We start from the raw sequence: 57099 nt of genomic DNA on the forward strand, positions 1-57099 counted from the left end.
ACCTGCTCCGCGTTCGGCGATGCGGGTCCCATGACACGTCTTCTGTGACCGGTTCGAATGTCCATGCTGCGATGGTGTTCACGGTCACGAGGCGGTTGAGTGTTGCGGTCAGGGTGTTCTGGTCGAGTCCGCAGGTACGGGTCAGGTGGTCTGCTTCCATGCTGGTCCGCCCGGGGTTGGGGGAGTGGTGCGCGGCGAGTACCAGTGCGGTCAGACGGTCTGCGGCCGGCAAGGCGCGCAGCCGTGGCTGGGAGACCGCACGCAGGCCCCAGTCGGCAGCCCGGTGACGGTCGTGCCGGGCGGGTTCCTGGGTGAGGACGGTGGCATCGAGCAGTTGCGCGGCGGCAGTTCTCTGCTCTGTCTGTTCTGTGGGATGCGGCAGGCGGCGCAGCCAGCGGGCGTTCTCCAGCTCGTCCCAGGGCGCGAGGTCCTGGGCCAGGCGCATGCCGCGGAGCAGTCCGGCCGGGAGATGTACCTGTCCGGATGTGTTGCTGCGCAGTGCGCACTGCAGGGCGAGGAGTCGACCTTCGGCGCTCGCATCCGGGGGAAGTGCGGCAGCGAGATAGCTGAGCATCTCGCGGACACGAACCGCCGGAGGGGTACCACCGGGCAGCCTGACACGCTTTGCCCCAGCGGAACCGGGGCCGGCATCGAGCTTCGCTGAGGTTGATGCGACGGCGGTGTCGGGGACGATGGCGCTGCCCGGGGTGGCGCCCGCGCAGGCGGCGCAGACGTCGGCCAGACGCCAGAGTCGACCCCCGCGTTCACGCGCGAGGACGAGCAGGACGGGTCCGGAGCAGCCGCGGTGGCGCGGATGCCACCGGCATCCGCGTTCGTGGCACTGGCAGGTGCGCAGGTGTGGGGGCAGTGCATCGTGCCGCGCGTGGTGGGCCAGGTGCGCCAGGACCGCGGGCCGGGCTGCAGAAGCTGCCAGAGCGTGGCCGCGTGGTGCGCACAGGGCGCAATAGAGCACGGTTTTGCCCTGCTGCGGGCGTAGTTCCACGGTCCAGGTGCGCCGTACTTGTGGGCGCAGGGTGCATAGCCTCATGGGGCGCCCGTTCCTCCTGCCTTCGACTGGGAGCCGACCCGCCCCTGGGAGTTGTGGTGAGGGGAGGGGTGTCGGCGGCACACCGTAGTGCAGACCTCTGCCCTTCGCCCGGGGCGGTCACCTGCAGAAATAGGGCAGAGGTCTGCACTGGCAGGGCAGGGGTCTGCACCTTCGGATGGGGGAGTGACCACCTTCCCGCCCGACCCGAACCTCACCGCCCTCCGCCTGGAGCTCGCGCGGCTGAGGAGCGAACGCGGCTGGACCTACGACGAACTCGCCCGCCGCACCGGCCTGGCCAGACGCACCCTCATCGAAATCGAGCAGGGCCGCACCATCGGATCCCTCAAGACCTGGCACGCTCTCGCCCACGCCCTCGACGTGTCCGTCGACCACCTCTTCGCCACCCTCTGCGAAGGACACGAGCCACCCGCCGAGCCCGCCGAATAGCGTCACCGGCCCTGCCGTTGAGGATCACCCGATCCAGTCACCGACGGGAACTCCCGTACGGGAAACCGCACATCAGTCCCGCCCTATTGAGCCATCCGCAGGACAATCCGGCACGCTCACCGTAGCGGCGGCGCGTCGCCTGTCACCTTCACGGTCATGTCCTCCACTGCCTCATCCGGCCGCCGATGGGACGGAACCCCCGCCCGCCCCCACCGCCAGCGGGCCCTGCGCGTCGCCCCCGACAGCCCCACCCGCCTCGTGCGCAGCGCCCAGCCCAGTCGCTGCCGAGACTGCGGCAACCACGTCGACTGGTACACCCGCACCGACAACCGCCCCGTCAGCCTCCACCCGCACGAACTCGACGCCACCACCGTGCCGGTTGCCAGCCGCTGGCACGTCAGCTCCGGCATCGCCCACCCCGCCGACGACGGCACCCCCTGGTGCCGCATCTTGCACCTCGCCCTGTGCCCCGCACGCACCGCCCCCACCCGGCTCACCCCGCAAATCGCCGCACTGCGTGGCCACCTCGCTCTGCACACCCGCCGACTCCTCGACACCGGCACCCTCACCCCACCCACACCGGACACAGCCTCACCGGCAACCGCCCCGGAGCCCTGCCGCCCGGCCCGGCCCATCGTCCTGCTCCTCCACACCCGCTACCTCGCCGCCCAACCCATCGACACCATCCAGTGCGTAGCCCAGACCCGCCGACGCCACCGTTGCACCCAGCCCGTCCTCAGCCCCAGCACCCCGGCCGGCGCGTGGGCACTTGTCCCCGCCACCACCGGGCGCAGACAACTGTCCATCCCCGATGGTCTGATGGCCGTCTACGACCTCACCCCCCTTACCTACGCGGAACAGCTGCGCTGGCGCCATCAACGCTGCCCCGCCCACGCCGCCGTCCCGGGCGCAGCCGACCTCGCCCTCTGCGACTGGGAACCGTTCGACCCGCTGCTGCACCACCAGCACATCCACAACCGCCTGCCCACCACAGTCCGCCACCGCACCCAGGCACGGGCATGAGAAGACCACACGACCACGTGCAGCCGAGAACTCCACCGAGACAGTGTTGCCAGGCCCGTGCCGTGCCCCGTTCAGATCGTGGCCCGGGCACCGGCGGCGCTGTAGCCGAAACGTCCGCAGGCGCGACATCGTCCTGGAGCGACTTCCGGCCCACGCCACGCCGCAGCAATCGCTGGCTGCTGCTGCACTCAAGCTCACCCCGCCCCCGCCCCCGCACACCGATGGAGTACCGGGGTGCTCGACCTGATTCCCACCGACGAACAGATCGCCGCCGCCGACGCCTTCCACGCCGGTGACCACCTCGCCCTCCAAGCGGGCGCCGGCACGGGCAAGACCAGCACCCTCGCCTTTCTTGCCCACCGCACCCGGCGTCGCGGCCGTTACCTCGCCTACAACAAGGCCATCGCCCAGGACGCTGCCGCCCGATTCCCCGCGACCGTGACCTGTAAAACCGCGCACGCCCTGGCCTACGCCGCCCTCGGCCACCGCTACCGCGCCCGCCTGAACGGCCCGCGCCAGCCGGGCTGGAAAACCGGGCAGGATCTCGGCATCACCAAACCCCTACGGCTCGGTGACCGAGACCTCTCACCCCGGCTCCTTTCCTACGCCACCCTGCGCACCGTGACCCGTTTCTGCCATTCCTCCGACGCAGCCCTTACCCACCACCACGTTCCACCACTGCGCAGCCTCGAAGCACCCGACCTTCACGCCCAACTCGCAACAGCCGTACTGCCATTCGCCCGCAAAGCATGGGCCGATCTGCAGAATCCCGATGCCGGCGCTGTCCGCTTCGACCACGACCACTACCTCAAAATGTGGTCACTGACCGAACCGAAGATCAACGCCGACTTCCTGTTCCTCGACGAAGCCCAGGACACCAACCCCGTCGTCGAGCAGATCTTCAACGCCCAACGCGACCACGCCCAGCTCGTCATGGTCGGCGACTCCGCCCAGGCCATCTACCAATGGCGCGGAGCTCGCGACGTCATGACCACGTTCCCCGGCACACGCCTCGCCCTGTCCAAGTCCTTCCGCTTCGGCCCTCATCTCGCAACCGAAGCCAACCGCTGGCTCACCCTCGCCAATGCCCCCTGCGCCTCGAAGGCACCGAGACGATCCCTACTGAGCTCGGCCCGGTTGAGATCCCTGACGCCGTTCTGTGGAGGAATTGTCAAATTCTGTGGATCGGCTGGTCGGATGGGCGGCTGACCGATGTGCCCAAAAGTGATTGGCGCTGGCGGCCGCTCTGGTGAGAATGAGTGGATGATCGCCACTTCGCCCCAGGGACCTGTCGAGCCTCCACGTATCGTTGCCGAGCTCGCTGCGGGGCGGCCGGTACGGGCCGTATGGAAGAACGAGCTCGGCGGGTTGACGTTCCAGGTCGGCTTGGGCGATACACGGCAGTTTATGAAGTGGACGCCGGTCGGCAGCGGTATCGACCTTGCGGCTGAGGTAGCACGCCTGCGGTGGGCGGCGAGGTTCACCGTGGTGCCGCGGGTACTCGGTGAGGGCGCGGACGACATGGGGTCCTGGATCATCACCCATGGCTTGCCCGGACGTACGGCGGTGGACGACCACTGGAAGCGCGACCCCGGCAGCGCGGTACGCGCGATCGGCTCGGGGCTGCGGGCGCTCCATGACGCGCTGCCCGTCGCGGACTGCCCGTTCGACTGGTCAGCCGAAATGCGCCTGGAGGGTGCACGGTCACGAGCGGTGGCGGGACGGATCATTCCAGCGGACTGGCCTCAAGAGCTTCGGCACTTCGGCACTGTCGAGCGCGCGCTCGACGCGCTCGCTGACATCCCGCCCATCGACCGGCTCGTCGTCTGCCATGGTGACGCCTGCGCTCCCAACACCCTGGTCGGTGACGACGGCACGTGGACCGGGCACGTCGATCTCGGCACGCTCGGTGTCGCGGACCGCTGGGCCGACCTCGCGGTTGCCACGTGGAGCACGCAGTGGAACTACGGTCCGGGATGGGAAGAGCCACTGCTCGAAGCTTACGGAGTCGAGCCGGACCTGGAACGGATCATGTACTACCGGCTGCTGTGGGAACTGTCGGACTGAGCATCGCAAGCCGCGGTGACGTGAGTCAGGCCGCCTGAGCCTCGGAGCGTTCGACGAGGTGGCCGCGTTCAAAGCGTGCTCCGGCCCGGACCAAGGCAACGAGGTGGGGTGCGTTCACGGCCCGCCACCGGGCCTGGGCGGACTCGACGAGCTTGAACACCATCGCGAGTGCAGCGGCCGCACTGCCGGCACCCTTGGTGACCTTCGTCCTCAGCCTCACCGTGGCAAAGGTCGACTCGATCGGATTCGTCGTGCGCAGGTGAATCCAGTGCTCGGCGGGGAAGTTGTAGAACGCCAGCAGCTCGTCGACGTCGTCGGTGACCTTCCTGACGGCCTTGGGGAACTTCACGCCGTACGTCTTCTCGAACGCCGCGACGGCCTTCAGCGCGTGCTCGCGGTCCTCGGCGTTGTAGATCTCCTTGAGGGCCTTCCTCGCGCCGGGCTGGGCCGACTTCGGCAAGGCGTTGAGAACATTTGCGGTCTTGTGGAGCCGTAAAGAATCAAGGTGTCGGCGTGTCCTGCTCCGGTCCTGCGGCGGCGAGGAGTTCGGCGGCGGTGCGGTAGCGGACAGGAGTGGGTGGCGGCACGTATCCCTCCTCTTCCAGCAGGGGTCGTGTCTCTCGGATCACGTTGCCGACCGTGGATCGGCATACGTCACCGAGCGCGTCGGTGATCACCTCCATCGTGCACAGCTTTCGCAGGTAGAGGACGGTCAGCAAGACACGCTCGCTGTTGCCGATCCGCTGGGGAAACACGCCGCCTCGGGCACCGGCCTGGCGTTCGCCGCCGCGTCGCTGGTGCGAGATCCGCTCGGCCCGGGCCGCCTGCCGGCTCGCAAGCCGCCGGGTGAGGTCGTGCAGTTCCCCACAACTCATCCCGGTCAGGGCCGGAGCGGAAAGTCGTTCAATGATCGCGGTGCGGGCGGGGCGGACGTCGTGGTCCAGGAAATCTTGCAGGTCGCGGGCGGCCTTGAAGCGGACCGGCGCCGTTCCGGGAGCGTGCCCGTGGTCCTCCAGGACCCTGCGGGTGTCCTTCACCAGGTCGCCGATGCACGCGCCGGTGACCTCCAACAGGTCTCCGAGCACGTTCATCGAGCACACCTGCCGCTGGTACAGGAGCGTGAGCAGGACGCGGGCCGGGTCGTCGAACAGTGGCTTGCTGCCGCGGAGCTTGCCGGTGGCCCGACGGGCCCGGCCGCCGCGCTGCTCGCAGTGGCGTTGCTGGGCCCCGGCGGCCTGCAGCGGAGCCAGCACCGAGCACAGCCTGGCGAGTTCGTCGCTGCTCATGCCGGTTAGCCGCCCGTCGTTGAGTCTGCGCAACATCTCCTGACGGCGGTGAGCGGGTCCGTCGCTCTGCTCGCCGGTGATGCTCTCACTGACAGACGGAGCGGTGTCGTCGGGGTGGAGCGTGTAGTTCCAGCTTCCGTGCACGGCATGCCGTTCCAGCGGCAGCGCGTCAAACCGTTCCTTGCTGATCGCCACTCCGGTGGGATAGTCCCCGGTGTCGAGGGTGGCCTCGACGCGCAGGCCTGTCCTGGTGCGGGTGGAGGCGATGGTCTCCACGACCACGTCATGGCTGGTCAGCGGCCTGCCCCTCCAGTTGAGCGTGATGTGCGAGAACAGCCGGTGTTCAATCTTGTTCCACTTGCTCGTAGCCGGAGGAAAGTGACAGACAGTGATCGTCAGGCCGGTCTCGGCGGCCAGGGAGGCGAGTTCGCTCTTCCACACGCGGTAGCGGTAGCCGTTGGATCCGCCCGCGTCGGCGGTGATCAGCAGCCGTGATGCGGCCGGGTAGTCAAGACTCCCGCGTGCCTTCCACCAGCGGCGGATCGACTCCACCGCGAAGACGGAAGTGTCGTGGTCGACGCCGACGTTGACCCATCCGGTGTCTCGGGCCAGGTCGTAGATCCCGTACGGGATCGCCTGCTCGACGTCGGGGCCGGTGAAGAAGAAGTGGTGGTCCTCGACCTCGACCGGATCACCCTTGGGGCGCCACTCCCGCCCGGCCATGGGCAGTCGTCCCAGGTGCTCACGCTTCTTGGTGTCCACGCTGACCACCGGCTCGCCAGCCGCTTGGTGGTCCTTGACCTGCTCGTTGATGTATCGGAACTGGGCATCACGGTCGGGATGTTGGGCCCCTTCGAGGGTCTTGGCATTTGCCTGCAGACTGAACCCGGCTGCCTTCAGTAGCCGCCCCACCGTCGGCGCGGAGACCGGATGCCCCTGCCGTGTCAACTGGTCCGCCAAGCGACGCAACGACTTGGTCGTCCAGCGCAGCGGTGACATCGGATCCCCGCGCTCGTCCGGCTCGACCAGGGCCAACAGAGCATCCAGCACCGCAGGGTTGGTTGCTTCGACCACACGGCGGCCCCCACCCGGCGCCCGGACACGCCCATCGGCGAGCGGTGCCTCGCCCACCTCCAGCTCTTCGACCCCGCGGCGCACCGTGGTCTCGCTCATCCCGGCGATCCTCGCGGCGGCTCGCACGCCGCCGTGGCCAAGCAATCTCGCCTCGGTCGCGACAGCCAAGCGCCGCTGCCGCTCGTTCAGATGAGGCAGCAACACCGAAAACCGGCAGCCGAGTTGGGAAAGGATCTCCTGCGCGATCGCCATACCAGGCCAACGAGTCAACGAGTGCGAAGCAACACCTTGATTCTTTACGGCTCCTGTGAACCCAGCACCGCTGGTGCCGGGCCTCGGGGAACACCTCGGCGATAGCCTTCCAGAATCCCAAGGCGCCGTCGCCGACGGCCAAGACGGGGGATCGCATGCCCCTGAGCCGGCAGTCGCGCAGGAGGTCAGCCCAGGACTCGGCCGATTCGCGGTAGCCGTCGCTCATGGCGATCAGCTCTTTCGTGCCATCGGCACGGACGCCCATCAGCACCAGCACGCAGGACTTCGCCTGGGCAAGGCGTATGCGCAGGTGGATGCCGTCAGCCCACACGTAGACGTAGTCGGTGGCGGACAGGTCCCGTTTGCCGAAGGCCTGGTGGTCGGCCTGCCACTGCTGGGTGAGCCGGGTGACGGTGGCTGGTGAGAGCCCGGCAGTCGAGCCGAGGAACTGTTCGAGGGCGGGCGCGAAGTCCCCGCTGGAGAGACCATGGAGGTAGAGCAGGGGCAGCACCTCACTGATCTTCGGGGACTTGCGGCACCAGGGCGGCAGGATCGCGGAGGAGAACCGCTGGCGCTCGCCCGTGGCCTCGTCGACGCGCTTGTCGTTCACCCGCGGGGCCTTCACTTCGACTGCCCCGGCCGCGGTGGTGACCTCCCGTGGCTGGTGGTAGCCGTTACGGACCACCAAGCGTCGGCCGTGCTGGTCACGCTGGTCCGCCAACTCGGCGATGTAGGTGTTGACCTCGGCCTCCAACGCGGCGGCCAGCATCCGCCGAGCACCCTCCCGGACAATCTCGTCGATCAGCGACGACCCGCTGTCGGTGGTGCCGTCAGCGTTGACAACGGTGAGCACGGACGTGCCTTCCCGACCGACGGTGCCACGTCGGCCTTGCTCGGTGACCTATCAATCAATCACCCGGGAAGGTACGTCCTCCCCCGCGTGATCCACAGGTCTTGAGCATTGCTCCGTTCTTGTGCCGCACCAACGTCGGCGCCATGCGCGAAGTCATGCAGCTACTGGAAACAGGTCACCGCGTCGCGCTGGTCGGGGGTGGAGAAGCTCTGCGGGCCTTGGCTCGAGCAGCCAACGACCTCAAAGAAGGCCGCCGCACCTTTCACCCCGAACTCGTCCTCTTCCCGACCTGGGGCGAGCTGCAGGACTACGCCGATCACGATCCAGCCGGTGGCGACCTGCAACCACTCATCGACCTCGTTGAAACCCACGGCACCGACGCCATCCTCAGCGCCGTCGATCAACTCGACGACGAACAAACGGCCGACATCACCGTCTCCACCGCACACAAAGCCAAAGGGCGCGAATGGCTCCGCGTGCGAATCGCCGACGACTTCACCTCACCACCGGACACTGACGAGCACGATGACATGGGCGGCCCCCTTCCCGGCCCCATCGACGACGGGGAAGCCCGACTCGCCTATGTTGCCGTCACACGAGCCCGTCACCGCCTCGACATCGGCGGCCTGTCATGGATCAACCACCACCCCGACGGGCTCCACGCATGACTCGGGACAGGCCGCCGACGATCACGCGGACGGCGGTTCGCTGCGTAAGGTCGTTGTCGGGGGACGTATCTGCCAGCCGGTACCACCACGAGCCGCCCGTGGTCCTGGCGTTGCTGGGGCACCACGGTATGCAGAATTCTCGAAGGCTACGTACCGCAGTCCGTTCATGGGTGGGTTCACCGGCTCGGGACCTGCCGCTGCGTCAGGCGACGTCGTTAGCGGGACGAAATCGTCTCCGCCTTCCGGCCGACGTTGTGAGGCGTCGTCCACAGCGCGCCGAGGGCGGCGAGCCCGGAAAGGACGGCGAGCGCGCCGAACAGTCGGGCGTAGCCGCCGATCATCGCGGCCAGAGTGGCACCGGCGAAGGGGGCAAGTGCAGCGGCGATGCCGGTCGGCGCGGCCAGGAGACCGGACAGACGTCCGTAATGCGAGGTGCCCCAACGATCGGTTACGGCAGTGGCCTGGAGCAACGTGAGGTTGCCGCGGACCATGCCGGCCGCCATCGAGAGGACAACCAGCAGGGAGTACGGGCCCGAAACGACCGCGAGCGCCCCGGTGGTGACGCCGCCGAGCGCGATCAGGACGGCCGTCCGAGCGGCTGGCCTCGTGCGGCGGGCGAGGGCGGCGTACACAGTGCGGCCGAGAGTCTGTCCGGCACCCCCGAGGCCGAGTGCCCAGGCAGCCTGGCCGGTGGAGTAACCGCGCTGCAGCAGGAGCGGCACCAGGGCGACGACCATGGCATAGACAGCAGCCGCTGAGAGGGTCAGGACACAGGCGAGCATCCAGAACGGCCTGCTGCGTGCCACGCTGACTGCGCTCCACGCGTCGTGGGCAGGAGTTGGCGGTGCCGCCGGCCAGGGGACGTTCAGTGCGAGGGCGTGGGTGGGAATCGTTACGGCGGCAAGGATCAGGGCGAGGACGGCGTACGTCGCGCGCCAGGACAGGTGGTCGGCGAGCGCGGCAGTGGCGGGCGCGAAGACAGTGGAGGCAAGGCCGCCGGCGAGGGTGACGATGGTGAGCGCACGGACGTGGTCGGGTGACCACCAGCGGGTGAGGGCGGCGAAGGCGGGCTGGTAGAAGGTGGACGCCATCGCCAGCCCGGCCAGCAGCCATCCGGCGAAGAACACCAGCAAGTTCGGGGCGACCGCCAGGATCAGGAGGCTTACCGTGCCGAGGATCGAGCCGGTGGTCATGACGGTGCGCGGCCCGTGCTGGTCGATGACGCGGCCTACGCGGATTCCGACGAATGCGGAGACGAGCAGGGCCAGGGAGAACGCGCCGGTCGTCACACCGCTCGGCCAGCCGGTCGCGGCGGTGATCTTGGGGTTCAGCACGGGGAAGGCGTAGTAGACGATGCCCCAGCTGGTGATCTGTGTGGCACACAGCGCCGGCAGAGCCCGGCGCGGCCGTCGGCAGGTGCCGACGACGGGCCGGGCTTCGACAGAGTGCACCCCTTAGCTGCCGGTGATGAAGCCGACCGGCGCGCTGGTGCCGATCTGAAGGGTCTCGGGTGCACCGCAGCAACTGCTGCCGCCATCCTGCGCTTCGACGGGCTGGTCGAACAGTCCAGAGCCGCCGCAGACGCCGGTCTCGGGAAGGGTCAGTTCGACGCGTTCGGCGGCCTCACGGTCTCCGGCGATGGAGGCCGCGATGGAACGGACCTGCTCGTAGCCGGTCATGGCCAGGAAGGTGGGGGCGCGGCCGTAGGACTTCATACCGACCAGGTACATGTCCTTCTCGGGGTGGGACAGTTCCTTCGCACCGTGGGGGTAGACCGTGCCACAGGAGTGGACGTTGGGGTCGATCAGCGGGGCCAGCTCGGTGGGCGCCTGAAGACGCTCGTCGAGGTCCAGGCGAACCTCACCGAGGTAGGACAGGTCAGGGCGGAAACCGGTCAGCACGATGACCTCATCGACGGGCGCGCTGCGTGAGCCGTCCTCGGAGACCAAGGTGAGAGCGCCATCGCCGTTGGCGGAGATCTCAGCAATGCGGAAGCCGGTGACGGCGTCGGCGTGTCCGGCGTCCACCGCTGCCTTGGCGGCCAGACCCAATGCTCCGCGGGCCGGGAGCTGGTCGGCCTGGCCACCGCCGTAGGTGGACTGGCTGATGCCGCGACGCAGGATCCACAGAGCGTGGGTCCCAGGGGCGGTCTTGGCCAGCTCGGCCAGCGAAGCGAGCGCGGTGAAGGCCGAAGCGCCGCTGCCGACGACAGCGGTGCGCCTGCCGGCATAGCGGTTGCGGTCGCCGTCACTGTTCAGGTCGGGCACACGGTAGGTGACGCGGTCGGAGTGGGCGCTTTCCCCGAGAGCGGCCAGTCCGTTGGCTCCGGCGGGTGCGGGGGTGGACCAGGTGCCGGAGGCGTCGATGACCGCGCGGGCGAGGATGCGGATCTCGGTTCCGTCGGCAGTCGTGGCATGGACGGTGAAGGGCTGCTGCTCGCGGTCGGCGTCGACGATGCGGTCGCGTCCCGCGCGGGCGACGCCGGTGACGGTGGTGTTGAGACGGACGCGGGTACCGAGGGCATCCGCCAAAGGCTGCAGGTACTTGTCGACCCAGTCGGCACCGGTCGGGTAGCCGGCGCCGTCGGGGCGGTTCCAACCGGTCGCTGCCAGAACCTTTTCAGCGGCGGGATCGATGACCTCGTCCCAGGTGGAGAACAACCTGACGTGGGACCAGTCGCGCACGGCGGCTGCCGGTTCGGGGCCGGCCTCCAGGACGAGCGGTTCGAGGCCGCGGCCGACAAGATGGGCTGCGGCCGCGAGGCCGACGGGGCCCGCACCGATGATAACGACGGGGAGTTCAGCGGTCTCAGGAGTGGTCATCGCTCTGCGTCCTTCGTTGTCGCGGGAGTTCGCCGACCGGGTATCTGATTAGATATATATCTAACCTGTGCTCCATAGCTTGCCTCCGATATCGACGAGTGTCAACATAGATGCATGTCTAAATCTCAGATCGAGGACACCTCGCCGACGGCACCACCCTGCTGTCAGCCCATAACCTCCGCCGCCCTGTCGGAGGCCGACGCCGAACACATGGCCTCGATGTTCAAGGCGCTGGCCGATCCGGTCCGACTGCGCCTGTTCTCAAGGGTCGCCTCGCACCCGGCAGGCGAAGCATGCGTCTGCGACATCTCAGACGTCGGCGTTTCGCAACCGACGGTCTCCCACCACCTCAAGAAGCTGCGCGAGGCGGGACTGCTCGCGTCCGAGCGCCGCGGCACCTGGGTCTACTACCGCATCGCTCCGCAGCCGGTGGCGGCCATGTCCGCCCTCCTCGCGCTGCGGAGCTAGCCCACGGGGGCCAGCCAGCCCTCGGGGCTGGACCGTTGCCTGCTGTATCGACACATGCAAAAATAAATACATGTCGAACCTGAGTACGGTTCCATTCGCGCCGGGCACGAATAGCACCGCCGTCCCCTGCTGCTCCCCGATCATCGCCGCCGAGCTGTCGGCCCTGGACGCCGAGCGTCTGGCTGCGCTGTTCAAGGCTCTGTCCGACCCCGTGCGGCTGCGACTGCTGTCGCGTGTCGCCTCCCACCCGGCCGGCGAGGCATGCGTGTGCGACATCGCGGATGTCGGCGTTTCGCAGCCGACGGTCTCTCACCACCTCAAGAAGCTGCGCGAGGCGGGCCTGTTGACCTCACAGCGCCGCCGAACCTGGGTCTACTACCGCCTTGACCAGGACGTGCTCACAGCGCTCGCGGCGCTGCTCGTGCTTCCCTCCCGCGGGTAGAGCTGGACGTCTCGGGTGCACAGCACCTTTGTCTTCGGCGGAGCGCCAGCGAGGAGTTAGAGCACCCTGGGGCTCTCGTAGAACGGTGACGGCCCCGGAGGGAACCCGTCTAGGAGCAGTCGTCAAAGCGGCACGCCCACATCAGGAGTGATGCGAGCGTGACGTCTGCTTGGTAGCAGCCGTCGGCCTTGTCGTCATGGTGCTCTTTGAATTTGGCTCTGACCGCGATTGCGTGATGTCCGAAAGCGCGGACGCAAAGCTGTATGCCAGAGTGAGAGCCATGACCCGTCCCGAGTTTGATGACGAGCTGACCCCATTCCTTCAGGGGTCTACTTCGGCATCATGGTCTGTTAGAGCGGCCTCAGGCCGGCGTCTGGCAGCCGTCGCGGAGGTTCCCGAAGTAGCTGAGGTCCTGCACCGGCTGTTGCTGGATGGTCGCGACACGTTCGTCACTCAAGAGACGGCGGAGGCTCTGCTCGGACGCTGGGACGTGCTTGGTCTGCGCATGGTGCTGGCCGCGCTCGCCAGCGCGGATGACGACACTGGCGATCACCTTGATGCCGCAATTCTCAATGTGTGCCGTCAGTCCGAGGAGGACGGGGAACGGCTCGTGGCACTGTGCTCAGTGTTGACATCGGATGCGGATACCGCCGTAAGCGGGGAAGCCCGCAGGATTCTCGAACCACTGAGGTGACCTGCCCGCTACCTACCCTGAGTGAGGAATCGGGTCTGGAGGAGCGTGAAGGAGGCCCGTCCGTGCATCGCTCTCTTGAGCGTTTTGACCCGGTTGACGTGGCCTTCGACGACGACAGAGCTCCACGTGAGGGTGACGCCCCCAGCGACGGCATCGAGGTCGCGGCGAAGAAAGCCAGCAAAGCCGCTCACGAGCTTGGATGCGTCCTGCTCGGCTTGGCGGATCCAGACGCTCAGTAAGTAGCCACGCCGGTTGCGAAGCGAAGAAACGTGCGAGGCCGCAAGCCCGGGTGATGTCACAGCAGGCCAGGCGGACTTCGAGCAGTCGCGGCTGCTGGCCGTCGGTTAGGGCCTCTCGTGGCCTCACCGCCCTCCTGGGGACCACGGGCCCGAGCGATAGCTTCACGCAACGGCGACCAGAACCGCCACCAAGATCCTCAGCAAATGGGCGGACACCAGGAACCTGCAGGTTCCTGGTGTCCGTCTGGAGTCCTCAGACAGGTTTGATCTCGTGCACCGTCGTGCCCGCCAGATCCACCCCGCGGAAGGGCTGTACACCGAGTGCGGGGTCGGCGGTGAACACGTTCAGCCACAGCGGAGATGCCACGGCCTCATTCTCGTCCCGGGCGGGGGAGTAGGACAGCAGCAGCGCCGGGTCGGACAGTTCCGAGAACCGGACAACACGGTCGGCCTGGTGTGAGCCGCTGCCAGGCTCGGCCCGCTGCGAGGGGACCGCTGTGAACCCGAGCCGGGACTTGAAGCTGAACAGGCCGGACTTCACGACGTGCCCGTAGAGGTTGATGTCACGTCCCAGAGAGACCCAGCGCCGGCGCCGGCGCCGCGCTTCGCGCAGTGCTTCCCAGTACAGCACCCGGGCCAGGCTGTCGCTGCGCTGGTTGGAGCTGACGGCCGAGAAACGCGCCCGGATCTCGTCAGTGGCGGGAAGGTCCTGGTTCAGGCAGACGCCCACCACCTCGTCCTGCGCGCGGACCCTGACGACGCAGTAGGTGTCCGCCTCGGACAGGATCTGTTCGCGCTGTTCGACCGCGACGGCCCAGCCGTTGCGCATTTGGGAGATCTGCTGCTCATACAGCCCGAGGAACTCGGTGAGCGTCGCGACGGTGAGGGGCTCGGTGGTGATGTGCAGTCCGGACGCAGTGGCGTTGCGGTAGGCGACGCGAATGTCGTAGCGGTCCTTGCGGGGCAGACCGGCGAGAAACTCCTCCTCGGTTGCGCGGGTCTGGGCCCGCCACAGCAGGACCTGCGGTTTGGGCAGGAAGCCGGCCTCCCGCAGCTGCGGCCAGGTCTCGACGGGCGGGTCCTGGACGCGCACAACGTCGACTTCCTGCTCATAGACACGCCAGTCCCCGTTCAGAGCCTGGTCGACGTCGACGAGGGCCATGGGCAGACCCATCGGGCTGACTTTCACGAGGCTGCGACCGGGGTGTGCGGGTGCACCGGCTGTGCGGCCAGGGCCGACTGGGTGCCGGCGTCCGCGCGGGCTCGGGGCTTGAAGCGGCGCAGCCGCAGGCTGTTGGTGACCACGAAGATGCTGGACAGAGCCATGGCCGCGCCGGCAATCATCGGGTTGAGGGTTCCCGAAGCCGCCAGCGGGATACCCGCGAGGTTGTAGATGAACGCCCAGAACAGATTGCCCTTGATCGTGCCGAGGGTGCGTCGTGACAAGCGGACCGCGTCGGCGGCGTCGCGCAGGTCTCCCCGGACGAGAGTGATGTCGCTGGCTTCGATGGCGGCGTCGGTGCCGCCGCCGATCGCGATGCCGAGATCGGCCTGGGCGAGGGCTGCGGCGTCGTTGACGCCGTCGCCGACCATGGCCACATTGCGGCCTTCGTCCTGCAGACGGCGTACGACGGCAGCCTTGTCCTGCGGCAGGACCTCGGCCTCGACCTCAGTGATGCCCATCTCGTCAGCGACACGACGGGCAGCGCCTGCGCTGTCGCCGGTGAGCAGAATGGGCGTGAGCCCGAGCTGGCGCATCTCGTCGATGGCCTGACGACTGGTGGGTTTGGCTTCGTCGGCGACGAACAGCAGTCCGCGTATCTGGCCGTCCCAGCCGACCGCCACCAGCGTGTAGCCCCGCTCATCGGCGTCGGCGAGCCGCTTGCCGAGGTCGTCGGGCATGGTCATGCGCTCGCTGACCCAGGTGGGCCGGCCGACCACGATCTCGCGGTCGTCGACGCGCCCGGTCACGCCGTAGCCGGCGCTGGCCTGGAAGTCGGTCACCTTCGGCAGATCGGGACCGAGTTCGCGTGCCGCAGTGGTGACGGCCGCGGCGATGGGATGCTCGGAGGCGTGCTCGAGAGCTCCGGCCATCGTCAGGAGTTCGTGGCGGTCCACCGCGCCCTCGGCACAGGCCACGTCGACGAGCTGCATAGTGCCGGTGGTGACGGTGCCGGTCTTGTCGAGGACGACGGTGTCGATGCGGCGGGTGGATTCCAGAATGTGCGGGCCGCGGATGACAATGCCGAGCTGTGCGCCGCGGCCGGTGCCGACCAGCAACGCCGTGGGGGTGGCCAAGCCCAGGGAACAGGGGCAGGCCACGACGAGGACGGCGACGGCGGCGGTCAGGGCGACGGCGGCGTCCCCTCCGTTGCCGATCCAGAAGCCGCAGACGGCGACAGCGATGGCGATGACCACAGGCACGAAGACGGCGGCGACGCGGTCGGCCAGGCGCTGCACGGGTGCCTTGCCGGCCTGGGCCTCGGAGACGAGACGGCTGATGTGGGCGAGCTGGGTGTCGGCGCCGACACGTTCGGCACGCACGATCAGCCGGCCGCTGGTGTTGACGGTCGCGCCGATGACGCTGTCGCCGACGGCGACTTCCTGGGGGACGCTTTCGCCCGTCAGCATCGAGGCGTCGACGGCGGAGGCGCCTTCGGTGACGATGCCGTCGGTGGCGATCTTCTCGCCGGGGCGTACGACGAAGTGGTCGCCGACGCGGAGCTCACCGATGGCGATGGTGACTTCCTGGCCTGCGCGCAGGGCGGTGACGTCCTTGGCACCCAGTTCGAGCAGAGCCCGCACCGCGCTGCCGGCGCGGCGCTTGGCACGGTGTTCGGCGTAGCGGCCCACCAGGACGAAGAGAGTGAGGGAGGTGGCTACTTCGAGATAGATGTGGTGCAGGCCCTGTCCGGGTACCGGCTGCATCAAGAACGGCATCTGCATGCCGGTCAGTCCGGCGTAGCCGAAGATGAGCGCGTACAGCGACCAGCCGTAGGAGGCCAGTACGCCGATGGATATCAGCGTGTCCATGGTGCCGGTCGCGTGGCGCAAGTTCTTCCAGGCGACGGTGTGGAAGGGCCAGGCACCCCAGACAGCCACCGGCGAGGCGAGGGTCAGGGACAGCCACTGCCAGTTGTCGATTTGCAGCGGCGTGATCATCGCCATGGCGATGACGGGCAGGGTGAGCGCGAGGCAGATGAGGATGCGCTGGCGCATGGACGCCAGTTCGCGGTCGGCGGCCTCCTCCGCTGTCTCGGCGGCCGCGGTCTCCGACGGCGCGGCCTGGGGCGGCGGAGGCTGGGCGGCGGTGTAGCCCATCTGCTCGACGGTGGTGATGAGGTCTTCAACCGTGTGCTCGCTGCTGTAGCTGACGTGGGCACGCTCGAGAGCGAAATTGACCTCGGCAGTCACGCCGTCGAGTCGGTTGAGTTTGCGTTCGATGCGGGCTGAGCAGGCACCGCAGGTCATGCCACCGATGTCGAGCGTGACCACAGCTGGATGTTCAGCCGTCGTGACGATGCCGGCCATGACTGACTCTCCTTCGAAGGGGACGGGGCGGGCTACTGGGGTGGCAGTGCGGCGCCGACGAAGTAGGCGGCGGTGAAGCAGACGGCAAGGATGGCGCCGAAAAGGGCGAGCCGAGTGGCCGCGCTCACGCCGCGGATCCGGAGAACTCGTAGCCAGTGCGCTCAACGACAGCCTGGACCTCGTCAGCGGTGAAGGCCTTCGGCGAGCTGATCGTCACGCGGCCGCTCTTGTGGTCGACGCTGACTTCCGTGCCTTCGCCGAGGTCGGTCTCAATGGCAGTGCGGATGCGCTTGGCGCAGCCGCCGCAGGTCATGCCGCGGACTTCGAAGACGCTCGGGGTGCTCATGGGGTGCTCCGTTCGGTAGCGGTTTTCAGGTAGGTTCCGATGCGGTTCAGGGCCTGGGAAATGTCGTCGGCGCTGACTGCGTAGGACAGACGGACGTGATCGGGGGCGGCGAAGTCGCGGCCGGGCATGACCGCGACGCCGGCGTGCTCCAGCAGGTGCTGGGCGACGGTGCTGGCGTCGTCGCCAGGTCGTGTGTACAGGCCGCTGACGTCGACGAAGGCAAAGAAGCCGCCTTGAGGGTCGACGGCCAGGCGCAGTGGCGCGAGCGCGCTCAGACCGTCGACGAGGGCGGCGCGCCGCGCGTTGAGTTCGGTGGCCCGGCGGGCCAGCTCGATGTCGGTGTCGGGGCTGAGGGCGGCCAGGGCTGCGTATTGGGAGATGGACGAGGGGGCGGAACTGGTGTGGCCCTGGACGGCGCTGAGGGCTTTGGCGACGGCTGCGGGTGCGGCGGCGAAGCCGATGCGCCAGCCGGTCATTGCGTAGGTCTTGGAGAAGCCCGCGACGGTGACGGTCCGCGCGGCGATGTCGGGGGACAGGGAGGCGATGCTGGTAAAGGTGGCGCCGTCGTGGACGAGGTCTCCGTAGATCTCGTCGCTGACGATCGCCAGGCCGTGCTCGAGGGCAACGTTCGCAAGTGCCTGCAGTTCGCTGCGGTGGTAGACCAGGCCGGTCGGGTTGGAGGGGTTGTTGATCAGGACGGCTTTGGTGCGCGGGGTGATATGGGCCCTGAGCGTCTCGGGGGTGAGTTTGAAGCCGCTGTCTGCGGTGGGAACGACGACGGGTGTGGCCCCGGCAAGACGGATCATGTGGGGAAAGCTGACCCAGTGCGGAGCTTGCAGGACGACTTCGTCACCCGGTTCGCACAGCACTGTGAAGATCTGGGCCAGAGCCTGCTTGGCACCGTTGGTGGTGACGATCTGGGCGGGATCGTAGCGGCAGCCCCAGCGGGTGTTCAGACGCTCGGCGATGGCTTCGCGTAGTGGGGTGATACCGGCGACCGGGGTGTAGCGGGTGTGTCCTGCGGCGATCGCTTCTCTGGCCCCGTCGGCTGCCTGGAGGGGGGTGGGGAAGTCGAGTTCGCCGCCGGTGAGGTTGATGATGTCGGCCCCGTCGGCGAGGAGGGCCTTGATGTGGGCGTCCAGGGCCGCGGTGCTGGAGGCGGGCAGGGTCTGCGCGCGGTGGCTGAGCATGCCGCCTACTTCGCCGTCAGGACGAACTGGGTGGAAGAGGTCTTGCCGCTGGAGGGGGTGACGTGAACGGCGACCTTCCAGTCGCCGGGCATCCCCAGAACGAGCTTGGCCTCGTAGCCGTCGCCCTTGGCGGTGGCGGTCTGGTCGCCGCCCTTCATCTTCATCGCCGGCATCTCGGGGTTGATCTGGACCTTCGCACCGTCGACGGCATTGCCGCCGGCGTCCTTGACGGTGATGGTCGCCGTGCCGGTCTTGCCGCCTTGCAGCGGGCAGGGGCTTGCGGTGAGCGTGACCTTCAAGCCTGCATCGGTCTTGGTGTCATGACAGGTGCCGCCGGAACTCCCGGAGTTGGCGCTGGTGTCCGCCTTCTGGCTGCAGCCGGTCAGTACAACGGCTGCGAGCGCGGCGGTGAGGACGACTGCCAGGCGCACGGCCCCTGTGCGGGTGCTGGGCCTTGCCGAGGGTGTTGCGGTCGTGCCGAGTTCGGCAGGCTGGTTGGTAGCCGTGCGCCGGGTCATCTGTCCTCCTAGAGACAGCCAGGTGGTGGTGGGTCAGCCGCAGCAGGACTTCTTCTGAGGCTCTGCCGCGGGCGTCTCAACGGCCTCCGCGGGCGTCTCGGCGGTGGGCTTGGGCCCGCAGCACGAGGAGGCCTTCTTCGGCTCGGCGGACGTCTCGGCGGTGGGCTTGGGGCCACAGCACGAGGAGGCCTTCTTCGGCTCCGCGGGCGTCTCGGCGGTGGGCTTGGGCCCGCAGCACGAGGAGGCCTTCTTCGGCTCCGCGGCGATGGCGGTAGTGCTCTGGGGCTGCTGGGCGGCGGCCCAGAACATGCTGCCGGGGCTGTTGTCAGACACGGGCGTTGTCCTTTCCTGTGGTGTTCTTGCCAGTGCGGCCCTCTTGGGCCTGGCACAGTTCGGTGAGACGGCCGCCTGCGGTGAGCAGTTCGACTGGCCGGCCGGATTCGACGATGCGTCCGTCCTCGATGACGAAGACCTGGTCGAGGTCCTCGACGAGGGGAAGCCAGTGAGCGACGACGACGGCGGTGCGGCCCTGGAGCAGGCGCCGGATGGCAGCGAAGACCAGGCGCTGGCGCTCGGGGTCGACGCTGGAGACGGCCTCGTCCAGAACAATGACGCGCGGGTCGGCGAGCATCGCCCTTGCCAGAGCAATGAGTTGCCGCTCGCCGACGGACAGACGTGAGCCGCGCTCGCCGACACGGGTCTGGTAACCCTCGCGCAGCCCGGTGATCACCTCATCGGCTCCGACCGCCTTGGCGGCCTCGACGACGTCGTCCTCGGTGGCCTCGGGCCGGCCGAAGAGGATGTTCTCGGTGACAGTGCCGTCGAAGAGCTGCGCTTCCTGGGTGACCAGGAGGACCTGCGAGCGCACAGAGGCGCTGCTGATGCCTGCCAGGTCGTGCCCGTCGATGCTGACCGTGCCGCCGGTCGGGGAGTAGAGGCGGACCAGCAGCTGCATCAGGGTGCTCTTGCCCGCGCCGCTGGTGCCCACGATGCCGATGTGTGCGCCCGGCTCGGCGTGCAGGGTGACGTCATGCAGGACGTCAGGCCCATCGCCGTAGGCGAACGTGACGTGGTCCACGTCGAGGGTGCCCTGGACGGGCGGCAGCGTACCGGTGCCGCTCTCCTCCTCTTCGAGGTCGAGGACGTCCAGGATGCGGCGGGCGGAGACCGCGACGTCGGAGGCCTGGCCGAGCTGATGGGCGAGGTCACGCACAGGGTTGAGCATGCGCTTGACGAACAGGGCGAACGCGGCGAGGGTTCCGGCCGCCAGCGCGGTGCCGGAGGCCATGCCCATGGACGCCATCATCGTGTTGGTGCCCAGCAGCATCCACGTCATCGGCATCATGCCGGAGGCCATGTCGAAGAAGAACCCGGAGCCGAGCTGGTGGCCGTTGATGATCTGCAGGCCGCCGAAGAAGATCAGCAGGGCCAGGGCGATGAAGACACTGAAACCCAGATGCGAGGTGAGCCACAGCCTCTTGCGGGAGAGGCGGTTGTGGACCGTGCTGTAGTCCTCGGAGCGGGCCCGCATGTCAGCCAGGACGGCTTCCTCCTGCCCGAAGGCGCGGATGTCGGCCAGGCCGTCGATGCGCTGGTTGAGGTAGCCGACCATGCGGTCCCATCCCTCGCGCTGGGCGCGGGTGTCGGGGCGCAGGCGTTGTGTCCACATGACCGCGATCCACACCATCAGCGGGATGGTGATGAGGGTGGGAAGCGCGACGGTGGGGCTGAGGGCGAGGAGGAACACGGAGAAGGCGATGAACCAGATGACGCTGTTGGCGACTTCCATGAGCGACTTGGTCAGGAAGCCGCGGAAGCGGTTGGCCTCGAACAGCACCCGGGTGACCCATTCGCCGCTGGCCTGGGAGACGTGCTTGGACAGCTGCACGTTGTGCAGGCGGGCCACCAGATCATTGCGGATGGTGACCGACAGCCGCTCGTTGACGCGGATCATCGCCGAGTTGTAAATGATGCGGACGACGTTCTCGATCACTGTCAGGGCGATGAAGTTGATGGCCGTGGAGTGCACGGCCTTGATGTCGCCGATGACGATGTGACCGATACCGGCCATCACCGTGTACATGACGGCGATGGAGGTGATCGAGTTGAGGATCGCCATGAGTGTGGCAATCGTCAGCCACAGCCAGTGCGGCCGCAGATAGGGCAGGAAACGGCGTACGGCCTTCAGGAGAGTCTTGCGGGCCTCGCGGCCCTCCAGGGGCACCTCGGTCGAGGCGGCGGCGGTCATCGGTCCTGTCCTCCTTCGATGCTCGTCGCGCCGGCCAGCGGAGCTGCGGTGTCGGCGGCAGAGGTCTCGCGGCCGGCCAGGTTCACCGTGCGGTCGACGTAGCGGGCGACTGCGGGCTGCTGAGAGGCGATGATCAGGGTGCGGCCGTTGCGGACCTTGACGATGGTCTCCAGCAGGGCGGCTTCGGTCTCGGCATCCAGGTTGGCCGTGGGATTGTCCAGCAGCAGGATGTCGGGGTCGGCCAGCAGGACGCGGGCCAGGCCGATGCGCTGTCGTTCACCGGCAGACAGATCCAGGGTGCTGGCGCCGAAGCGGCGCTCCAGCGGTATGTGGGACAGGCCGGCTGCAGTGACGGCGCCTGCGACCTCTTCGCGGGTGGCGCCGGGCCGGGCGAAGCGGACGTTGTCCTCCAGGGTGCCCTCGAAGATCCACTGGCGTTGCGGGAGACACACGACGTGCTGGCGCAGCGCCTCGGGAGCGTAGGTGAGGGCGTTGGTGCCGTCGTAGGTGACACGTCCGCCTTCGGGGTCGCGCAGGCGGGCCAGGACGTGCAGCAGGGTGGACTTTCCGCTGCCGGTGGATCCGGTCAGGACGATGCTTTCGCCGGCCTTGACGTGGAGATCGACCTTGTCCAGGACGCGGCGCCCGGCGATGTCGACGTCGACGTCGTAGGCGTCGATGGCACCGAGGGTGGGGATGTCGCTGTTGCCGGTGTGCTGGCGGATGACCGAGGGCGCATCGATCACGCGAAGGAGCCGCTGAGCGGTGACGGCGCTGCGGAAGGCTCCGTTGATGTGCATGGAGAGCATGTGCACGCTCATCTGGAACATCATGACCAGGGCGACGACGGCGACGAGGTCGCCGACGCTGCTGGATCCGTCGACGACGGCGCTGCCGCCGACCCACAGCGCGATGGGGGTGGGAAGACCGCCGACGATGTTGAGGATCGCTTCCCAGCGGCTGTAGGTGCGCTTCATCTGGCCGTCGCGGGCGGAGTGCTCCTCGTTGACCTTGTTCAGGCGGCCGGAGGCGTCGGACTCGCGGCCGTAGGACTTGACCACGTTGATGTTGGCCAGGGATTCACCGACACCCGCCAAGAGCTTGGTGAACTGGCCCTTGAGCTCGACGAAGGCGCGCTGCAACCGCAGCTGCACGGTGAGGTTTCCGATGACGACGAACGCCATCGGGATGATGGCGAGCACGGTGGTGCGCACATCGATGATGAGCGCGGTGACGAGCATCGCGAGCGTGACCAGGATCTGGTTGAGCAGCTCGAGCAAGCCGCCGTTGGTCAGGCCGCGCACGGCGACGGCATCGGAGACCAGGCGGGTCAGGGCGCGGCCGCCGGATGCTTCGGCGACGTCGGCGGGCCCCATGCGCATGAGCTGGCGCACGAGGTCTTCACGCAGGTCGTTGACTGCTTTGCTGGCTACGGAGAACCGCATGCGCTTGCCGATGTGCAGCAGGGCTGTGGTGGCGGCGCCGGCGGCAAGGACGCCGAGCGCTGTCAGCAGCAGGGTGCCGGAAGCTCCGCCGAGGACGCCGATGTCGATGGCCGAGCGCATCAGCAGCGGCACAGCGATGTTGCCCAGGAGGCCGAGGAACATGACCGCAGTGGCGACGGTCATCTCGCGGCGGTAGCGCAGCGGGTAGCTGTAGATGAAGCGCAGCGCGTGCAGCGAGTCCTTCAACGTTGAGCCTCCCTCTTGTGTGGTGTGTGGTGGCGTTTCAGCGGGCCGCGCCCATCGGGGTGCGGCCCGCCTCGTGCTTGGTCCGCGAGGGCTACTCGCAACAGGCGCAGGCGCACCCGCACTCGGTGCCGTCCTCCGCGACGTCCTCGTTTCCGCTGGTCTCGCAGCAGCCGGAACCGATCATGTCGTCAGCCATGGTTCCTCCTCTCAAGGCTTGATTCGATGATTTCAAAATTATCGAATCACGTTGTCTGGTGGTCGTCAAGAAGTTGGCCACAAGCGCCAGTTGCTAGCAGCAGGAGGTGTGCGCCCGGTCCACGGATGCGTCGCTGACCGGCTCGTCGACCAAGCGGATCGCGAGCTGGTCCATGACCGTGGCGTAGTCGCGTTCGAGCTGCTCAGGGCTGTCGCCGGCCAGGACGATGCGGCCGAAGGCCCCGCCGCGCGGGTGCCCGATCTCCAGGACCGCGTCGCCCGGCTTGACGTCGAACTCGATGAACGGCGCAACGGCCGATTCCAGGCCCGTCAGGGAGGCGGCGGCCTTCGGGTTGTAGTCGATGCGCCCTGCCGCGTCGAAGACGACGCTGCGATACAGCCCGTAGGCGGCCTGGGGGGTCTGGGGGGTGCTCTCGCGTCCCAGAGCGGCTTCGGTGGCGATCAGGCTGGGCTCGTAGCCGGTGGTGGACAGAATCATTTCCACCGCCTGTCCGCCGGGCACACGCGGATTGATCTCGCCGGCGCGCCATCCGTCGGCGGTGAGCATGAACTGCAAGGCAGCAACCCAGTCGTCGAGTCCGACGGCGGCCAGGGCCCTGTCGGTGAGCTCTTCGAGCTCGGCCAGCTGCTCGGCCGGCAGGCGGCTGGGGAAGTGCCCACCGACCTTGACGAACGTCGGCGGCGGACCGACCTCTCCTTCAACGACCCACACCACATGGGTGCGGCCGCCGACGCGTGCTGCGAACACGCCGATCTCAGGCCCGGTCAGGAACTCCTCGATGAGGGCGCTGTCCCGGCCGGTGGCCAGGATGTCAGCGACGGCCTGGCGGACGTCCTGCTCGTTGTCGCAGTACTTCAGGCCCGCGGCACTGGAGGCGTCCCGGGGCTTGACGACGACCGGCAGTGCCAGGTCCGCCGCGGCTGCGGCGCCTTCGTCGGCGGTGGCGACGACGCGATGGCTGGCGACCGGGACACCAGCCTCGGTGAGCAGGCCGTGCGTGGCTGCCTTGTCGATGCAGTTGCGGGCGGCCTGCTCGGTGATGCCATGGGGCAGTTGAAGGCGCTCACGCAGGATGCCCGCAAGGGGCACCAGCCGCTCGACACCGGTGACGACGGCGTCGATGGGCTGGGCGGCATGGGCCTGGGCGACCTGGTCGGCGACCTTGGCCCAGTCGTCGAAGTCGACTTCGAGCGGGTAGTCGGCCAGCATGACCTGCTCGAAGGTCATGTCTTCTTCGGCGAAGACGACGTCGTAGTCGGTCTGTTCCTTCAACTGCTGCACGGTGCGCTGACCGCTCAGGACGAGCACTCGCTTGGGCACGGGACCATCACCTACAGGATGTCTGGCTCGACACGGGGTCGGAGCGATTCGAGGATGGAGCGGTATCTGTTCTCCAGCACCGCGGGGTCGTCGCCGTAGACGACGATGCGGCCGTAGCTGCCGCCTTGGGGGTCAGTGATCCCCAGGACGCTGTCGCCGCTTTCGACATCCAGCGTCAGATCGGGCGTGGCGAGGCTGTCGGCGTCGAAGCGTGCCAGGCCCGGGCTGTCGAAGGTCACGCAGCGGTAGAGCACGCGTGTGGCGCTTGCCGGGCCGCGGGTGACGTTCCTGCCGAGGGCGATCTCGGCAGCGGCGCGGGTGAGATCGATCCCGGAGACGCGCTCGGTAGCCGCACACAGCTGCCCGCCGGGCGGCCGGGCTGCGACGTTGATGAGGACCGGTCCTTCGTCATCGATGCGTACCTGGGTGTGCGCGACGCTGTGGTCGAAGCCGAGGACGGCCAGGGCACGGGTGACGAAGTCGGCCAACTCGCTTTCCCGGGCGGCGGACAGGCCGCTGGGAAAGTCGTAGCCGGTCTCGGCCTGGCGCGGGCCAGGGCCGACGTGCTGGGCGAGGATGCTGACGACCTCGGTGGTCCCGTGCGAGGTGAGGGTCTGGATCGCGTACTCGGCCCCCAGCACGTAGCGCTCCACGATGAGCGGCACGGGGCCGAGGGCGGCGACCGCGCGGGCGACGTCGCCGGCGGTGTGGCACAGCAGGCTTCCGCGGCCGCCGGAGCCGGTGAGCTTCTTGACGACCACCGGCAGCCCCAGCCGCTGTGCGGCGGGCAGCGCATCTTCGGGGTCGGTGGCCGGAAGGTGGTCGGGGACACGGATTCCTGCGCTGGCCAGGACCATGCGCATGCGGCTCTTGTCGTGGCAGTTCATCGCGGCGCTCAGCGCAAGACCGCGCGTGTCCAGACGGGCGGCGAGGTAACTGGCCAGTGGCAGGTGGGCGTCGTAGACGCTGAAGACACCGTCGAGGGGACGACTGTCGTGCAACCAGCGCAGGGCCGCTTCCGTGCCGGCCCAGTCGTCCAGGTCCACGTCGAGAGGCACATCGACCAGGCAGGCCAGGTCCAGGGGAGCGGGGTCGGCGAGGAAGACGGAACGGACCTGTAGACGGCCCAGGACATCGACCACGCGGCGTCCGGAGATGCAGGCCACGCTCTGGCGGGTGTCGGTGGTTGTCATCAGCAGCACCGCCGGGCCATGTCGAGCTGCTCGTCCGATCCCTGGCAGCGCTCCTCCAGCCGTCGGCAGGCTGCGTGAAGAACTGCGGCATCGCGCCGGTCCGCCGCCTTCAGCGCCAGGTACAACGGGACGGGTCTGGCTCCCAGACGTCGCTTCTGCCCAGCGTTGGCGCGCCCCAGGTCCACGGTGGTCACGGGCGAGTTCACGGCGCTCTCAATGAGGCGGACCGCCATGGTGCGGTAGGGGGTGAATCTGCTGAGCCGCGCCGTGTCCAGGCCTGCCAGCCACGCCGACCACGTCGCTTCGAACTGCCATCCCACGAAGACGGCAACGGTCTGCTGGTGTGCGTCCACGGCTGTGATGGTGCGCTCGAAGGGCGCCAAGCGCGCGTGCAGGGCCTGCAAAAAGCCGTCGGGCAGCACATCGGTGGGCGTATTGCGGTCCTGCAGGAGCGAGTGCACCAGACGCACGAGGGTGTCGGTGTCGGGGCTCTGCTCGAAGAGAGTGAACTCGCGCTCGGTGCCACGGCGTTCCTGCCCGAGCTTGCGGCGGTACCGGCTGGTGCTGAAAGCCCAGTAGTCCTCCACGCTCGGCACATCGGTTGCGCACTGGTACGAGGTGGTGATGTGAGCGGTGGCGTAACCGTCGCGCATCAGCTGTCCGGTCAGCGGGCCTGCCGGGGCATTGGCGACGGCCCAGGCCCAGGCACCGCTGTCATGCGCGCTGGCTTCCAACCCGGCCAGCAAAGAGATGCGGGCACTTTCGTGGCCCGCCACTGCCAGGGGACCCCCTTCAAGGGCCGCGAGACTGTGGGCCATCAGGACGGGGCCGGGCAGACGGAGCTCGGCAAGGTCGGCAAGGTAAGCCAGGCGAGGACAGTCGTTGACAAGATAGGCGGGGCAGATGGCGACGAGGTCGTCTCCGTCGTAGGCCAGCAGGTGATGGGCTTCGAAGTCGCCGGGCGGGAAGTCCTCAAAGGCCGCCAGCCAGTGCCACGTGTGGAAGATACTGCCGCCGGCGCCGGCGACGACACGATTCCAGGCTTCGGGGTCGACAGCGTGAATCGTCGACACGACATCGATCCGGTGATCGCCTGACACTTTGACAGCAGGGTCGGTGATAGTCATCTAGGGCACCTCAGCAGCACGATTTGTATTCGCGGCTGTCCACGCCCACCCAGTCCAGGCCGTGATTGCCGACGACCTGCAGGCTGAGAGTCTCGCGGATACTCCGCTCGGCGCGGTCCAGTTCTTCCGGCGAGTCGCCGAAGACCACGATGCGTCCGTAGACGCCGCCCTCCGGATGGTCCTTGGGCAAGACAGGTTCACCCGGGGCGACTTCGATCTCGACGATCGGGGCCTTCGGGCCCGGCACCGGTGCCCACTCGTTGTAGAGGACAGTGCCGGCGGTGTCGAAGGTGATGCTGCTGTAGCGGGCGAAAGGAAGCGCTGTGCCAGGCTCTGCGGGAGGCAGACCCAGCGCGAGCCGGGTGACGGCCTCGGTCATATCGACACCGCTGATGGCCGTGGTCATCTCCACCAGCCGGCCCCCTGGCCGACGGGCGTTTACCTCAATGATGCGGAACCCACGGGCATCGCGACGGATCTGGGTGTGACTGACCCAGTCCCGCACGCCCAGCGCCGGCAGCGCGCGCTGCATGAGCTGCTCGAGCTCGCCCAGGTCGCTCTCACTCAGGCCGCTGGGGTGGTCGTAACCGAGTTCCACGAAGACGGGCGGCTCGGTCATCCGCTGCCGAAAGACACTCAGGACACGGGTGTCAGCGTCATGCGTGATGGTCTGGACAGCGAATTCCGGACCGTCGATGTACTCCTCGACCAAGGCGCCGGACATCGTGCCGGGCGGCGCCTCGAGCAACGCATTCACAGCGCCGATGACCTCCGCGTCGCTGGTGCAGCGGCGCACGCCGAAGGCCCCGGCGCCGTCACGCGGCTTCACGATGACCGGGAAACCGATGCCATGGGCAGCCGCCACCGCCTCGTCCGCATCCGCGACGAGAGCGAACTGGGGTACGGGCAGGCCTGCTTGGGTCAGAGCGGTGCGGGTGCGCCACTTGTCGCGGCAATTGAGCGCGGCCTCCTCGCTCAGCCCCTTCGGCGTGCTGCACAGGCTCTGGGTGAGATGGGCCATCAGCGGCAGGCGGGGCTCGGTGTGCGTGAGCACTGCCGCGGGAGGCGTGTCGCCGAGGTCGTTGCGGATCGCCTCGGCCACCGCTGCCCAGTCGTTGACGTCGACGTCGATGGGGACGTCGACCCACGGCATGCAGTGCCAGGGCACCTGCTCGTCCAGCAGGACGACGCGGTAGCCCAGGTCGCGCAGGACGGTGAATTCGCGTTCGCTGCGGCCGCCGAGGACGACGACCGTACCCGCGCTGGTGGTGTCAGTCACTGCCACGGTCCTCCGGGGGGTTGAGTGTGAGGAGGGAGGTGGTCAGCAGCACGTGTTGGCCTTCTTGGCGGCTGCCGCAACGGCCTGGACCGCGGGGCGCTGCAGGGCGTCGAGTTTCATCGCCTCGACGATCCCGGCGACCTGGCCTATTTCCTCGTTCTTCAGGCCGAGCTGCTTGGCGGTGGCCAGGAAGGCGCGGACGGTCTCCTCGCGGTCCTGCATGAGAGCGGCGGTCAGGGCGACAGCGGCGCGGGTCTTGGCATCGAGGGCATCGTGGTCGAAGACGGCTCCGAAGAACTCCTGGTAGCTCTTGGAGAAGGCAGCGTGGTTCTCGCCGATGGCGGGGGCGAGCTGTATGAGCTGGGTGGAGACGGACTGCTGGGCGGCCATTGCGGGACTCCTTGAATACGAGGTGGCGGTAAGAGAGGTTCAGGGCTGGGTGAGCCGGTAGATCGTGGCCAGGACCAGTTGGCCGGCCTTGCGCAGCGCGTCGGGATCGATCCGCTCGACGGCGTCGAGGGGGGAGTGGTAGTGCGCGGCGCCGAGACCGATGCCGGCAGCAGCGAACCCGGCTTGGGCGTAGCGGCGGTTGTCGGAGGAGACCGGTGCCGCGTACAGGGGGATGCGCAGTTGGCGCCCGGAGGCGTCGAGGGCGGCGATGAGGGACTTCGGCTGCGGGTCGGCGGGGCCGAGTTCGATGGCAACCTTGCCGTTGAACTTGCCGGCCATATCGACGTTGAGGACGTCAGGGGTGAGGCTTTGGCCGGTGAGCTGCTTGGCGTGGTGGCGGGAGCCGAGGGTGCCCAGTTCTTCCGCGTCGACCAGGGCGAAGATGACGGGCCGGGGCAGGGGTGCTGCCTGGCTGAGCACGCGGGCAGCTTCGCACAGGACGGCGGTGCCGCTGGCGTTGTCGCCGGCGCAGGGGAAGTGGAGTTCGGGGTCGGACCCGACGCCGTCGTAGTGCGCGGTGAGCAGGACAGGCCGTGCATCCGGGTTGCTGCCAGGCAGGGTAGCGATGATGTTCGTTCCCGTGGCGGGCTCGCGCAGCAGTTGCACGTGCGCGGTCAGTTCGCCGCCGACGGCGGCAGACAGCAGATCGGGCCGGACGGCGACGACGGGCAGCTCCACGGGCGCAGCGCCTTGGACGCGTTTGGTCAGGAACCCTGAGCCGTCGGCGTTCTGCGGGGTGAGGATGCCGACTGCGCCCCGGTTGGTGAGCTGGGCGGCGAGGTCGGCGAATGCGTCACCTTGCGGCACCTCCAGCAGTGCCGCCCACTGACCCGCGGTGGCGTCCTCGGCTGCGGCCACGGTTCCGGTGACGGGCGCGGGCATGGGCCCGGAGCGGGGATGCTCGGCGTATTCGGCGCGGTGCACCAGGCTGCGGCTGAGCATGGGGCCGTCGGCGTGGCAGGTCGGCTGTTCGGCCAGACGCATTACCTCGCGGATGGGGAAAGCGTCCAGACGGGGCGTCAGGCCGTAGGAGGCCAGGACGTCCTCGAGGAGACGGGTGGCCCGGTCATGTCCGGCGCTGCCCAGGGAGCGGCCGGACATGACCGGCGTGCACAGGGCGGTGACCGTGGCCAGGGCGCGCGCCTCGTCGAAGACGTCGGCCAAGGCCTGCGCGGCGGCGTGCGCCGGGCTCTGGGCGGTGTCGGTCATCTGGGGTGTTCTCAGCTCTCGTTGGCGGGTTCGCCGCAGCAGCCGCCGTTCTGGCCGCCGGGCACGGATCCGGCGGCGTCGGCGGGTTCGCCGCAGCAGCCGCTCTGCAGCGTTCCTGCGGTGGCGGTCGGGTCGGTGATGAAGCCACCGACGGTCTCTTCTGCGGTCTCGCTGGATTCCGTGGTCATGGCTGACGTCCTCCCGAGGATCTCTCTGATTCGAAATCTCTTTACTTATACGAGTATCGAATCAGAGAGATCGTCGTGTCAATGCTCAGGCGAGAAGCCAGTACGACAGGGCGGCGACGGCGAACCCGAACGGCGGGGTGGCCAGCCACGCGATGGCGAAGTCGCGCAGCGTCTTGCGCTTGATGCGGCCCAAGTCCTTGCCGACCGTGCCGGAGATGGCGCCGACCGAGACGTGGGTGGTCGACATCGGCATGCCGCGGAAGGCCCCGAGACCTACCAGCAGGGCGGTGGTGAGATTGGCGGTGAAGCCGTCCACGTGGGTCAGCTCATCCACGCAGCTGGTGAGCGACTTGGCGACCCTGGCGCCGGCGAGGAGCCCGCCGATGGCCATGACCGCCGTGACAGCGAACAGCAGCCGCTGCGGGGTCCAGCCGCCCAACAGGGCGAAGGAACCGATCGCGACAATCTTCGGGGCGTCATTGAGGCCGCGGGCGAAGCTGGTGAAACCGCTGGTCGCCCAGTGCAGGGCACTGACCGTCTTCACGTTACGTTCGGAGGCCTGCATCTCGGCCACGGCTGCCGTGCCCGGGCCGACACCGGCGGTGGCCCGAAGTTTCTCCTGGCGGCGCCGCTCCGCGCTTGCGGCGATGCCCTTGCCGATCCAGGTCAGGACAGCGGAGACCAGGTAGGCCACGAACACGCTCAGCAGAAGCGGCAGCACTACCTTGTTGACCAGGACGTCCCAGTGGACCTGACTGCGGGCGAAGATGACGCCCGCCCCAAGCAGCGATCCGACGAGGGCATGGGTGGTGGACACCGGCAGCTTGAGCACGGTGGCCAGGGCCACCCAGGCGCAGGTGCCGATCAGGACGGCCACGGCGAACTCTGCGGTAGGGGCCGCGGAGACGATCTCCTTGGAGAACAGCGAGGTGAGCTTCGCGGCGAAGCTCAAGGAGACCAGACAGCCGATGGCCGTGGTCAGGGTGCCCCACCACACGGCGGTGCGGATGTTGGCAACACCTGCACCGGCGAGGGTGGCTACGCCCTTGGGGACGTCGTTTGCGCCGTTGGCCGCGGCCAGGGCGAGAACGAGGATGAATACGAGTACTTCCATGGAAGGGACTCCGATGGGCTGAAGTGAGCTGCTGGCGGACAGTTCGGGTGGTTCAGCTCGTCAGAGGGACTGCTGGCTGCGTCTGGTGACCGCGGCCAGGAACGCCTCTATGAGGGGGTGCACATCGGCAGGGCTGGAGGACAGCTCGGGCTGGAACAGCGTGCCGATGAAGAACGGGTGGTCGGGCAGTTCGATGGCCCGCGGAGCCTTCTCCGAGTCCCAGCCGCTGATGTGCAGGGAGCTGGCGAGGATCGCGTCCACGTAGGCCGGGTTGAGGCCGTACTTGCAGTGATAGGTCTCCACCGTGGACTCGCAGCCCGGGTAGACGGAGGCCAGGCGGCTGCCGGGACTGAAGTGCAGCGGCGCGGTCTCCCCGACCAGGGAGCAGGACAGCGGCACGATCAGCGGAGTCCCGGCGTCGGCGTCGTACTGGACGTCCTCCGCGTCATGGATCCCCAGCACGTTGCGGGTGTACTCGATCAGAGCGTGCTGGAATCCGCCGCAGGTGCCCAGGTAAGGAATGTCGCGGGTGCGGGCGGTGCGGATGGCGTGCAGGACGTTTGACTGGTCCGCGTACGGTGATCCGGGCACGACCCAGATACCGTCGTAGTCAGCGATCACCTCGGTGACAGTGGCGCTGGGCAGCCAGTCGACCTCGACGCCGAAGTGCGGGATGAGCTCGTGGAGCTTGCCGTGGGCCGGTACTCGGTCGCTTCGGTCGCCAACGAGGGCGAGCCGGGGGCGAGCGGTCACGGGTGGACCTCCTTCCGAAGAGAGTTGGGAGTACTACGGGGTGCGCGGGGCGCTCGGACACGTCACCACAGTGGCCGGCCGGTCATGGCCGGGGCGGATGCGAGCCCGAGAAGAGCCAGCACGCTGGGCGCGATGTCGGCGAGCGTGGCCGGTCCGGAAGGCCGGCCCACGTCCTGGTCCTCGGCGGGCACGAGCACCGCGGGCACGGGGTTGGTGGTGTGGCCGCCGTACGGACTCGGCCGGGTGATGCCGTCGGAGTCGGTGAGCATTTTCTCGGCGTTGCCGTGGTCACCGACCAGCAGGACCCACCGCCCGGTGGCGCGGGCGGTGTCGCAGATGGTTTCGACGGCGCGATCAGTGTGCTCCGCTGCCTGGCGGGTGGCGTCGAAGTGGCCGGTGTGGCCCACGACATCGATGTTGGCGAGGTTGGCGACCACCAGGGGGACGTCGTCGCGGCGGGCCGCGGCGCAGACCGCCTCAGTGACCAGGTTCAGGTTCATCGCGGGCCGGGACCGGTAGTCCGTCGGCACCTCGCCCGTGATCTTGATGTGTTCCTCGACGGGCAGGGGCGTCGAATCGCGCCCGTTGAGGTAGTAGGTGACGTGCTCGAACTTTTCGGCCTCGGCTATGCGCACCGACCGCACGCCGTGGGCGGCGAGCTGCGCGGCGAGCCCCCCGCCGGCGTCGGCCCGGTGGACCAGCGCCGGGATGTCGGCCTGTGTGTCGTACTGGGCCAGGCTCAGCAGGGTGACCTGCCGCTCGGCGAGGTGGGTGTGCAGGAAGTCGGCGAGCTGCTGGATACGGTCACTGCGGAAGTTGGTGAACAGGATGGCGTCACCGTCTTGAACCGGTCCACTGGGCCGGCCGTTCTCGTCCGTGACCACACACGCCGGTACCCACTCGTCGCCCCGCTGCGTGAGTTCCAGTGCGTCCTGCGGCTCGTCGATCGGCTCTCCCACACCGTCCATGACTGCGCGGGCAGCCTGTTCGGTCAGTTTCAGGTCCCCGCTCTTGTCCAGCGCGTAGCCGCGGCCGGTGACGGTCACGATGTCGCCGACGCCGACTTCGGCCGCGTACTTGGCGACAATGCCGAGGTAGGCGGCTGCAGTGTGGTCGGAGACATCGCGGCCGTCGGTGATGGCGTGGATGCGGACCTGAGGAACCGAGAACAGTGCCGCGACGCGCAGCAGTTCCTGCAGATGGTGCACGTTGGCGTGGATCATACCGTCCGAGCACAGCCCCACCAGGTGCAACGCCTTGCCGGTGTCGGCGAGGCGGGAGCACACCTCGCTCAGGGCCGCGTGCGAGCGCAACTGCCCGCTGTCGATCTGCTCCTGGACCAGGACGCTGTCGTACGGCACGGGCCGTCCGGCGCCGATCACCATGTGCCCGATCTCGGAGTTGCCGACCGTTTCCGGCAGCAGGCCAACGGCCGCACCGGAGGCGTCGGCGAGGGTGGCCGGGCAAGTGGCGCGTAGCCGGTCGAGGTAGGGAGTCGCGGCAGCGGTCAGGGCGTTGGCATTGCTGGGCTCTGCGTGGCCCCAGCCGTCAAGTACCAGGAGAATGCCTGGCATTGGGGCGGTCATATGGTGCTGGTGGTGCCGTTGTGGAGGGAGTCGAGGGTCTTCCAGAAGGTCGGGAAGGACTTGGCGACACAGCCCGGGTCCTTGATGACGACACCCTCGGTGCGCAGCCCGGCGATGGCGAAGCACATGGCGATGCGGTGGTCGTCATAGGTGTCGATCACGGCGCCCTTCGGGGTGCCGCCGGTGATCGTCATCGCGTCAGGGTGCTCTTCGACGGTGATGCCCATCTTGCGCAGTTCGGTGGTGACGGCCGCGATGCGGTCGCACTCCTTGATGCGCAGGCTGGCGATGTTGCTGATGTGCGTGGTGCCCTGGGCGAACGCGGCGACAACAGCAAGGGTGGGGACGACGTCCGGCATCGCCTCCATGTCGATGTCGATGCCGTGCAGGTCTCCGCCGGACAGGGTGATGGAGGTGTCGGTGACCTCGGCGGTACATCCCATGCGGACCAGGGCTTCCACGAGGCCGACGTCGCCCTGCTTGGAGTCCTTGCCGATGCCCGGGATGGTGACCGTGCCGCCCAGAACGGCGGCTGCAGCGAGGAAGTAGGACATGCCGGAGGCGTCGGGCTCCACGGTGACGGTGCCCCCGCGCAGCTTCTGGCCGGCGGCCACGGTGAAGCGGGTGTAGCCCTCCCGCTTGACGGTGACGCCCATCTCGGCCAGCGCCGCGATGGTCATCTCGACGTAAGGCTTGGAGACCAGATCGTCGGTGATCACGACCTCGGTGTCCTGTTCGGCGCGAGTGGCGTTGATCAGGAGGCTGGAGGTGAACTGGGAGCTGACCGCGCCGCTGATGCGCGTAGACCCGCCGCGGAAACTGGGACCGGTGACCTTGATGGGCGGGCTGCCGTTGCCGCGCACCGCCTCGGCAGTGACCCCCAGCCCGGGCAGGGCGTCGAGCAGTGAGCCCATGGGCCGCTCCTGCATGCGCTTGGTGCCGGTCAGCACGGTCGTGCCGTCGGCGTGGCCGGCCATGGCGATCAGGAAGCGGATCGGGGTGCCCGCGGCGCCGACATAGACCTCCTCTGCGGGGCCGCGCATCGGTTCGCCGGTCGGGGTGACGGTGATCCGCTCGGCAGCGGCATCGACATCCACGCTGACGTGACCGAACTGCCGCAGGGCGTTGGCGAGGTACTGCGTGTCGTCGCAGACCAGTGCGCCTTCGATCGTTGTCGCCTGCCCCGAGAGGGCAGCGATCGCCAGGTAGCGGTTGGAGTAGCTCTTGGAACCGAGGACCTTCACCTGCTTGCTGAAGGTGTCCAGCAGCCGGATGGTGACATTTTCGGCCTTCATACGCGGATCAGTTTCAAGCGAGCTCAATGTCGTCTCCCCATCATCGTGGCGTGGCGGCGCCGGTAGTGACCGGGAAGAGACTGCGAGGCGATCAAGGGTTGAGGAAAGTCCTTCATGAGGCAGCAAGTTGCATGGCAACTTGCTGCCAGAATCGGTCACTTGAGGGCATCGGATGGGACGTCAAATGTCCAACTACCGTGCTATCTTCAAGAAATTCAATTCAGCAGCACACTGGGGGGCAGATGTCGCAGCCGCTGGGATTGGACGAAGTGGCCCACGCGATCTACCGGTTCGCGCTCAACCAGCCGGGCTGCCGTCTCGAGGACCTCCTGCGCCACTACGACGCCCCGGACGAGTCAGTCCGCAAGAGCGTGGACCGGCTCCTGGAGCTCGCTTTGCTCCGCCCGGTCTCAGGCACCCTGGTTCCCACTCGCCCACCGCTGGCCCTGCGCACCCTGCTGCAGCGCCAGCAGTCGGAGCTGCTGCGACAGCAGCAGGAGTTCTCTCAGATCAAGGACGCCGTGGACCGGCTTGCCGAGGAGTACGAGTACGCGCAGGCCCCTGGCGCACGCGCCGGCTGGGAGCGCCTCGAGACTCCCGCAGCGATCCACGCCCGCATGGAGCGTTTGGCCGGCAAGACCCGTATCGAGTGCCTGTCGCTGCTGCCCGCCGACACCAACACGGCCGAAGCCCTGCACGCCCGACGCCCGCTGGACCAGCACATGATCGAACGCGGCGTATCCGTGTGGAGCGTCCACCTCGAGAGCGTCTACAACGACCGCACCACCCTCGCCTATGCCCGATGGCTGGCCCAGATCGGTGGAGGCGTGGGAACCGTTCCAACCCTTCCGCTCTGGCTGCGCATCTACGACCGCACCACCGCGCTACTTTCCATCGACCCCGAGGACCCCGCCGCCGGCGCGGTCGAGGTCACTGGAGCAGGCTTCCTCACCGGTCTTGTCGCACTGTTCGAACGTCTATGGGCGGTCACAACACCCTTGGACGCGGGTGAATGCCCCGACACCGACGAGCCGACCCCCATCGAACGAGAACTACTGCGCCTCATGGGTCAGGGCCTGACCGACGAAGCCGTCTGCAAGAAGCTCGGCGTCGGCCTGCGCACCGTACGCCGCATGATCGCCGAACTGATGGACCGTCTGGGCGCCCGCAGTCGCTTCGAAGCCGGAGCCAACGCGGTCGACCGCGGCTGGCTGCGCCCCTGCCCGTGCAGCGGCGACCGCCCTCTGCGCGAAAAGGACGAGAAGGCCCCGCCGGTGGGGTCGGCCAGAACGACCGCTCTGGACGGTGTACTGGTGTAGGTCACGTCGTTCCAGCCCTGGTCGTTTACGGCCCGAGGGCGATGCCGTCTTGTATGCCATCGCTTCCGTCGCCACGAGACGGTGGCGTCCAGAAGGCCTGGCGGTGACGCTCCATCACGTAGCCGCGCACGTCGTCGGCGTCCCACTTGGCCCGCCCCAGCGGGTGCTGCATGCCGTCCGGAGTGGACTCTCTTACCCACTCGGCGATGGTCCAGCAGTACTTGCGTGGCAGGTCCGAGAGGAGTCACCGGCCCCACTTGCAAGATCGCAAAACTAGACCTTGATCCAGTAACGTCGCACGGCGCCGAGTTCGGTGTCTCGGACGTCTTCGAGGACGCCGCCGTGGTTCGTGATCGTCTTCACTGAGGCAATGTTGTCGACCTCGCAGATGATCAGCACCCGGTCCAGACCGAGTGCCCGCGCCTCGTCGAGCATCCGGCCCAGCACCCAGGTGGCCAGGCCGCGTCGGCGCGAGGATGGCCGGATGCCGTAGCCGATGTGGCCAAACTGCAGCACAAAGTCGTTGAGCCCGTGCTGCAGCGCGATCCCACCGAGCACCCGGTCGCCCTCGACGATCCATCGATACATGCAACTCACCCGGCCGGCCTCCGCTTGCTCCGGCGAATCCGACTCGTCGACCAGCCGCGAACCCGGCCGGCGAGTCGACCTCGTCGGACGGCAGCAGCCCGAAACCGTCCTCGTGGACGCCGGGACCCCACTCGTCACGTGCCTCGAACCAGGCGGAGTGCAGGCGGGCGGCGGGCGCGATCAGTTCGGGCATACGGCGACGAGACAAATCTAGACGATCTGGATCTGCAGCTGAGTATTAGGGGAGAACGCCCGGGGTTTTGTCGCTGTTGAGGCCAGGGCATGCGAGGGCGGCGATCACGGGGGCGCGGGCCCGCGTCGGCCAGCCGGGGCGTCGTGGTGGCGGTTGCGGCGGCTGAGGGTGAGGAGGACCCGAGGCAGGCGCTGCGACAGTCGGTGAAGCGCCCAGCCATTGGGGCCTTCTTCCGCACTCAGTAGTGCAGCGAAGAGCCAGGAGCGGTGCGTTGGCGTGGATCAGCTGCAGGGGGTGGTCGTCAGCACGCCGGGTACGGCGAGCACGTCGGAGAGCATGCTCAAGTTGTTGCGTTGCAGGCTGTAGTAGACCCAGGTGCCGCGGCGGTCGGAGGTGACCAGGCCTGCTTCCCGAAGGATCTTGAGGTGGTAGGAGATTGTCGGCGCCGACAGATCGAAGGGGTCTGTGAGGTCACAGACACAGACTTCGCCGTCGTCGGTTGCGGACGCGATCATCGACAGTAGGCGCAACCGGACAGAGTCACCGAGCGCTTTGAACATCTTGGCCATGTCCGCTGCGCGCTCGGCTTCGAGCGGTGCGGCCGCCACGGGTATGCAGCAGGACACGGCCGGGGCCTCTGAGGCTTCGACCTTTGACATTCTTCTAGTTTTACAGTTGTCGAATCTTTATGCAACTGGCCTGAAGAACTCCGTCTTGGCCGAATTTATCCCCTTCTTTTGGTTGGTGGCCCTGCCTCCGCGCAGTTGGGGTGTTTCTGGCGGAGGCAGGGCAGTCGCCTGGCGGGGCTTCTTGCGGGAAAGCGCCGCCAGGCTGGCTCAGGCGGGTGCCTTGCTGACGCGGCAGGCGAAGCATTTGTAGGCCTGCTGCCCGGAGAGGTTGTCGTAGTAGCGGTCGTCGACCAGGGTGTTGGCCGCTTCGTAGCGCGGGTCGTCGAACTGGTCAGCGACCTTCTGGGCCGGGCCGAAGGTGTTGGGGAGGAAGACCGTGTCCTCGCGAATGCCCGGCCAATACAAGGCGGTGGCGGTGACCTTGCCGCGGGGGCTTTCGACGAGGACCTCGTCGCGGTCGCCGATGCCAAGGCGGCGGGCGGTGTCGGGGTGGATCTGCAGGAGGCGGATGCCGTTGAGCTGTTCGCCGGTGGGGGTCCAGTGGGTGACGGACGCGAAGTGGACGACGCTGGGACGGCCAGTCATGCCCATGAGCGGATAGTCGCGGTGCACCCTTCCGTCACCCTTCACGCCGAGCTGTACCGGGTGCGTCAGTGCCTGCGGGTTGATGGGGCTGGCGATGAAGCCCTTCTCGTAGGCGAGCGTGGGGTGGGAGCCGGTGACTTCGGGGTGGGTGTAGAAGCTGGGCAGCGCGGCGTGTCCGGCGGTCGCGAGCTGCTTGTCGAGCGCGTCGGTGAAGATTTCGATCTTGCCGCTCGGAGTGAGGAAGCGCTGCCCCTTCTTCCCGCCGAGGGACTCGGCGGCCTCGTACCAGGAGGGGTGGTCTTGGTACAGGGCGCTGACGCCGGGATGTTCGGGGGTGGGGCAGGGCCAGCGCAGGGGTTCGGTGCGCTCCTGCATGCGCTTTTGGGTCATGCCGCCCATGCCCGGGGTGTGCTTGACGAACTCGGCCCACAGTGTGGGGTAGTCCTTCCAGGCCGGTGGGAAGGCGTCGGCCCAGTACGAGGCGGGCTTGCGGCGGTCGTTGCGTGCGAAGGCGTGGGCCAGGTCGATCCAGATCTCCCAGTCCGGCTTGGAGTGGCCGGTGCGGGCGACTGCGGCTTCCTGCCAGCGGATGGCACGGTCGTCGCGGCGCATGTAGACGCCTTCGAACTCCAGAGCGGCGCTGACGGGGAGGACGACGTCGGCGTAGTAGGCGGCCTCCTCCATGAACAGGCCTGTGTAGACGTAGAAGTCGAGGTTGCGGAAGGCCTCTTTGACCTTCTCGGTGTTGGCTGAGGAGATGAGCGGGTTGCCCTGGGTGATGACGGCCTTGAGCTGGTAGGGCTTGCCGGTGAGGATCGATTCGGCGAAGTAGTCGGGGCCTACGGGCAGCGCCTGGGTCAGGTCTGGTGTCTTGACCGCCAGTTCGGGCAGGTGCAGGTCGCCCGGCCAGGTGTTGTGCATGAAGTTGCAGCCGGAGCCGAGCTTGCCGATGTTGCCGGTGACGGCGGCAAGGAACGTAAGGACCCGGTAGGTGTCGAAGGCGCCGAGCTGATGGGAGATTCCGGCGTTGCAGAAGATGGCGGCCGACTTGGCGCCGGCGTAGTCGCGTGCCAGGCGGCGGATGGTGGCGGCGGGAACTCCAGTGACGGAGGCGGCCCACTGGGGGGTGTAGCCGGACGCTGCCATGTGGGTTTTGAGTTCGGCGAAGCCGAGCACCCAGCGGTCGATGAAGGCCTTGTCGTACAGCTTTTCGTCGAGGATGTGGTGGAGCATGCCCAGGGCGAGGGCGAGATCGGTGTGGGGTTTGGGGGAGATCCATTCGTCGGCCTGGGCGCCGGTGGGGGTGCGGCGTGGGTCGACGACCACGAGCTTGGCCTTGGTCCGGGCGCGGCCGCGCAGGAGGTAGTCGAAGGTGACGGGGTGGGTCTCGGCCTGGTTGGTTCCGAGGAAGAGGAAATAGTCTGCCGAGCCGAGGTCGTCCTTGCCGGTGGCGCCGTCTGTTCCGTAGCCGTTGGTGAAGTTGCCGAGCCCGAAGGTGGTCTTGAGTGCGTTGCCGCCGGCGTCGTTGCAGACCGGTCCGACGTCGGTGTTGTTGGGACTGCCGAGCAGCGCGAAGAGACGGGCGACCAGGGAGCCGGTGCCGCGGGGCAGGCGTCCGGTGGTGCGGTTGGCGATGGATGCGGCCTGGCCGGTGTCGCGGAGTTTGAGTAGGCGCTGGGCGATGACGTCGAGGGCTTCGTCCCAGGTGGCTTCCCGGAAGGTGGAGTCGGTCGATCCCTTGCGGCCGCCTGTGCGGATGAGGGGCTTGGTCAACCGCAGGGGGCTGTAGACGAGTTCGGCCATCATGGGCGCCTTGACGCATAGGTTGCCCTGCTGGACCGGGTCGCCGGGACCGCCCTGGATGCTGATGATGCGGTCGGCGCGCATCCCGACGGAGATCGCGCAGTTGGAGTTACAGAACTGGCAGGCACTGGTGACGGTCCGGTCGGGCTGCATGGCCGCCGAACCCTCAGTGAAGTTCAACTGGCGTTCGCCTGAAGCCAGATCGCTGTGCGCGGCTGCCGTGCCGGTGCCCTCTTCGGCGGCCGCGGGCGGCGCCTTGACGAGCAGGGTGGCGCTCGTCAACGCGGCACCTTGGATCAGATGACGTCTGGAAAAATTGTTGCTCTTGGGCACGTCCGGCTCCCCCTGTGGTTGATCAGGCGGGCTGAGCGTAGAAGTGACCGCGACCTTCTGTCTAGAGACATATCTAATCAGCAGGCTAGGGTGGATGCCGTCACCCTCGATGCGCCACGAGGGCTGCTTCTCATGCACTTTGACGCTGCATCAGTCACAACTGCGGCACACGCGGGATCAGGTCTGCAGCAACGAAAGAGGGGGGTGGAATGCAGCCTGGTATACGTTCACGGCGCCGTGAACGGCAAGCCGGCCGGGCGTTGTTCCGGCCCTTCGCGCGCCGGGCCTGCGGCGACCGGCTGCTGCGTACCGTCGCGTTCACCACGGTGTGCGTGCTGCTGTCAGCCTGCGGTCACACGGTGGCCACAGGGATGACGCCGCCCGCCGGCGTCGTCGCGCTCGGCGCTGTGGCGGCCTCGGGTCTCATCGCGCCAGTCGCCGGACGACGCAAGTCCGTCGCGTTCAGCGCCGCTCTGCTGTCCCTCCTGCAGATCGGCCTGCATACATTCTTTACCGTCACTATGCCGTCCGCCGCGGCCGCGCACATGCCCATGGACGCCGCCGCGCATGCGGCGATGCCGATGCCGTCGGCGGGCCTGGCGGCCCTGATCCCGACGCTTCCCATGCTGTGCGGGCACATCGTGGCCGCAGCCTGCGCTGCCTGGGTGCTGCGCAGCGGGGACGCCGCGGTGGGGAGGATCTGCGCTCTGGCCGGCCCCTGCCTGAGCAGTGCCGCACTGGCGCTGATCCGGACGCTCTCGTGCCGGGTCCGGCCGCGGCCCTGCTGTCTGGGAGCGGTGGCACGGCTGCTGTGCTGCGCGCCGTGCTGGCGGGACCCGGACCCCACGGGTTGGACATCGGTGGCGCTGGCGCATGCGGTGACGCGGCGCGGACCTCCGGCCGGGGTGGCCGTCACCGTCTGACGCGACATCTGCCCCGTGCGCTGAGCCGGGTCACGCGTCGATGACCGCGCCGCCGTGTGCTGCGCGGAAACCACCCCTTGTCCTTTTGCCCCTCAGGCGCAGCCGGTGACGGCTGTGCGCGCGGGGCCGGTCACACCGGAGTGTCTTGCCATGCGTTCTTCTTCCCGTATCGGCGTCGTCGCCGCTGCCGCGGCCACGGGTGTCGTGCTGCTGTCGGCGCCTGCCTTCGCTCACGTATCCGTGCAGCCGGAAGGCGTGGCCGCCAAGGGCGGCTACGCCACAGTGAACTTCAAGGTCCCCAACGAACGGGACGACGCCTCCACCACCAAGGTCGAGGTCACCTTCCCCACGGAGCACCCCCTGGCGTCGGTCATGCCGCAGGCGGTCGCGGGCTGGGACATCAAGGTCACCAAGTCGAAGCTGGACAAGCCGCTGAAGATGCACGGCGAGAGCATCGACGTCGCGGTCAGCAAGGTCACCTGGACGGCCACCGACAAGGGCATTGAGCCGGGCTACTTCCAGAAGTTCCCCCTCTCGCTGGGGCAGCTGCCTGAGGACACCGACCAGCTCGTGTTCAAGGCGCTGCAGACCTACAGCAACAAGGAAGTCGTGCGGTGGATCGAGCCGCAGGCCGAGGGCCAGGAGGAACCAGAACATCCCGCGCCGGCCCTGCAGCTGTCCGCCGCCTCCGACGACCACCACGATGAGGCGGCCGCCGACCAGGCGTCAGCGTCCAAGGCCGGCACGAAGACGGCTGCCGCGGCAGACGACAGCAGTGACGGCACGGCACGCGGCCTGGGCATCGCGGGCATCGTCGTGGGCGCCGCCGGTGTCCTGTTCGGTGTCCTGTCGGGCCGTCGCCGCAGCCGCGCCTGATCAGGCCTAGGGAGTCTCGATGACGGTCACCGCTCCCCGCCTGCGCAGCTGGGCCTTTGTGGTCCTGGCTGTCGTGGGCCTGCTGCTGGGCAGCACCGCTCCGGCCGACGCCCACGCGGCGCTGACGAACAGCACGCCCGAGCAGGGAGCGGTGACCACCCAGGCCCCCGCCCGGGTCGTCCTGGTCTTCTCCGAGAAGGTCGCCCTCTCCAGCAGCGCCGTCCGCGTCCTTGATCCCGCCGGCCGGCGGGTGGACGACGCCAAGCCCCGCGCGCAGCACGGCACCACCTATGCGGTGGGGCTGCGCGGCAAGCTGGACCGCGGCACCTACACGGTGGTCTACCACGTGGTCTCCGCCGACAGCCATCCCGTTGCCGGTGCGTTCACCTTCTCCGTGGGCGCTCCCTCGAAGACGTCCGTGTCCGCTTCGAGTGCTGTTGCGAGCGCGGACTCCACGCCGGTCGGACGGGCCTATACAGCAGGCAGGTTCGGCGCCTACGCCGGACTCCTCCTGCTCGTCGGGGGCGTCTCGTTCCTGCTGGCGTGCTGGCCGCAGGGGCAGCGCCAGCGCCTGCTGCGCCGCGCCGTCGTGGCCGGGTGGGGTGTGGTGAGCGGCTGCAGCGCGGCGCTGCTGTTGATGCGAGGCGCCTACACCGGCTCTGGCCGCTTCGGTGAGATCGCCGACTGGTCACGACTGGTGCAGGCCGCGCAGACGAAGGCCGGCGTGATGCTGGGGGTGCGTTTGATCCTGCTGGCAGCTTGCGCGTTGGTCTGGTTCCTGTGGCTGTCGCCCCGGCAACGCCGCACCCGGCCGGTGGCGCTGATGGCTGGACGTAAGGACGCGTTGCTGAAGACGGGCGCGGCCGTGGTGGCCGTGGCACTGGCCGCGACCTGGGCCGGGGCGGAGCACGCTTCGACAGGACTGCAGTCAACGGTGGCGGTGCCGGTGGACGTGCTGCATCTGCTGGCCGCAGCAGTCTGGTTGGGCGGACTGTGCGTGCTGACGCTGGCTCTGTGGCGGACCCCCAAGCTTCCCGTGTCGGCGGTGACCCGGTTCTCACGGCTGGCGTTCACCAGCGTCGTGGTCCTCGCGGGAACCGGCCTCTACCAGTCCTGGCGGCAGGTGGGCTCCTTCTCCGCCCTTACTGGCACCCGCTACGGGCAGCTGCTGACGGCGAAGGTGGCTGCCGTGGGTCTGCTGCTGTGTCTTGCCTACTTCTCGCGGCGTTTCACAAGCCGCCTCGCTGTGTCGGAAGCAGTACCCGACACGGTTGCGGCACCGCCGCGGGTGGCGCAGGCCGTCCCCGCCCGGCACGGCCCGCCCACCCGAGCCGCCGAGACAGCGGGCCGGGAAAAGCCCCCTGCGCCCTCCCGGCAGGAAGGAGGCGGCCGGCCCGTACTGCGCCGGTGGGTGGCCGCGGAAGCCCTGGTCGGCGTATGCGTGCTTGCCATCACTACGGCCCTCACCTCCACCGAACCGGCCCGCACCCAGGAATCCTTGGCGTCTTCCCGTTCCGGCGCAGCCACTGCTCCGGCCGTCCAGATGGAGTTCGACACGCACGGCGCGCGCGGGCGCGGCACGGCGACCGTCGTGGTGGATCCCGGCCGCAGCGGCACGAACGCCGTGCATGTGTCGATCACGGAGCCCGGCGGCGCCATGCTCGACGTTCCCGAAGTGCAGGTCTCGCTGACCTCGAAAGCGCAGGGGATCGGTCCGCTGCGCGTGCCTGTGCGGCGGGCCTCCGCGGGCCACTGGACGATGTCGGGTTTCCAGGTGCCGGTGGCTGGCGTATGGGAGCTGGCGGTGACCGTACGGACGTCCGAGGTCGATCAGGTCACGGTGCGCAGACAGGTCAGCATCGGCTGAGGCCGGGGCTGACGTGGCGCAGGTCGATCTCGGCGATCAGGCCTTCCACACGTTCCTTGATGTCGTCGCGGACGCGGCGCACGAAGCTCAGGTCCTGGCCCGCCGGGTCGTCCAGCTGCCAGTCGAGGTAGGTCTTGCCGGGGAAGACCGGGCAGGTGTCACCGCAGCCCATGGTGATGACGTAGTCGGAGGCCTGGACCGCGTCCCGCGTCAGGACCTGGGGTGTGCGGCTGGCCAGGTCGATGCCGACTTCGCGCATCGCTTCCACGGCACGGGGGTTGATCTGGTCGGCCGGCAGGGTGCCGGCGGAGCGGACATCGATGCGTCCCTGGGAAATGTGGGTGAGCCAGGCGGCGGCCATCTGGGATCGGCCGGCGTTGTGGACGCACACGAACAGGACGGAGGTGCGGGGGGAGTCGGCCATGGCTGTTCCTTTGTGGTGCAAGCGGTGCTGGTGGTTCGGCGGGAGAAGATGGGTACGGCGGTCTCTCGGGCATTGACTGCCGAAGACAGGTGTGGGGCGGCCGATAAGTAGCTGCAGTGCCCCGGAGTGTGAGATTATCAGTACATGCTGACATCAGTCGACACTGACATTTTGCGTGTGCTCGCCGACCCTCTGCGTCTGCAGATCGTGACGCTGCTGGCACGCGAGGCGCTGTGCACGACCCACCTGGTCGAGGAGACCGGCGCGCGGCAGACCAATCTGTCCAACCATATGAAGGTGCTGCGCGAGGCCGGAGTCGTCGAGACCGAGCCGTGCGGGCGCTGGACGTACTACCGGCTGAAGCCCGAGGTCATGTCTGCGCTGTCTGCGCAGTTCGCCCAACTGGCCGCCGACGCCCAGGAGACGGCCGAGTCGGGACGCAAACGTTCCTGCTGAACGTGTGTCGCCTCGGCGATGGGAGCAGCCGGTACCGGGTTGGATGAGGGTCGATGCCGGGGCGCCCCGCCAGGCGGCCCCGGCACCGAGTTTCAGGGAGTGGCCGCATTGCGTATCTCGCTCACGGCTGCTCTTCGAGGGCGATCTCGGCGAGGAGGCCCTCGACCAGCGCCTTGATCTCGTCACGGATGGGGCGGACCCCGCCCACGTCCCGCCCGGCGGGGTCGTCGAGCTTCCAGTCGAGGTAGCGCTTGCCGGGGAAGACGGGACAGGTGTCGCCACAGCCCATCGTGATGCAGACGTCGGACTCCTTGACCGCGTCCACCGTGAGGGCCTTGGGGGCTTCGGCGGAGATGTCGATGCCGACCTCGGCCATCGCGGCGACCGCGGCGGGTTCCACTTCGGCGCCGGGGTCGGTGCCCGCGGAACGGACCTCGACGCGGTCTCCTGCCAGGTGGGTGAGCCAGGCGGCGGCCATCTGGGATCGTCCGGCGTTGTGGACGCACACGAACAGGACGGACGGCTTGCCGGAGGGTTTGGTCATGGTGATCGTCTCTTTCGCTCACGGCGGCATCATCCACCCATGACATCACTGTCAGTTGGTGTCAGCTGCCAATGATGTGAGACTATCAGTGCATGCTGACTTCAGTCGATGCTGATGCAATTTGGGTGCTGGACGACCCCACTTACCTGAGGCAGGAGACGGGCACGAAACAGACCCACCTGCCCAACCACATGCAGGTGCACCAGCGGGCCGGACTGGTGGGCACCGAGACCTGCAGCCACTTCACCAACTACCGACGAACCGAACCCCTGGTGTCCCTGTCGCAGCAACTCACCAAGTCCCCGCACGCCACTGCACAGAACAAGAGGGCCTGCCCGTGACGACCGAGCGCACCACGACGACCCCCGCTGCCGACCAGGCCGCGGGCGGGGACGACTCAATCGTCAAGAAGCTCTCCACCCTCGACCGCTATCTCGCGGTGTGGATCCTGCTCGCCATGGCCGTCGGCCTGGGCCTGGGGCGGCTGATCCCCGGGATGAACGACGCACTGGCGAAGATCGAGGTCGGCGGTATCTCCCTGCCGATCGCGCTCGGTCTGCTCGTGATGATGTACCCGGTGCTGGCCAAGGTCCGCTACGACAAGCTCGACACCGTCACCGGCGACAAGAAGCTGATGGTGTCCTCGCTGGTCATCAACTGGATCGTCGGCCCCGCGGTCATGTTCGCCCTGGCGTGGATCTTCCTGCCCGACCTGCCCGAGTACCGCACCGGCCTGATCATCGTCGGCCTCGCGCGCTGCATCGCCATGGTCATCATCTGGAACGACCTCGCCTGCGGCGACCGCGAAGCCGCCGCCGTACTCGTCGCGCTCAACAGCGTGTTCCAGGTGATCGCCTTCGGCGTGCTGGGCTGGTTCTACCTCGACCTGCTGCCCCGGTGGCTGAACCTCGGCGACGGCCAGGGCCTGGACGTCTCCGTGTGGCACATCGCCCTCAACGTCATCGTGTTCCTCGGCATCCCACTCCTGGCCGGGTTCCTCACCCGCCGCATCGGCGAGCAGAAGATGGGCCGCGAGTCCTACGAGACGAAGTTCCTGCCGAAGATCGGCCCGTGGGCGCTGTACGGGCTGCTCTTCACGATCGTCATCCTGTTCGCCCTGCAGGGGAAGACGATCACCTCGCAGCCGCTGGACGTGGTCCGGATCGCGCTGCCGCTGCTCGTCTACTTCGCGATCATGTTCTTCGGCACCTTCCTCCTCGGCAAGGGCCTTGGGCTGGCATACGACCGCACGGCCACGCTGGCGTTCACCGCGGCGGGCAACAATTTCGAACTCGCCATCGCGGTCGCCATCGCCACCTTCGGCGTCACCTCCGGACAGGCACTGTCCGGCGTCGTCGGCCCCCTGATCGAGGTTCCCGTCCTGATCGGACTCGTGTACGTCGCGCTGGCCTGGCGTAAGAAGTTCACGCCCACAGCACTCACCACCCTTGGAAGGGACAGCTGATGCACTGCCTCGACTGCCGCACCCCGGGAACGAATAGCCCCACCATCGGGGTCTGTCAGGGCTGTGGCGCCGGGGTCTGCGCGGCGCATGCCCGCGTCGCGACCCGGAGCGTGCGACGCGGCAGTCTGATCGGAACCCCCGGCGAGGCCGAAGCGCGGACGGTGCTGTGCCCGGTGTGTGCCGCAGTCGAGGCACCGGCCGTAGCGGCTCTGACCCGGTGACCGGGGTGGCGGACGTTGTGGTGATCGGCGGCGGGCAGGCCGGGCTCGCCGCCGGGTACTACCTGCGCCGCAAGAAGCTGGACTTCGTGATCCTCGACGCCCAGAGCACGCCCGGCGGGGCCTGGCAGCACACCTGGAACTCTCTGCACCTGTTCTCCCCGGCCCCGTTCTCCTCATTGCCCGGCCGCATCATGCCCGCTCAACCAGGCCAGGAGTACCCGGACGCCGGGCACGTGGTGGAGTACCTGACCGACTACGAGCAGCGCTACGACCTGCCCGTCCACCGCCCGGTCCGCGTCCGGGCAGTGCGCCGGGACGGTGATCGGCTGCGAGTGGAGACGGACACCGGTGACTGGCTGGCGCGGGCGGTCATCTCAGCGACCGGCACCTGGTGGCGCCCCTTCCTGCCCGCAATACCCGGCCAGGAGGTTTTCACCGGCCGCCAGCTCCACACCACCGGCTACCGGCGGCCGTCCGACTTCGCCGGACAGCGAGTGGTCGTGGTCGGCGGCGGGAACTCCGGCGCACAGATCGCCGCCGACCTCGCCACCCACGACGGCATCGACCTGACCTGGGTCACCCAGCGCCCGCCCCGCTTCCTCGCCGACGACATCGACGGCCGCGCCCTGTTCGACGCGGCCACCGCCCGCCGCCGCGCCCTGGATGAAGGCCGCCCCGACATCGGCGGCGTCGCCTCGCTCGGTGACATCGTCGCCGTCCCACCGGTCCGCGCAGCGCGGGACGCAGGGCTTCTGAAGGCCCAGCCAATGTTCGAGCGGCTCGTTGCCGACGGCATCCAGTGGAGCGACGGCACGACCGCCCGCGCGGACGCGGTGATCTGGTGCACCGGGTTCCGCCCCGCGCTGTCCTACCTCGCCCCTCTGGGCCTGCGCGGCGTGCGCGGGCACATCGCCACCGACGGCACCCGTGCGGTCGGCGAGCCACGGTTGCACCTGCTCGGCTACGGCGACTGGACGGGGCCGGCCTCCGCCACCCTCATCGGCGTGGGACGCCCTGCCCGCGATGCCGCCGAGAACATCGCGAGGCATCTGTCCCAGTGACCGTCCAGACCGGTGGATCACGAAAATTCCGGACGCTTTGGGTGCTGAAAGGCGGGCGCTGTGACTGCATCTCCTGCCCTGTGGCGCTTCATTGACGATGACGACCCCGCCGCTCTCACCCTGATTGTGGACACTCCCGCTGGCCCGCATGTGCGCCGAATACCGTCGGCCATGCCGCTTCTCGCAGACGCGGAACCAGGTCGCCGAGGGTGTCGATGCTGCCCGAGGTCAGCTCACCTCAAACGCCGCCACCACAGAAGTTGAGTCCGAACCACTGCCCGTGGACAAAGCCACGTTGTGTGTTGCTGGCGGGGTTCGGGGCAGTCGGTCCGGTGAGGGCTCCTGTCGCGTATTCCCCCGTCGTGACAGGAGCCCTTGTTTCCCGTGCTGTTGTGCGATGTGGGCTTGGGTGTGCGAAGAAAGGCGCAGGGCGTCCGTTACCAAGATCGTGCCCGTTGTGGGGGTGGTGCGCCGGGTGGTGTGGTGGGTTGTGCGCCGGAGCAGGGAAGGGCTTGCTGTTGATCTTTCAAGGGGTGGGTGTAGCGGTCAGTGAACGCCGCGGCCATGCCCGCCGTGTATGGGTGCCGACTACAGGCGACAGTAATGGAAATATCCGTATTCGGTAACCGGCTTTGGTGGGCCTGCCGTTGGCCTCGCCGGCGGGTCACAGTTTGGGTCCTCGGCCTACGAGAGGCCGGGGTATCCGCACCGCCCTTCGGCCTGTATCGGCTGGTGGGGCACTGTTCTTGAGGGGGCATCACCTATGTCTGCTTCTGTATCCGCCCGCCGTATCGCGGCCACCGTCCTGGCCGCCGGCGCCGTCGTCTCCGCCGTCGCCCTGCCGGCCTCCGCTCACGACAACGACCGCCACCGGCACCCGCGGGTCGAGATCAGCGCCGTGCAGGCCGACAGCCCCGGACGCGACAACCGCACCAACCGGTCGCTGAACGCCGAGTGGGTCGAGCTCACCAACAACACCCGTCGGGCGGTGAACCTGGATGGCTGGACGCTGCGCGACGAGGACGGCCACCGTTACCGCTTCGACGACGTCCGCCTCGCGGGCCGTGCCACCGTCCGGATCCACACCGGTATCGGCCGCGATACCCGCACTGACCTCTACCAGGACCGCCGCAACTACGTCTGGGACAACCGTTCCGACACCGCGACCCTGCGCGACGACCGCGGCCGCACCGTCGACACCGAGACCTGGGGCCGGGGTTGGGGCCACCACCGCCGCTGACCGGGAACCGGGGACGGGGAGGCTGAACGCCTGACGACGGATGACAGCCCCTGCCTTCTCCTAGGGGTGCCGGGCAGCCTGACCTGCCCGGCACCCGCCTCCACACCCCTACCGGAACCGCATGACCGGCGGGGCGAGGCAACACGAGGGACGGCTCCTGGCGCACGGAGTCCGACAGGCCAGGCCATCCACCGTGCCAGTGTCGGCAATGTCCGGAACAAGAGGCTTGAAATCGGTCACCAGAGGCTCGTCATTCCCTGGGCGCTTCTGCTGCCCATCACCACGCTTGAGGGGGACTTCACCTTGCGCACCCATGCCGCCATCGCCGCTGTTCTCACGGCCGGCACGCTCGCTGCTCTTACTGCGGTCCCGGCCCAGGGCGCCGAATACTCCTCTGCGCTGAAGGTCCGCGGCATCCAGTACGACGCACCCGGCCCGGACTCCAACAAGTGCTCCTCCGGCAACACCCGCGAGGAGTACCTGACCGTCAAGAACTACTCGTCCACCACGACCGTCAACCTCAAGGGCTACGTCGTCAAGGACGCCGCCGGGAACCGGTTCACGTTCCCCGCGAACCACTACCTGCAGCCCGGCGACTACGTGAAACTCCGCGGCGGCAACGGCACCGACTCCGACGCCAAGAACGTCGTCTACCGCGACAACTGCAACTTCATGTGGAACAACGACAAGGACACGATCTACCTCTACAAGCCCTCCGGCGCCCGCGCGGACGTCCACTCCTACACGAAGAGCAAGAACGACCGCGACGGCAACGGCTACATCACCTATCACTGAATCCGCAGAGCCTGGCCCCACCGTCTGGCGCGGTGGGGCCAGAGCGCTTCCTCCCACGCAGGAGAGGTGTTGCCGAGTTGTGCGCCCGCATCGGAGTGTCCACGAAACGCGTTACCTGGACTTCACCTCCAAGGACGGCCCCGTGGAGAGCGTGCTGGCAGCGCGCAGCGAAGCGGGACAACGCGTGGCTGGCCGAGACCGTCGCGGCCGCCGGCGTGGACCGCGGCCCCGGCGCCCGCCTCCTGGCGGAGATCGGGGACGACCGCACCGCTTCGCTACCGCCGGGGGACTGAGGGCCTACGCGGGATCTGCCCCGATCACCCGGGCCTCGGGCAAACGCAAGTACGTCGGGCGCCGGTTTGTGAAGAACAACCGGCTCAATCACGCCGGATACCTGTGGGCTTTCGCCACCCTCACCCACTCGCCAGGTGCCAACGCCCACTATCGGCGCCGAGGCCTCGCGGTCAGCGCGATGAAGCTAGCCGGCATCACCAACCTCGCAGCAGGACTACGACGCAACGCCCGCGACCCCCGACGGCCCCTCACACTCCTCGGCCTCGGATGATCACAAAACGGATGTCCCCTGACTACGCCGAAGCCTTGGGCTCTGGCCCGAGCGGATACGTGCACCGCTTCACGGCCCGGACACCTTCGTGGGCTGCGGACAGGACTGCCCCGGCTGGTCCGGGGGAGGCCAGTCGGGGCAGTCTGCGCGTAGTACGGAGGGTGGGTCGCCTCTCGGCGGAGGGCTCCATGGGGCTTCAGCCGAACGATCTTCCCCAGGGGCTATAGGTGAGGCCCGGGGACACTGTCCCCTCCGTACCCAATGCCGTTGTTTGAAGGTTCATTGAGTTGGTAGTGACGGACTGAGCGTCGCGCCGTTATGCGGGTGTGCATCCGTGGAGCGGGGTATCTGAGCGAGTGCGGCTGGGTTTGATCACGCAGTGGGTGACGCCCGAGTTGGTGGACGAGGTCCTGTCGGAGTGTCGCAAACGGGACCGTCGGCCGGGAGCGCTGCCGGCGATGTTCATGGTCTACTTCACACTCGCGCTTGCGCTCTTCCACCAGGACTCCTACGACGATGTGGCAGAACAACTGGTATGTGGCATCCATGAGTTGAGCGGGTGCATCCCGCACAAGGCGTCTTTCACCCGGGCTCGGGAGCGCTTGGGACCGGAGGTTGTTGAGCGGATATTCCACCGCCTGGCCGGCCCGCGGGCCCCTGTGGGGCTGGCCGGGTCCTTCTACCGGGGGATGCGTCTCGCTGCAGTCGACGGGTTCCTGCTGGACGTGCCGGACAATGAGGCAAACCGACGCGCCTTCGGCGGCCCGAAGGACTCCAGCGGGAAACCGGGCGGGTTTCCGCAGGTGAGAGTCGTGACGCTGACCGAGACCGGCACACGTTCTTCCATCGACGCCCGGGTGGGCGGCTACAACAGCGGTGAACGCGACCCAGCCGTGGCAATGGCTGCCTCGGCCTCCGGGATGCTCGTGATCATGGACCGGGGGTTCCCCGGGGTGGAGTTGTGGAAGGCGTACACCGGCGCCGGTGCCCACCTCCTGCTGCGGGCCCGCTCGTGTGTGGCACGCCGCCCAGTACGACACCTGCCCGACGGCACCTACCTGGCACGCATGAACCTCGCGGGGCAGAAAGGCGCCCATCCGGGCGGTGTGCTGGTGCGCGTGATCGAGTACCGCGTCGACGGGGGCGAAGTGATCCGGCTGCTGACCGATCTCTTCGACCACGACGCCTACCCAGCAAGGGAGTTAGCGGTCCTGTATCACGAAAGATGGGGTGCGACACGAAGTCGCACGAGATTGAGTGAATTACCTGATCGGAGGATCGACTTGATGTCGACAGCGTAGTTCCGGGCCAGTGCTCAAGGCCTGTCCCCACTTCGACATGCGTCGCTGGTAACGGTGGGGTGTGAAGCTCGAAGGAGAAGCCCAAGGACCCCTGTGCCATCTGGGGGTTACAGGCAAGGGGAAGACCGGACGGGTGAACGCAAGTGAACCCCTGATGATGCCTCGTGATCGTGAGCCCCGCCGATGGATTGCTTCAGCGGGGTGCAGGACTGGCCGCTGAGAAGCGGCAGGCGCCGGCTGAAGCCCCATCGTCAGCCGGGAGAGCATCGCCGTCCCGGAGTTTAGGGGGCACCCACCCCGGTCGTATCTCACTCGTGTGGAACGTGGAAACCCCGCTGGGGTCCGGGCGCGACAGCGTCCGGTCAGCCGACCGTAAGGAAGGCCCAACTCCCCAGCGGGCACAGGATGACCCAAGAAGCCAACGCCGGTGGCCGAAAGGCAGCGGGAAACCGGGGCAGATGGCCAGCACCTCCGCTGGTCGCCTCGCATAACCGGCCGGATACGGGCACTGCCCGGACCTGCAAGGGTGCTGACGTGGGTCAGGTGGGCCTGTGAGGACTCGATGACCATCAATGCTGGAACCGAAGGGCAAGTTGGACACCGTGGCAACAACATCATCCGTGGCGGATACCGTCCGGGACGACAGCGTCACCACGATGAACGGACCTGAGGACGAGTCCACCGACTGGCAGTCGATCGACTGGCAGAACGCGGAGGACGAAGTACGGCGGCTGAGGCAGCGGATCTTCACGGCGTCACAGGCAGGGGACCTCAAGAGGGTCCGCAATCTCCAGAAGCTGATGCTCCGCTCCCGCTCCAACACGCTTGTGAGCGTGCGGCGGGCGACGGAGATCAACGCTGGCCGCAAGACGGCAGGGATCGACGGACGGGTCGTCCTGCTGCCCCAGGGGAAGGCCGAACTGGCCGACTGGATGCAGCACCGGGCAGCTCCATGGAAGCCCTTGCCCGTCAGGCGGGTCTATATCCCCAAGGCCAACGGTCGTCAGCGCGGCCTCGGGATTCCCGTGATCATCGACCGGTGTCTTCAAGCCGTGACGCTGAACGCGTTGGAGCCCGAGTGGGAGGCACGGTTCGAGCCGCGGTCCTATGGATTTCGTCCCGGCCGTGGCTGTCATGACGCGATCGGAGCGATCTTCCTGGCCGCCAAGGGCAAGAGCCCGAAGCGCCAGTGGGTCCTTGACGCGGACCTGGCAGCGGCGTTCGACCGCATCGACCATGACCGCCTCATGGCCTCCATCGGACAGTTCCCCGCACGGGGTCTGATCGAACAGTGGCTCAAGGCAGGAGTGATCGACCGCGGCGTCTTCGCCCCGACCGAAGAGGGGGTTCCGCAAGGCGGGATCATCTCCCCGGCGCTGATGAACGTGGCCTTGCACGGGATGGAAGAGGCTGCCGGAGTCCGCTACCGGCTCACAGGCCCACGGGCCGGGGAGCTGGAGGTGGGCTCGCCGACTCTGATCAGGTACGCCGACGACCGTGCGCCACGAACACAACGGGAGGTTTCGGTGTAGACGAAAGCTTCCGACGTGATGCTGCACTGGTGATGGAGGCAGGCCCTCCGAGACCGCCCACGCAGGGGGAGGTCTCAAACCGCCGCAGGTTGCTCCGGTGAATGAGCCGGGGTGATGAGCACTGCGGAAAAGGCGCACGAGATGCGTCAGGTGTGAGCCGAGAAGGCGAACGCGAGTGAACCACTGATGAAGTGTCGAAAGCGTATGAACGGTTACCGAAACCGGGGTCCAGTTGTTGCCCCGGGATGAATCTGGCGGGTTCCTGTACTCCTGGCCAGGTGGTGCCCGGCATAAAGGTGGCGCGAGCTCGGTTCAGGCGCTGGTGTGGAACGTGGGAACCCCTCGCCACGATGCTGTCACCGGTCAGGTTGAGGCCGGTAGGCGACAAGGGAGAACCCCAAGCAGCTGAAACTGTGAGGGGCGGAGTACCGATGCGTGGCAGGGGGACGGATCGCCTCGTAGTAGTGATGAAGCCTCTGTAATGGAGGTGGAGCGAAGGGGGCGAGTTGTCCAGATCTTGTTTGGTGGTCAACCGGAGTGCCCGGGAGGAGCCAGGTGAACGGATCAAGGCCGCAGGCCGAGGTCAAGTCGTTTTACATCTCAAAGTTGATGGTGTGGGAGGCATTTCAGCGAGTCAAGGCCAACAAGGGTGCGCCCGGAGCGGACGGTGTGACGATCGAGCAGTACGAGCAGAACCTTTCGAAGAATCTGTTCAAGCTGTGGAATCGGATGTCGTCCGGTTCGTATTTCCCTCCCGCGGTGAAGGCCGTGGAGATCCCCAAGGCAGGTGGGAAAGGTATCCGCGTGCTCGGGGTGCCCACTGTGGACGACCGGATTGCCCAGACGGTGGCCGCGATGTACCTGGAGCGTCGGGTGGAGCCTGTGTTCCATCCGGACTCCTATGGCTACCGGCCCAGGCGGTCGGCGTTGGACGCCGTGGAGCAGTGCCGAAAGCGCTGTTGGCGGAGTGACTGGGTGGTCGATCTCGACATCCGGGCGTTCTTCGACAGCGTGGACCATGAGCTGATGCTCAGGGCGGTCGAGCGGCATATCGACGAGGACGGGAAATGGGTCCTGCTCTACGTCAAGCGGTGGCTGGTCGCGCCGTTGGCGAAGGCGGACGGATCGGTGCAGCAACGGGATCGCGGGACTCCCCAGGGCAATGCCACTTAGTTAGGAAACGGCGAGGATTTTGATGTGGGGTGGGTCGGGGTGGTGGATGATGGTTTCGGTGGGCTGCTTCTTTCTGTAGGCGTGGACGTGGACACGCTTTACGGCTCGTGGGCTGGTGCGGTGTCTCCGACGGGGGTTGGGCCTTTCTATTATTTCCGTGCGGGCGACTTCAAGGGCCTTCGCGAGGCGGTCAGGGGGAAAACCCGCCTGGCCTGTGATCTGGCGGCGGATGATACGAAGTGACCGCATGAACGATAGGCGGTCCGGGTCGATGTCGGCCTGTTCGGCTGCCTCACACATCAGGTGCCGGACCGCGTAGTGGGTCAGGAGCAGTGCCCAGATCTCCTGCTCGACCATGTCCGGTGTTTTCGAGCGCAATACACCGCCGCGGCCGCGTTGGTGGGTCTTGATCTCGTCAAGGCTGGACTCGAACTCCCACCGTTCGGCATAGGCAGCGGCGAGTTCAGCGGCACCAGCCTCGTCCGGGTCCATAACGGTGGTGATCAGGCAGAAGATCTCTCCTCTACCTTCGCGGTTCGTCACTTCGTATTCGACGACACGGACCGGAATCCCGGACGGCTCCTCTATGTTGTCCGACCCGCGGTGACGCTGGACTGCGCGCCGCCGACGGACCTTCGGGTCAAGCAGGAACGACTCATAGGATCCGTCCTTCAGCGGCCGGACTACCGGCAGATGAGGGCCGTCGGGCATGCGCCACAGCAAATCAGCACCGGTTGCCGCGGCCGCTTCCCACAGACGATATGCGTAAAATCCCCGGTCGGCGGTAACCAGCATGCCTGGTTCGAAATCGGCGACGAGTTCCCCGGCGAGAACGCCTTCGTCCACGCGCCAGGGACCCAGCCGGGCCGCCACCACAGCATGAGTCCCGCATTCACCCAGCCCCACGATCTTCACCTGGGGGAAAGGTGCGGGACTTCGTGTGCCCCCGGACCGGCCGAACTCCCCATCATTTGCTGGGGTGTCAGGAATATCCAGGACGAACCCGTCAATGGCCATCAGACGCCACCGACCCATCCACGCTCCCTGCGTGCCCCGCTGCGCGCAGGGCAATGCCACCCGCTCGAACAGCACCCGCAGCGGCTCCGAACCCAGACGCCGGCGCGCCTGGGAAATCGCACCCGTCGTGGGAATCGTCCAGTCCTTCCGCCATGTCCCCAGAAAACGTAGGCCGTTGACGAGAAGACGCATCACTTCCTCGTACGACTCGCCGAAGAACAGACACAGAGCCATCACGTAATAGACGACGACACGCGCCGGCAGCAAACGTGACCGTTTCTCTGTACGGCCCGTCTCCGCGAGTACCTCATCGACCAGGTCCCGATGAACCAAACGTGTCAGAACCCCGACACCCACCCGGTCGGTCAAGCGCACACCAGAAACCGGCACCACGTTATCCCGCACCCCGCCCATGAGCGAGGAACATAACCGGTTCACCGGCAGGAAGGAAGTGCGGCAACCGGATCAGTTGACCATCCACAAACACCCCGGGCGTGTCCCTGTGCATATGTGGACGACCGATTACCAGACCGCTTATCTAAGTGGCATTGCTCCCCAGGGATCGGCGGTTTCCCCTGTACTGGCGAATCTGTATCTCCACTACGCGTTCGATGTGTGGTTGGCTCGGGAGTTCCCGAAAGTCACCTTCGAACGGTACTGCGATGATGCGGTGATTCACTGCGGCAGCGAGGGGCAGGCCCGCCGTGTGCGGGACGCTCTCGAGCAGCGATTGGCGCAGGTCGGTCTGGAGTTGCATCCGGACAAGACTCGCATCGTCTATTGCAAGGACGCTGACCGGCGGGGCTCGTATGAGCACACGGCGTTCACGTTCCTTGGATACACGTTCCGGCCCAGGCTGGCCAAGAACCGGTATGGGAAGCACTTTGTGAGCTTCCTGCCGGCGGTCAGTAAGGAGGTGATCAAGGCGATGGGCAAGGTGATGCGTTCCTGGCACATCGCCCAACGCAGTGACAAGTCGCTGATGGATCTTGCGCGGATGTTCAACAGCATCGTGCAGGGGTGGATCAACTATTACGGGCGATTCTACAAGTCTATGTTGTATCCCCTCCTCCGGCGTATCAACAGAATGTTGGTGGGCTGGGCTTGCCAGAAGTACAAACGACTGCGCCGCCGGGAGAAACGCGCGGGAGAACTATTGGCGGGCGCAGCCCGCCGGTATCCCAATATGTTCGCCCACTGGCGGTTCGGCCTCAAGCCTGATGGCTGGGCAATGGGAGCCGTGTGAGCTGAGAGGCTCCCGCACGGTTCTGCGAGCGGCGGCGGGTGAGATTCCCGCCGCCGACTCTCCTGGTGGTTCTCTGTCACAGCCGTGACGAGGCCCAGCAGGTCAAGGAGCGGCTCGCGCGGTGGCTCAAGCCCCGAGGTCTGGCCTTCAACGAGGACAAGACGCGCATCGCGCACCTCGATGAGGGCTGCGACTTCCTGGGCTTCACCGTCCGCCGCTATCACGGCATGCTGCTGATCAAGCCGAGCAAGGCATCCGTGCGACGGATCCGGGCACGGCTCACCGCCGAAATACTGGCCCTTCGG

Annotated in this window: 50 protein-coding genes and 8 pseudogenes (3 of these 58 running past the window's edge); 26 read left to right on the plus strand and 32 right to left on the minus strand. The window is 67.7% G+C overall.

Translation table 11 applies throughout. The features are described 5' to 3' along the window. Positions 1-48, plus strand: partial view of a DEAD/DEAH box helicase family protein gene (locus OHA03_RS36050; protein WP_267007814.1) — the end only. Its footprint begins 447 nt before the window's first position; the window shows 48 of its 495 coding nt (coding positions 448-495); its start codon lies beyond the left edge, outside the window; its stop codon occupies positions 46-48. Here OHA03_RS36050 and OHA03_RS36055 read toward each other — a convergent pair. Next, positions 1-1048, minus strand: the 5' portion of a protein-coding gene (locus OHA03_RS36055) for a hypothetical protein (protein WP_267007815.1). It extends 20 nt beyond the left edge of the window; the window shows 1048 of its 1068 coding nt (coding positions 1-1048); the start codon lies at positions 1046-1048; the stop codon falls past the left edge of the window. The two genes, OHA03_RS36050 and OHA03_RS36055, sit on opposite strands and share 68 nt — an antisense overlap. Before the next feature lie 183 nt (positions 1049-1231). Between OHA03_RS36055 and OHA03_RS36060 the strand changes: the two genes are divergently transcribed. The 4 genes and pseudogenes from OHA03_RS36060 (at position 1232) to OHA03_RS36075 (ending at position 4585) form a co-directional block, all read left to right on the plus strand. Continuing rightward, positions 1232-1495: a helix-turn-helix transcriptional regulator gene (locus OHA03_RS36060; RefSeq protein ID WP_267007816.1), complete on the plus strand. Its 264-nt coding sequence runs from the start codon at positions 1232-1234 to the stop codon at positions 1493-1495. A gap of 156 nt (positions 1496-1651) precedes the next feature. Then, positions 1652-2518 (plus strand): DUF6083 domain-containing protein, encoded by an 867-nt coding sequence (locus tag OHA03_RS36065; RefSeq protein WP_267007817.1) that lies wholly within the window; start codon positions 1652-1654, stop codon positions 2516-2518. 243 nt (positions 2519-2761) lie between these two features. Continuing rightward, positions 2762-3684: pseudogene (locus OHA03_RS36070) on the plus strand (UvrD-helicase domain-containing protein); the annotation flags it as partial. A 97-nt stretch (positions 3685-3781) separates the two neighbouring features. Further along, positions 3782-4585 (plus strand): aminoglycoside 3'-phosphotransferase, encoded by an 804-nt coding sequence (locus tag OHA03_RS36075; protein WP_267007818.1) that lies wholly within the window; start codon positions 3782-3784, stop codon positions 4583-4585. Between the two features lie 25 nt (positions 4586-4610). On the opposite strand, the pseudogene OHA03_RS36080 reads toward OHA03_RS36075, so the two are convergent. The 3 genes and pseudogenes from OHA03_RS36080 to OHA03_RS36090 all read right to left on the minus strand — a co-directional run. Next, positions 4611-5072: pseudogene (locus OHA03_RS36080) on the minus strand (transposase); the annotation flags it as partial. A gap of 13 nt (positions 5073-5085) precedes the next feature. Next, positions 5086-7197: an ISAzo13 family transposase gene (locus OHA03_RS36085; protein ID WP_267007819.1), complete on the minus strand. Its 2112-nt coding sequence runs from the start codon at positions 7195-7197 to the stop codon at positions 5086-5088. 52 nt (positions 7198-7249) lie between these two features. Next, a pseudogene (locus OHA03_RS36090) lies at positions 7250-8050 on the minus strand (IS256 family transposase); the annotation flags it as partial. Positions 8051-8169: 119 nt separating this feature from the next. Between OHA03_RS36090 and OHA03_RS36095 the strand changes: the two are divergent. After that, positions 8170-8718 (plus strand): annotated as a pseudogene (locus OHA03_RS36095) (3'-5' exonuclease); the annotation flags it as partial. Between the two features lie 215 nt (positions 8719-8933). On the opposite strand, the gene OHA03_RS36100 reads toward OHA03_RS36095, so the two are convergent. Further along, positions 8934-10169 (minus strand): MFS transporter, encoded by a 1236-nt coding sequence (locus OHA03_RS36100; protein ID WP_267007820.1) that lies wholly within the window; start codon positions 10167-10169, stop codon positions 8934-8936. 3 nt (positions 10170-10172) lie between these two features. Next, complete coding sequence (locus OHA03_RS36105; RefSeq protein ID WP_267007821.1) at positions 10173-11540, minus strand: NAD(P)-binding domain-containing protein; 1368 nt, start codon at positions 11538-11540, stop codon at positions 10173-10175. Between the two features lie 114 nt (positions 11541-11654). Between OHA03_RS36105 and OHA03_RS36110 the strand changes: the two genes are divergently transcribed. The 3 genes from OHA03_RS36110 to OHA03_RS36120 all read left to right on the plus strand — a co-directional run bounded on the left by OHA03_RS36110 (position 11655) and on the right by OHA03_RS36120 (position 13144). After that, positions 11655-12008, plus strand: coding sequence for a helix-turn-helix transcriptional regulator (locus OHA03_RS36110; RefSeq protein ID WP_267007822.1), 354 nt, complete (start codon positions 11655-11657; stop codon positions 12006-12008). Positions 12009-12078: 70 nt separating this feature from the next. Continuing rightward, positions 12079-12450 (plus strand): helix-turn-helix transcriptional regulator, encoded by a 372-nt coding sequence (locus tag OHA03_RS36115; protein WP_267007823.1) that lies wholly within the window; start codon positions 12079-12081, stop codon positions 12448-12450. A 196-nt stretch (positions 12451-12646) separates the two neighbouring features. Beyond that, complete coding sequence (locus tag OHA03_RS36120) at positions 12647-13144, plus strand: hypothetical protein (protein ID WP_267007824.1); 498 nt, start codon at positions 12647-12649, stop codon at positions 13142-13144. 492 nt (positions 13145-13636) lie between these two features. Here OHA03_RS36120 and OHA03_RS36125 read toward each other — a convergent pair whose 3' ends face one another. From OHA03_RS36125 to aroA, 19 genes are all read right to left on the minus strand, one after another. After that, positions 13637-14557, minus strand: coding sequence for a GNAT family N-acetyltransferase (locus OHA03_RS36125; protein ID WP_267007825.1), 921 nt, complete (start codon positions 14555-14557; stop codon positions 13637-13639). An 11-nt stretch (positions 14558-14568) separates the two neighbouring features. Further along, positions 14569-16914, minus strand: a complete 2346-nt coding sequence (locus OHA03_RS36130) for a cation-translocating P-type ATPase (RefSeq protein WP_267007826.1) — start codon at positions 16912-16914, stop codon at positions 14569-14571. Between the two features lie 124 nt (positions 16915-17038). Continuing rightward, a complete protein-coding gene (locus OHA03_RS36135; RefSeq protein ID WP_267007827.1) occupies positions 17039-17260 on the minus strand; it encodes a heavy-metal-associated domain-containing protein in 222 nt (73 codons plus the stop codon). Beyond that, a complete protein-coding gene (locus OHA03_RS36140) occupies positions 17257-18450 on the minus strand; it encodes a pyridoxal phosphate-dependent aminotransferase (protein WP_267007828.1) in 1194 nt (397 codons plus the stop codon). Before OHA03_RS36140 ends, OHA03_RS36135 begins: the two co-directional genes overlap by 4 nt. A 5-nt stretch (positions 18451-18455) precedes the next feature. Next, on the minus strand, positions 18456-18968 hold the full coding sequence (locus OHA03_RS36145) for a FixH family protein (protein ID WP_267007829.1): 513 nt from the start codon (positions 18966-18968) through the stop codon (positions 18456-18458). Positions 18969-19001: 33 nt separating this feature from the next. Then, positions 19002-19301, minus strand: a complete 300-nt coding sequence (locus OHA03_RS36150) for a hypothetical protein (protein ID WP_267007830.1) — start codon at positions 19299-19301, stop codon at positions 19002-19004. After that, the gene (locus tag OHA03_RS36155; RefSeq protein ID WP_267007831.1) at positions 19294-21216 is read right to left on the minus strand and encodes an ABC transporter ATP-binding protein; all 1923 of its coding nucleotides are present in this window, start codon (positions 21214-21216) and stop codon (positions 19294-19296) included. Before OHA03_RS36155 ends, OHA03_RS36150 begins: the two co-directional genes overlap by 8 nt. After that, a complete protein-coding gene (locus OHA03_RS36160) occupies positions 21213-22907 on the minus strand; it encodes an ABC transporter ATP-binding protein (RefSeq protein ID WP_267007832.1) in 1695 nt (564 codons plus the stop codon). The genes OHA03_RS36155 and OHA03_RS36160 overlap by 4 nt, the downstream gene beginning before the upstream one ends. 289 nt (positions 22908-23196) lie before the next feature. Next, complete coding sequence (locus tag OHA03_RS36165; protein WP_267007833.1) at positions 23197-24444, minus strand: acetyl-CoA carboxylase biotin carboxylase subunit family protein; 1248 nt, start codon at positions 24442-24444, stop codon at positions 23197-23199. An 11-nt stretch (positions 24445-24455) separates the two neighbouring features. Beyond that, entirely contained in the window at positions 24456-25637 is a 1182-nt protein-coding gene (locus OHA03_RS36170; protein WP_267007834.1) for an acetyl-CoA carboxylase biotin carboxylase subunit family protein, read from the minus strand. After that, positions 25637-26764, minus strand: a complete 1128-nt coding sequence (locus OHA03_RS36175; RefSeq protein ID WP_267007835.1) for a GNAT family N-acetyltransferase — start codon at positions 26762-26764, stop codon at positions 25637-25639. Before OHA03_RS36175 ends, OHA03_RS36170 begins: the two co-directional genes overlap by 1 nt. Before the next feature lie 10 nt (positions 26765-26774). Continuing rightward, positions 26775-28043, minus strand: a complete 1269-nt coding sequence (locus OHA03_RS36180) for an acetyl-CoA carboxylase biotin carboxylase subunit family protein (RefSeq protein WP_267007836.1) — start codon at positions 28041-28043, stop codon at positions 26775-26777. 42 nt (positions 28044-28085) lie between these two features. Then, positions 28086-28433, minus strand: coding sequence for a carboxymuconolactone decarboxylase family protein (locus OHA03_RS36185; protein WP_267007837.1), 348 nt, complete (start codon positions 28431-28433; stop codon positions 28086-28088). Positions 28434-28472: 39 nt separating this feature from the next. After that, positions 28473-29702 (minus strand): M28 family metallopeptidase, encoded by a 1230-nt coding sequence (locus OHA03_RS36190; RefSeq protein WP_267007838.1) that lies wholly within the window; start codon positions 29700-29702, stop codon positions 28473-28475. Positions 29703-29713: 11 nt separating this feature from the next. After that, on the minus strand, positions 29714-29890 hold the full coding sequence (locus OHA03_RS36195) for a hypothetical protein (protein WP_267007839.1): 177 nt from the start codon (positions 29888-29890) through the stop codon (positions 29714-29716). 85 nt (positions 29891-29975) lie between these two features. Beyond that, on the minus strand, positions 29976-31004 hold the full coding sequence (locus tag OHA03_RS36200; RefSeq protein WP_267007840.1) for an inorganic phosphate transporter: 1029 nt from the start codon (positions 31002-31004) through the stop codon (positions 29976-29978). 60 nt (positions 31005-31064) lie between these two features. Then, positions 31065-31757, minus strand: coding sequence for a hypothetical protein (locus OHA03_RS36205; protein ID WP_267007841.1), 693 nt, complete (start codon positions 31755-31757; stop codon positions 31065-31067). Positions 31758-31819: 62 nt separating this feature from the next. Beyond that, positions 31820-33343 (minus strand): 2,3-bisphosphoglycerate-independent phosphoglycerate mutase, encoded by a 1524-nt coding sequence (gene gpmI, locus OHA03_RS36210; protein ID WP_267007842.1) that lies wholly within the window; start codon positions 33341-33343, stop codon positions 31820-31822. Further along, complete coding sequence (aroA, locus tag OHA03_RS36215) at positions 33340-34638, minus strand: 3-phosphoshikimate 1-carboxyvinyltransferase (protein WP_267007843.1); 1299 nt, start codon at positions 34636-34638, stop codon at positions 33340-33342. Before aroA ends, gpmI begins: the two co-directional genes overlap by 4 nt. 242 nt (positions 34639-34880) lie before the next feature. Between aroA and OHA03_RS36220 the strand changes: the two genes are divergently transcribed. Further along, positions 34881-35957, plus strand: a complete 1077-nt coding sequence (locus OHA03_RS36220; protein ID WP_267007844.1) for a helix-turn-helix transcriptional regulator — start codon at positions 34881-34883, stop codon at positions 35955-35957. A gap of 124 nt (positions 35958-36081) precedes the next feature. Here the strand turns inward: OHA03_RS36220 and OHA03_RS36225 are convergent. The 4 genes and pseudogenes from OHA03_RS36225 to OHA03_RS36240 form a co-directional block, all read right to left on the minus strand. Then, positions 36082-36201 (minus strand): annotated as a pseudogene (locus OHA03_RS36225) (IS701 family transposase); the annotation flags it as partial. Positions 36202-36230: 29 nt separating this feature from the next. After that, complete coding sequence (locus tag OHA03_RS36230; RefSeq protein WP_267007845.1) at positions 36231-36545, minus strand: GNAT family N-acetyltransferase; 315 nt, start codon at positions 36543-36545, stop codon at positions 36231-36233. A gap of 474 nt (positions 36546-37019) precedes the next feature. Beyond that, positions 37020-37397, minus strand: a complete 378-nt coding sequence (locus OHA03_RS36235) for a helix-turn-helix transcriptional regulator (RefSeq protein WP_267007846.1) — start codon at positions 37395-37397, stop codon at positions 37020-37022. Between the two features lie 177 nt (positions 37398-37574). Then, complete coding sequence (locus OHA03_RS36240) at positions 37575-39908, minus strand: molybdopterin-dependent oxidoreductase (protein ID WP_267008277.1); 2334 nt, start codon at positions 39906-39908, stop codon at positions 37575-37577. A gap of 389 nt (positions 39909-40297) precedes the next feature. On the opposite strand from OHA03_RS36240, the gene OHA03_RS36245 reads away from it, so the two are divergent. The 3 genes from OHA03_RS36245 to OHA03_RS36255 all read left to right on the plus strand — a co-directional run bounded on the left by OHA03_RS36245 (position 40298) and on the right by OHA03_RS36255 (position 43754). Then, positions 40298-41011 carry a hypothetical protein gene (locus OHA03_RS36245; RefSeq protein ID WP_267007847.1) on the plus strand — a complete coding sequence of 238 codons (714 nt, stop codon included), beginning with the start codon at positions 40298-40300 and terminating at the stop codon, positions 41009-41011. 150 nt (positions 41012-41161) lie between these two features. Further along, positions 41162-41887: a YcnI family protein gene (locus OHA03_RS36250; RefSeq protein ID WP_267007848.1), complete on the plus strand. Its 726-nt coding sequence runs from the start codon at positions 41162-41164 to the stop codon at positions 41885-41887. A gap of 19 nt (positions 41888-41906) precedes the next feature. Beyond that, the gene (locus OHA03_RS36255; RefSeq protein WP_267007849.1) at positions 41907-43754 is read left to right on the plus strand and encodes a copper resistance CopC/CopD family protein; all 1848 of its coding nucleotides are present in this window, start codon (positions 41907-41909) and stop codon (positions 43752-43754) included. Here the strand turns inward: OHA03_RS36255 and OHA03_RS36260 are convergent. Further along, complete coding sequence (locus OHA03_RS36260; RefSeq protein WP_267007850.1) at positions 43741-44178, minus strand: arsenate reductase ArsC; 438 nt, start codon at positions 44176-44178, stop codon at positions 43741-43743. The two genes, OHA03_RS36255 and OHA03_RS36260, sit on opposite strands and share 14 nt — an antisense overlap. Before the next feature lie 144 nt (positions 44179-44322). On the opposite strand from OHA03_RS36260, the gene OHA03_RS36265 reads away from it, so the two are divergent. Further along, positions 44323-44634 carry a helix-turn-helix transcriptional regulator gene (locus OHA03_RS36265; RefSeq protein ID WP_267007851.1) on the plus strand — a complete coding sequence of 104 codons (312 nt, stop codon included), beginning with the start codon at positions 44323-44325 and terminating at the stop codon, positions 44632-44634. Between the two features lie 121 nt (positions 44635-44755). On the opposite strand, the gene OHA03_RS36270 is transcribed toward OHA03_RS36265, so the two are convergent. Further along, positions 44756-45178, minus strand: a complete 423-nt coding sequence (locus OHA03_RS36270) for an arsenate reductase ArsC (RefSeq protein ID WP_267007852.1) — start codon at positions 45176-45178, stop codon at positions 44756-44758. Positions 45179-45270: 92 nt separating this feature from the next. Between OHA03_RS36270 and OHA03_RS36275 the strand changes: the two genes are divergently transcribed. The 10 genes and pseudogenes from OHA03_RS36275 (at position 45271) to OHA03_RS36315 (ending at position 54531) form a co-directional block, all read left to right on the plus strand. After that, positions 45271-45519 (plus strand): transcriptional regulator, encoded by a 249-nt coding sequence (locus OHA03_RS36275; RefSeq protein WP_267007853.1) that lies wholly within the window; start codon positions 45271-45273, stop codon positions 45517-45519. Then, entirely contained in the window at positions 45516-46643 is a 1128-nt protein-coding gene (gene arsB, locus OHA03_RS36280) for an ACR3 family arsenite efflux transporter (RefSeq protein WP_323181316.1), read from the plus strand. Before OHA03_RS36275 ends, arsB begins: the two co-directional genes overlap by 4 nt. Beyond that, positions 46643-46864: a DUF2180 family protein gene (locus OHA03_RS48100; RefSeq protein ID WP_354006161.1), complete on the plus strand. Its 222-nt coding sequence runs from the start codon at positions 46643-46645 to the stop codon at positions 46862-46864. Before arsB ends, OHA03_RS48100 begins: the two co-directional genes overlap by 1 nt. Then, complete coding sequence (locus tag OHA03_RS36285; protein ID WP_267007854.1) at positions 46861-47925, plus strand: ArsO family NAD(P)H-dependent flavin-containing monooxygenase; 1065 nt, start codon at positions 46861-46863, stop codon at positions 47923-47925. The genes OHA03_RS48100 and OHA03_RS36285 overlap by 4 nt, the downstream gene beginning before the upstream one ends. A gap of 763 nt (positions 47926-48688) precedes the next feature. Next, complete coding sequence (locus OHA03_RS36290) at positions 48689-49165, plus strand: lamin tail domain-containing protein (RefSeq protein WP_267007855.1); 477 nt, start codon at positions 48689-48691, stop codon at positions 49163-49165. 303 nt (positions 49166-49468) lie between these two features. Then, complete coding sequence (locus tag OHA03_RS36295) at positions 49469-49960, plus strand: lamin tail domain-containing protein (protein WP_267007856.1); 492 nt, start codon at positions 49469-49471, stop codon at positions 49958-49960. Positions 49961-50190: 230 nt separating this feature from the next. Continuing rightward, positions 50191-50414 (plus strand): annotated as a pseudogene (locus OHA03_RS36300) (transposase); the annotation flags it as partial. 467 nt (positions 50415-50881) lie between these two features. Continuing rightward, positions 50882-51826 (plus strand): IS4 family transposase, encoded by a 945-nt coding sequence (locus OHA03_RS36305; protein WP_267007857.1) that lies wholly within the window; start codon positions 50882-50884, stop codon positions 51824-51826. Positions 51827-52482: 656 nt separating this feature from the next. Beyond that, positions 52483-53322: pseudogene (locus OHA03_RS36310) on the plus strand (reverse transcriptase N-terminal domain-containing protein); the annotation flags it as partial. Between the two features lie 705 nt (positions 53323-54027). Then, positions 54028-54531 carry a reverse transcriptase domain-containing protein gene (locus tag OHA03_RS36315; protein WP_323181291.1) on the plus strand — a complete coding sequence of 168 codons (504 nt, stop codon included), beginning with the start codon at positions 54028-54030 and terminating at the stop codon, positions 54529-54531. A gap of 192 nt (positions 54532-54723) precedes the next feature. Here the strand turns inward: OHA03_RS36315 and OHA03_RS36320 are convergent. Further along, positions 54724-55962: pseudogene (locus OHA03_RS36320) on the minus strand (IS4 family transposase); the annotation flags it as partial. Between OHA03_RS36320 and OHA03_RS36325 the strand changes: the two are divergent. Both OHA03_RS36325 and OHA03_RS36330 read left to right on the plus strand, forming a co-directional pair. Continuing rightward, complete coding sequence (locus OHA03_RS36325; RefSeq protein WP_267007372.1) at positions 55961-56794, plus strand: reverse transcriptase domain-containing protein; 834 nt, start codon at positions 55961-55963, stop codon at positions 56792-56794. The pseudogene OHA03_RS36320 and the gene OHA03_RS36325 overlap by 2 nt on opposite strands. Positions 56795-56859: 65 nt before the next feature. Beyond that, positions 56860-57099 carry the start of a group II intron maturase-specific domain-containing protein gene (locus tag OHA03_RS36330; protein ID WP_267007858.1) on the plus strand. Its footprint extends 669 nt past the window's final position, so only the first 240 of its 909 coding nucleotides appear in the window; it begins with the start codon at positions 56860-56862; the stop codon falls past the right edge of the window.

Source organism: Streptomyces sp. NBC_00154 (assembly GCF_026342835.1).
Classification (GTDB): domain Bacteria; phylum Actinomycetota; class Actinomycetes; order Streptomycetales; family Streptomycetaceae; genus Streptomyces.

Bases quoted from the DNA above. Each gene is read 5' to 3' on its own strand.
- OHA03_RS36065 (WP_267007817.1), top strand. From the start codon at position 1,652: ATGTCCTCCACTGCCTCATCCGGCCGCCGATGGGACGGAACCCCCGCC.
- OHA03_RS36075 (WP_267007818.1), top strand. From the start codon at position 3,782: ATGATCGCCACTTCGCCCCAGGGACCTGTCGAGCCTCCACGTATCGTT.
- OHA03_RS36085 (WP_267007819.1), bottom strand. From the start codon at position 7,197: ATGGCGATCGCGCAGGAGATCCTTTCCCAACTCGGCTGCCGGTTTTCG.
- OHA03_RS36105 (WP_267007821.1), bottom strand. From the start codon at position 11,540: ATGACCACTCCTGAGACCGCTGAACTCCCCGTCGTTATCATCGGTGCG.
- OHA03_RS36110 (WP_267007822.1), top strand. From the start codon at position 11,655: ATGTCTAAATCTCAGATCGAGGACACCTCGCCGACGGCACCACCCTGC.
- OHA03_RS36115 (WP_267007823.1), top strand. From the start codon at position 12,079: ATGTCGAACCTGAGTACGGTTCCATTCGCGCCGGGCACGAATAGCACC.
- OHA03_RS36120 (WP_267007824.1), top strand. From the start codon at position 12,647: ATGGTGCTCTTTGAATTTGGCTCTGACCGCGATTGCGTGATGTCCGAA.
- OHA03_RS36125 (WP_267007825.1), bottom strand. From the start codon at position 14,557: ATGGGTCTGCCCATGGCCCTCGTCGACGTCGACCAGGCTCTGAACGGG.
- OHA03_RS36130 (WP_267007826.1), bottom strand. From the start codon at position 16,914: ATGGCCGGCATCGTCACGACGGCTGAACATCCAGCTGTGGTCACGCTC.
- OHA03_RS36135 (WP_267007827.1), bottom strand. From the start codon at position 17,260: ATGAGCACCCCGAGCGTCTTCGAAGTCCGCGGCATGACCTGCGGCGGC.
- OHA03_RS36140 (WP_267007828.1), bottom strand. From the start codon at position 18,450: ATGCTCAGCCACCGCGCGCAGACCCTGCCCGCCTCCAGCACCGCGGCC.
- OHA03_RS36145 (WP_267007829.1), bottom strand. From the start codon at position 18,968: ATGACCCGGCGCACGGCTACCAACCAGCCTGCCGAACTCGGCACGACC.
- OHA03_RS36155 (WP_267007831.1), bottom strand. From the start codon at position 21,216: ATGACCGCCGCCGCCTCGACCGAGGTGCCCCTGGAGGGCCGCGAGGCC.
- OHA03_RS36170 (WP_267007834.1), bottom strand. From the start codon at position 25,637: ATGACAACCACCGACACCCGCCAGAGCGTGGCCTGCATCTCCGGACGC.
- OHA03_RS36175 (WP_267007835.1), bottom strand. From the start codon at position 26,764: ATGACTATCACCGACCCTGCTGTCAAAGTGTCAGGCGATCACCGGATC.
- OHA03_RS36185 (WP_267007837.1), bottom strand. From the start codon at position 28,433: ATGGCCGCCCAGCAGTCCGTCTCCACCCAGCTCATACAGCTCGCCCCC.
- OHA03_RS36190 (WP_267007838.1), bottom strand. From the start codon at position 29,702: ATGACCGACACCGCCCAGAGCCCGGCGCACGCCGCCGCGCAGGCCTTG.
- OHA03_RS36195 (WP_267007839.1), bottom strand. From the start codon at position 29,890: ATGACCACGGAATCCAGCGAGACCGCAGAAGAGACCGTCGGTGGCTTC.
- OHA03_RS36200 (WP_267007840.1), bottom strand. From the start codon at position 31,004: ATGGAAGTACTCGTATTCATCCTCGTTCTCGCCCTGGCCGCGGCCAAC.
- gpmI (WP_267007842.1), bottom strand. From the start codon at position 33,343: ATGACCGCCCCAATGCCAGGCATTCTCCTGGTACTTGACGGCTGGGGC.
- aroA (WP_267007843.1), bottom strand. From the start codon at position 34,638: ATGAAGGCCGAAAATGTCACCATCCGGCTGCTGGACACCTTCAGCAAG.
- OHA03_RS36220 (WP_267007844.1), top strand. From the start codon at position 34,881: ATGTCGCAGCCGCTGGGATTGGACGAAGTGGCCCACGCGATCTACCGG.
- OHA03_RS36230 (WP_267007845.1), bottom strand. From the start codon at position 36,545: ATGTATCGATGGATCGTCGAGGGCGACCGGGTGCTCGGTGGGATCGCG.
- OHA03_RS36235 (WP_267007846.1), bottom strand. From the start codon at position 37,397: ATGTCAAAGGTCGAAGCCTCAGAGGCCCCGGCCGTGTCCTGCTGCATA.
- OHA03_RS36240 (WP_267008277.1), bottom strand. From the start codon at position 39,908: ATGCAGCCCGACCGGACCGTCACCAGTGCCTGCCAGTTCTGTAACTCC.
- OHA03_RS36245 (WP_267007847.1), top strand. From the start codon at position 40,298: ATGCAGCCTGGTATACGTTCACGGCGCCGTGAACGGCAAGCCGGCCGG.
- OHA03_RS36250 (WP_267007848.1), top strand. From the start codon at position 41,162: ATGCGTTCTTCTTCCCGTATCGGCGTCGTCGCCGCTGCCGCGGCCACG.
- OHA03_RS36255 (WP_267007849.1), top strand. From the start codon at position 41,907: ATGACGGTCACCGCTCCCCGCCTGCGCAGCTGGGCCTTTGTGGTCCTG.
- OHA03_RS36260 (WP_267007850.1), bottom strand. From the start codon at position 44,178: ATGGCCGACTCCCCCCGCACCTCCGTCCTGTTCGTGTGCGTCCACAAC.
- OHA03_RS36265 (WP_267007851.1), top strand. From the start codon at position 44,323: ATGCTGACATCAGTCGACACTGACATTTTGCGTGTGCTCGCCGACCCT.
- OHA03_RS36270 (WP_267007852.1), bottom strand. From the start codon at position 45,178: ATGACCAAACCCTCCGGCAAGCCGTCCGTCCTGTTCGTGTGCGTCCAC.
- OHA03_RS36275 (WP_267007853.1), top strand. From the start codon at position 45,271: ATGCTGACTTCAGTCGATGCTGATGCAATTTGGGTGCTGGACGACCCC.
- OHA03_RS48100 (WP_354006161.1), top strand. From the start codon at position 46,643: ATGCACTGCCTCGACTGCCGCACCCCGGGAACGAATAGCCCCACCATC.
- OHA03_RS36290 (WP_267007855.1), top strand. From the start codon at position 48,689: ATGTCTGCTTCTGTATCCGCCCGCCGTATCGCGGCCACCGTCCTGGCC.
- OHA03_RS36325 (WP_267007372.1), top strand. From the start codon at position 55,961: ATGAGCGAGGAACATAACCGGTTCACCGGCAGGAAGGAAGTGCGGCAA.